55 protein-coding genes and 3 pseudogenes (2 of these 58 cut by a window edge) are annotated in these 54636 nt (G+C 71.4%); 17 read left to right on the top strand and 41 right to left on the bottom strand.

Annotated elements, in window-relative coordinates; all coding sequences use genetic code 11:
- Positions 1-655 carry the 3' portion of a MerR family transcriptional regulator gene (locus ACFVWY_RS16285; RefSeq protein ID WP_389872214.1) on the top strand. 77 nt of this gene lie to the left of the window's left edge, so 655 of the gene's 732 nt are visible here — the last part of the coding sequence; the start codon falls outside the window, past its left edge; its stop codon occupies positions 653-655.
- A gap of 33 nt (positions 656-688) precedes the next feature.
- Here ACFVWY_RS16285 and ACFVWY_RS16280 read toward each other — a convergent pair whose 3' ends face one another.
- Genes ACFVWY_RS16280 through ACFVWY_RS16265 form a run of 4 tightly spaced genes read right to left on the bottom strand, consistent with a single transcriptional unit; the run spans position 689 to position 6463 of the window.
- Positions 689-2860 carry a 3-hydroxyacyl-CoA dehydrogenase NAD-binding domain-containing protein gene (locus ACFVWY_RS16280; RefSeq protein ID WP_389872211.1) on the bottom strand — a complete coding sequence of 724 codons (2172 nt, stop codon included), beginning with the start codon at positions 2858-2860 and terminating at the stop codon, positions 689-691.
- A gap of 30 nt (positions 2861-2890) precedes the next feature.
- Entirely contained in the window at positions 2891-4105 is a 1215-nt protein-coding gene (locus tag ACFVWY_RS16275) for an acetyl-CoA C-acetyltransferase (protein ID WP_389872209.1), read from the bottom strand.
- A 33-nt stretch (positions 4106-4138) separates the two neighbouring features.
- On the bottom strand, positions 4139-5281 hold the full coding sequence (locus ACFVWY_RS16270) for an acyl-CoA dehydrogenase family protein (RefSeq protein ID WP_389872206.1): 1143 nt from the start codon (positions 5279-5281) through the stop codon (positions 4139-4141).
- 51 nt (positions 5282-5332) lie between these two features.
- Positions 5333-6463, bottom strand: coding sequence for a CaiB/BaiF CoA transferase family protein (locus tag ACFVWY_RS16265; RefSeq protein ID WP_389872204.1), 1131 nt, complete (start codon positions 6461-6463; stop codon positions 5333-5335).
- 217 nt (positions 6464-6680) lie between these two features.
- Here ACFVWY_RS16265 and ACFVWY_RS16260 point away from each other — a divergent pair, with 217 nt between their 5' ends.
- Together ACFVWY_RS16260 and ACFVWY_RS16255 are read left to right on the top strand one after the other, a co-directional pair.
- Positions 6681-7871, top strand: coding sequence for a saccharopine dehydrogenase family protein (locus ACFVWY_RS16260; protein ID WP_389872201.1), 1191 nt, complete (start codon positions 6681-6683; stop codon positions 7869-7871).
- Between the two features lie 221 nt (positions 7872-8092).
- Positions 8093-8809 (top strand): annotated as a pseudogene (locus ACFVWY_RS16255) (peptidoglycan-binding protein); the annotation flags it as partial.
- A gap of 263 nt (positions 8810-9072) precedes the next feature.
- Here the strand turns inward: ACFVWY_RS16255 and mmpA are convergent.
- From mmpA to ACFVWY_RS16235, 4 genes are all read right to left on the bottom strand, one after another.
- Positions 9073-9216 (bottom strand): morphogenic membrane protein MmpA, encoded by a 144-nt coding sequence (mmpA, locus tag ACFVWY_RS16250; RefSeq protein ID WP_389872198.1) that lies wholly within the window; start codon positions 9214-9216, stop codon positions 9073-9075.
- Between the two features lie 55 nt (positions 9217-9271).
- Positions 9272-9682: a hypothetical protein gene (locus ACFVWY_RS16245; protein ID WP_389872195.1), complete on the bottom strand. Its 411-nt coding sequence runs from the start codon at positions 9680-9682 to the stop codon at positions 9272-9274.
- Between the two features lie 68 nt (positions 9683-9750).
- A complete protein-coding gene (locus ACFVWY_RS16240; protein ID WP_389872192.1) occupies positions 9751-11979 on the bottom strand; it encodes an MMPL family transporter in 2229 nt (742 codons plus the stop codon).
- Positions 11980-12193: 214 nt separating this feature from the next.
- The gene (locus tag ACFVWY_RS16235) at positions 12194-12802 is read right to left on the bottom strand and encodes a TetR/AcrR family transcriptional regulator (RefSeq protein ID WP_389872190.1); all 609 of its coding nucleotides are present in this window, start codon (positions 12800-12802) and stop codon (positions 12194-12196) included.
- Between the two features lie 269 nt (positions 12803-13071).
- On the opposite strand from ACFVWY_RS16235, the gene ACFVWY_RS16230 reads away from it, so the two are divergent.
- On the top strand, positions 13072-13260 hold the full coding sequence (locus ACFVWY_RS16230; RefSeq protein ID WP_389872189.1) for a hypothetical protein: 189 nt from the start codon (positions 13072-13074) through the stop codon (positions 13258-13260).
- A 142-nt stretch (positions 13261-13402) separates the two neighbouring features.
- Here ACFVWY_RS16230 and ACFVWY_RS16225 read toward each other — a convergent pair whose 3' ends face one another.
- Both ACFVWY_RS16225 and ACFVWY_RS16220 read right to left on the bottom strand, forming a co-directional pair.
- Positions 13403-13939 carry a hypothetical protein gene (locus tag ACFVWY_RS16225; protein ID WP_389872186.1) on the bottom strand — a complete coding sequence of 179 codons (537 nt, stop codon included), beginning with the start codon at positions 13937-13939 and terminating at the stop codon, positions 13403-13405.
- Between the two features lie 235 nt (positions 13940-14174).
- Positions 14175-14720, bottom strand: a complete 546-nt coding sequence (locus tag ACFVWY_RS16220; RefSeq protein WP_389872458.1) for an IS3 family transposase — start codon at positions 14718-14720, stop codon at positions 14175-14177.
- Here ACFVWY_RS16220 and ACFVWY_RS16215 point away from each other — a divergent pair.
- Complete coding sequence (locus tag ACFVWY_RS16215; RefSeq protein ID WP_389872487.1) at positions 14605-15150, top strand: hypothetical protein; 546 nt, start codon at positions 14605-14607, stop codon at positions 15148-15150. The genes ACFVWY_RS16220 and ACFVWY_RS16215 overlap by 116 nt on opposite strands.
- Positions 15151-15248: 98 nt before the next feature.
- On the opposite strand, the gene ACFVWY_RS16210 is transcribed toward ACFVWY_RS16215, so the two are convergent.
- Positions 15249-16043: a hypothetical protein gene (locus ACFVWY_RS16210; protein WP_389872184.1), complete on the bottom strand. Its 795-nt coding sequence runs from the start codon at positions 16041-16043 to the stop codon at positions 15249-15251.
- A 623-nt stretch (positions 16044-16666) separates the two neighbouring features.
- Between ACFVWY_RS16210 and ACFVWY_RS16205 the strand changes: the two genes are divergently transcribed.
- Positions 16667-17158 (top strand): hypothetical protein, encoded by a 492-nt coding sequence (locus ACFVWY_RS16205; RefSeq protein ID WP_389872182.1) that lies wholly within the window; start codon positions 16667-16669, stop codon positions 17156-17158.
- A 284-nt stretch (positions 17159-17442) separates the two neighbouring features.
- Here the strand turns inward: ACFVWY_RS16205 and ACFVWY_RS16200 are convergent, their stop codons facing one another.
- The 4 genes from ACFVWY_RS16200 to ACFVWY_RS16185 form a co-directional block, all read right to left on the bottom strand.
- Positions 17443-17811, bottom strand: coding sequence for a hypothetical protein (locus ACFVWY_RS16200; protein WP_389872456.1), 369 nt, complete (start codon positions 17809-17811; stop codon positions 17443-17445).
- Between the two features lie 8 nt (positions 17812-17819).
- Entirely contained in the window at positions 17820-18077 is a 258-nt protein-coding gene (locus ACFVWY_RS16195) for a hypothetical protein (RefSeq protein ID WP_383217902.1), read from the bottom strand.
- Positions 18078-18306: 229 nt separating this feature from the next.
- Entirely contained in the window at positions 18307-18495 is a 189-nt protein-coding gene (locus tag ACFVWY_RS16190) for a hypothetical protein (protein WP_389872179.1), read from the bottom strand.
- A 245-nt stretch (positions 18496-18740) separates the two neighbouring features.
- Positions 18741-19397, bottom strand: a complete 657-nt coding sequence (locus ACFVWY_RS16185; RefSeq protein WP_389872176.1) for a TetR/AcrR family transcriptional regulator — start codon at positions 19395-19397, stop codon at positions 18741-18743.
- 72 nt (positions 19398-19469) lie between these two features.
- On the opposite strand from ACFVWY_RS16185, the gene ACFVWY_RS16180 reads away from it, so the two are divergent.
- The 3 genes and pseudogenes from ACFVWY_RS16180 to ACFVWY_RS16170 form a co-directional block, all read left to right on the top strand.
- Positions 19470-20939, top strand: a complete 1470-nt coding sequence (locus ACFVWY_RS16180) for an MFS transporter (protein ID WP_389872173.1) — start codon at positions 19470-19472, stop codon at positions 20937-20939.
- Positions 20936-21256, top strand: coding sequence for a DUF6892 domain-containing protein (locus ACFVWY_RS16175; protein ID WP_389872454.1), 321 nt, complete (start codon positions 20936-20938; stop codon positions 21254-21256). The genes ACFVWY_RS16180 and ACFVWY_RS16175 overlap by 4 nt, the downstream gene beginning before the upstream one ends.
- A 43-nt stretch (positions 21257-21299) precedes the next feature.
- Positions 21300-21509, top strand: a pseudogene (locus ACFVWY_RS16170) (transposase); the annotation flags it as partial.
- 13 nt (positions 21510-21522) lie between these two features.
- Here the strand turns inward: ACFVWY_RS16170 and ACFVWY_RS16165 are convergent.
- Both ACFVWY_RS16165 and ACFVWY_RS16160 read right to left on the bottom strand, forming a co-directional pair.
- A pseudogene (locus ACFVWY_RS16165) lies at positions 21523-22887 on the bottom strand (NF041680 family putative transposase).
- A gap of 193 nt (positions 22888-23080) precedes the next feature.
- Complete coding sequence (locus tag ACFVWY_RS16160) at positions 23081-23743, bottom strand: endonuclease V (protein ID WP_389872451.1); 663 nt, start codon at positions 23741-23743, stop codon at positions 23081-23083.
- A 554-nt stretch (positions 23744-24297) separates the two neighbouring features.
- Here ACFVWY_RS16160 and ACFVWY_RS16155 point away from each other — a divergent pair.
- From ACFVWY_RS16155 to ACFVWY_RS16145, 3 genes are all read left to right on the top strand, one after another.
- Positions 24298-25212, top strand: coding sequence for a hypothetical protein (locus ACFVWY_RS16155; RefSeq protein WP_389872171.1), 915 nt, complete (start codon positions 24298-24300; stop codon positions 25210-25212).
- 287 nt (positions 25213-25499) lie between these two features.
- Positions 25500-26240, top strand: a complete 741-nt coding sequence (locus ACFVWY_RS16150) for a class I SAM-dependent methyltransferase (RefSeq protein ID WP_389872168.1) — start codon at positions 25500-25502, stop codon at positions 26238-26240.
- A gap of 399 nt (positions 26241-26639) precedes the next feature.
- Positions 26640-26939, top strand: coding sequence for a YciI family protein (locus ACFVWY_RS16145; protein WP_389872164.1), 300 nt, complete (start codon positions 26640-26642; stop codon positions 26937-26939).
- Positions 26940-26995: 56 nt separating this feature from the next.
- Here ACFVWY_RS16145 and ACFVWY_RS16140 read toward each other — a convergent pair whose 3' ends face one another.
- Entirely contained in the window at positions 26996-28096 is a 1101-nt protein-coding gene (locus ACFVWY_RS16140) for a WD40/YVTN/BNR-like repeat-containing protein (RefSeq protein WP_389872161.1), read from the bottom strand.
- A 186-nt stretch (positions 28097-28282) separates the two neighbouring features.
- Between ACFVWY_RS16140 and ACFVWY_RS16135 the strand changes: the two genes are divergently transcribed.
- Together ACFVWY_RS16135 and ACFVWY_RS16130 are read left to right on the top strand one after the other, a co-directional pair.
- Positions 28283-28699 carry an SsgA family sporulation/cell division regulator gene (locus tag ACFVWY_RS16135; protein ID WP_389872159.1) on the top strand — a complete coding sequence of 139 codons (417 nt, stop codon included), beginning with the start codon at positions 28283-28285 and terminating at the stop codon, positions 28697-28699.
- Positions 28700-28891: 192 nt separating this feature from the next.
- On the top strand, positions 28892-29866 hold the full coding sequence (locus tag ACFVWY_RS16130; protein ID WP_389872156.1) for an acyl-ACP desaturase: 975 nt from the start codon (positions 28892-28894) through the stop codon (positions 29864-29866).
- Between the two features lie 52 nt (positions 29867-29918).
- Here ACFVWY_RS16130 and ACFVWY_RS16125 read toward each other — a convergent pair whose 3' ends face one another.
- From ACFVWY_RS16125 to ACFVWY_RS16085, 9 genes are all read right to left on the bottom strand, one after another.
- Entirely contained in the window at positions 29919-30425 is a 507-nt protein-coding gene (locus ACFVWY_RS16125) for a tetratricopeptide repeat protein (RefSeq protein WP_389872154.1), read from the bottom strand.
- 64 nt (positions 30426-30489) lie between these two features.
- A complete protein-coding gene (locus ACFVWY_RS16120) occupies positions 30490-30738 on the bottom strand; it encodes a WhiB family transcriptional regulator (RefSeq protein WP_389872152.1) in 249 nt (82 codons plus the stop codon).
- A gap of 167 nt (positions 30739-30905) precedes the next feature.
- A complete protein-coding gene (locus ACFVWY_RS16115) occupies positions 30906-31979 on the bottom strand; it encodes an LLM class flavin-dependent oxidoreductase (RefSeq protein ID WP_389872149.1) in 1074 nt (357 codons plus the stop codon).
- Positions 31980-31983: 4 nt separating this feature from the next.
- Positions 31984-32871, bottom strand: coding sequence for an ABC transporter substrate-binding protein (locus tag ACFVWY_RS16110; protein ID WP_389872147.1), 888 nt, complete (start codon positions 32869-32871; stop codon positions 31984-31986).
- The gene (locus ACFVWY_RS16105) at positions 32872-33627 is read right to left on the bottom strand and encodes an ABC transporter ATP-binding protein (protein WP_389872144.1); all 756 of its coding nucleotides are present in this window, start codon (positions 33625-33627) and stop codon (positions 32872-32874) included.
- A complete protein-coding gene (locus tag ACFVWY_RS16100) occupies positions 33624-34454 on the bottom strand; it encodes an ABC transporter permease (protein WP_389872142.1) in 831 nt (276 codons plus the stop codon). The genes ACFVWY_RS16105 and ACFVWY_RS16100 overlap by 4 nt, the downstream gene beginning before the upstream one ends.
- The gene (locus tag ACFVWY_RS16095) at positions 34451-35470 is read right to left on the bottom strand and encodes an ABC transporter substrate-binding protein (RefSeq protein WP_389872139.1); all 1020 of its coding nucleotides are present in this window, start codon (positions 35468-35470) and stop codon (positions 34451-34453) included. The genes ACFVWY_RS16100 and ACFVWY_RS16095 overlap by 4 nt, the downstream gene beginning before the upstream one ends.
- Complete coding sequence (locus ACFVWY_RS16090) at positions 35467-36486, bottom strand: ABC transporter substrate-binding protein (protein ID WP_389872136.1); 1020 nt, start codon at positions 36484-36486, stop codon at positions 35467-35469. The genes ACFVWY_RS16095 and ACFVWY_RS16090 overlap by 4 nt, the downstream gene beginning before the upstream one ends.
- 172 nt (positions 36487-36658) lie before the next feature.
- Positions 36659-36769, bottom strand: a complete 111-nt coding sequence (locus tag ACFVWY_RS16085; RefSeq protein WP_389872133.1) for a putative leader peptide — start codon at positions 36767-36769, stop codon at positions 36659-36661.
- A 215-nt stretch (positions 36770-36984) separates the two neighbouring features.
- On the opposite strand from ACFVWY_RS16085, the gene ACFVWY_RS16080 reads away from it, so the two are divergent.
- A complete protein-coding gene (locus ACFVWY_RS16080) occupies positions 36985-37767 on the top strand; it encodes an IclR family transcriptional regulator (protein WP_389872131.1) in 783 nt (260 codons plus the stop codon).
- Between the two features lie 90 nt (positions 37768-37857).
- Positions 37858-40095, top strand: coding sequence for a DEAD/DEAH box helicase (locus ACFVWY_RS16075; RefSeq protein WP_389872128.1), 2238 nt, complete (start codon positions 37858-37860; stop codon positions 40093-40095).
- On the opposite strand, the gene ACFVWY_RS16070 is transcribed toward ACFVWY_RS16075, so the two are convergent.
- Together ACFVWY_RS16070 and ligD are read right to left on the bottom strand one after the other, a co-directional pair.
- The gene (locus ACFVWY_RS16070; protein ID WP_389872125.1) at positions 40096-41175 is read right to left on the bottom strand and encodes an ABC transporter permease; all 1080 of its coding nucleotides are present in this window, start codon (positions 41173-41175) and stop codon (positions 40096-40098) included.
- Positions 41172-42182 (bottom strand): non-homologous end-joining DNA ligase, encoded by a 1011-nt coding sequence (gene ligD, locus ACFVWY_RS16065; RefSeq protein WP_389872449.1) that lies wholly within the window; start codon positions 42180-42182, stop codon positions 41172-41174. Before ligD ends, ACFVWY_RS16070 begins: the two co-directional genes overlap by 4 nt.
- Positions 42183-42279: 97 nt before the next feature.
- On the opposite strand from ligD, the gene ACFVWY_RS16060 reads away from it, so the two are divergent.
- Positions 42280-43347, top strand: a complete 1068-nt coding sequence (locus ACFVWY_RS16060; protein WP_389872122.1) for an ATP-dependent DNA ligase — start codon at positions 42280-42282, stop codon at positions 43345-43347.
- Positions 43348-43526: 179 nt separating this feature from the next.
- On the opposite strand, the gene ACFVWY_RS16055 is transcribed toward ACFVWY_RS16060, so the two are convergent.
- The 12 genes from ACFVWY_RS16055 to ACFVWY_RS16000 form a co-directional block, all read right to left on the bottom strand.
- Positions 43527-44735, bottom strand: coding sequence for a lytic murein transglycosylase (locus ACFVWY_RS16055; protein ID WP_389872119.1), 1209 nt, complete (start codon positions 44733-44735; stop codon positions 43527-43529).
- Positions 44736-44757: 22 nt separating this feature from the next.
- The gene (locus ACFVWY_RS16050) at positions 44758-45534 is read right to left on the bottom strand and encodes a hypothetical protein (protein ID WP_389872117.1); all 777 of its coding nucleotides are present in this window, start codon (positions 45532-45534) and stop codon (positions 44758-44760) included.
- 42 nt (positions 45535-45576) lie between these two features.
- Positions 45577-46074 (bottom strand): hypothetical protein, encoded by a 498-nt coding sequence (locus ACFVWY_RS16045; RefSeq protein WP_389872446.1) that lies wholly within the window; start codon positions 46072-46074, stop codon positions 45577-45579.
- A 91-nt stretch (positions 46075-46165) separates the two neighbouring features.
- Complete coding sequence (locus tag ACFVWY_RS16040) at positions 46166-46834, bottom strand: hypothetical protein (protein ID WP_389872115.1); 669 nt, start codon at positions 46832-46834, stop codon at positions 46166-46168.
- Complete coding sequence (locus ACFVWY_RS16035; protein ID WP_389872112.1) at positions 46831-47352, bottom strand: hypothetical protein; 522 nt, start codon at positions 47350-47352, stop codon at positions 46831-46833. The genes ACFVWY_RS16040 and ACFVWY_RS16035 overlap by 4 nt, the downstream gene beginning before the upstream one ends.
- On the bottom strand, positions 47349-48611 hold the full coding sequence (locus tag ACFVWY_RS16030; protein ID WP_389872109.1) for an MCE family protein: 1263 nt from the start codon (positions 48609-48611) through the stop codon (positions 47349-47351). The genes ACFVWY_RS16035 and ACFVWY_RS16030 overlap by 4 nt, the downstream gene beginning before the upstream one ends.
- Positions 48608-49750, bottom strand: a complete 1143-nt coding sequence (locus ACFVWY_RS16025) for an MCE family protein (RefSeq protein WP_389872107.1) — start codon at positions 49748-49750, stop codon at positions 48608-48610. The genes ACFVWY_RS16030 and ACFVWY_RS16025 overlap by 4 nt, the downstream gene beginning before the upstream one ends.
- Positions 49747-50856: an MCE family protein gene (locus tag ACFVWY_RS16020; RefSeq protein WP_389872104.1), complete on the bottom strand. Its 1110-nt coding sequence runs from the start codon at positions 50854-50856 to the stop codon at positions 49747-49749. The genes ACFVWY_RS16025 and ACFVWY_RS16020 overlap by 4 nt, the downstream gene beginning before the upstream one ends.
- A gap of 1 nt (position 50857) precedes the next feature.
- The gene (locus ACFVWY_RS16015) at positions 50858-51877 is read right to left on the bottom strand and encodes an MCE family protein (protein ID WP_389872100.1); all 1020 of its coding nucleotides are present in this window, start codon (positions 51875-51877) and stop codon (positions 50858-50860) included.
- Complete coding sequence (locus ACFVWY_RS16010; protein ID WP_389872097.1) at positions 51874-52905, bottom strand: MCE family protein; 1032 nt, start codon at positions 52903-52905, stop codon at positions 51874-51876. The genes ACFVWY_RS16015 and ACFVWY_RS16010 overlap by 4 nt, the downstream gene beginning before the upstream one ends.
- The gene (locus ACFVWY_RS16005) at positions 52902-54215 is read right to left on the bottom strand and encodes an MCE family protein (RefSeq protein ID WP_389872094.1); all 1314 of its coding nucleotides are present in this window, start codon (positions 54213-54215) and stop codon (positions 52902-52904) included. The genes ACFVWY_RS16010 and ACFVWY_RS16005 overlap by 4 nt, the downstream gene beginning before the upstream one ends.
- Positions 54215-54636: the 3' portion of an MlaE family ABC transporter permease gene (locus ACFVWY_RS16000; RefSeq protein ID WP_389872092.1), read on the bottom strand. Its footprint extends 382 nt past the window's final position; only the last 422 of its 804 coding nucleotides appear in the window; its start codon lies beyond the right edge, outside the window; the stop codon is at positions 54215-54217. Before ACFVWY_RS16000 ends, ACFVWY_RS16005 begins: the two co-directional genes overlap by 1 nt.

Genomic DNA, 54636 nt, shown 5'->3' with positions numbered 1-54636 from the left:
GCGTTTCTACAGCACCCGCGGACTGCTGCCGCCCCCGGTCATCGGCCCGCGCCGGGTGGGTCGTTACGGCCCCGGCCACCTCTCCCGGCTGGCGCTCATCGAGGAGCTTCAGCACCAGGGCATGACGCTGGCCGCGATCGAGCGCTATCTGGAGCAGCTGCCGCCCGACCTCAGCGCCCACGACCTGGCGATCCACCGGGCCCTGGTGGCCTCCTGGGCGCCGGACTCCGCGGAGGACGCGACCAGGGAAGAGCTGGAGCGGCGGGCGGGCCGGTCGCTGTCCGGGCAGGACATCGCCCGGCTGGCGGCGATGGGGGTGCTGGAGCGCGCGGAGCCGGTCGACGGGAGCTACCGGGTGGATCCGGGGCTGCTGCGGCTCGGGGTCGAGCTGCTGGGCGTGCCGATCGCGCACGAGACGATCCTGGCCGCCCGCACGGTGCTGCTGGAGCACTCGCGGTCCGCGGCGCAGGAGCTGACCCGGCTGTTCCGGGACGAGGTGTGGGGCCCCTACCGGGAGCGGGAGTCGGACCCCGAGCACGTGGCGGCGATGAAGTCGCTCTCAGCCGATATGCAGCCGATGGTGCTCCAGGCGCTGGTGACCGCGTTCCAGCGGTCGTTGAAGCAGGAGCTGCGGGCCGCGTTCACGACGGAGTGAACGCGGCCCGCGGGCGGCCGGCGCCGGTCGGCGTCAGTCGTGGAAGGTCTCGCCCTTCCCGGCCTTCTCCACGAGCAGCGCGGGCGGCAGGAAGCGGTCGCCGTACCGCTCGGCGAGCTCCCGGGCGCGGGCCACGAAGCCGGGCAGGCCGCCCTCGTACCCGTTGATGTACTGGAGCACGCCACCGGTCCACGGCGGGAAGCCGATGCCCATGATGGAGCCGATGTTGGCGTCGGCGACGGTGATCAGCACGTTCTCCTCCAGGCAGCGGACGCTGTCCAGTGCCTCGGAGAAGAGCATCCGCTCCTTCATGTCGAGGAACGGGATGCCGGCGTCCGGCTGGGTGAAGTGCTCGCGCAGGCCGGGCCAGAGGCGGGTGCGGCTGCCGTTCTCGTCGTACTCGTAGAAGCCCGCGCCGCCGCTGCGCCCCGGGCGGCCGAACTCGTCGACCATCCGGTCGATGACCTCGTCGGCGGGGTGTCCGGGCCAGGTGCCTCCGGCTTCCTCGACCGCCCGCCTGGTCTCGTTGCGGATCTTGCGGGGCAGGGTGAGGGTCAGCTCGTCCATCAGGGAGAGCACCTTGGCCGGGTAGCCGCACTGGGCGGCGGCCTGTTCGACGGAGGCGGGCTCGACACCCTCGCCGACCATCGCGACACCCTCGTTGATGAACTGGCCGATCACCCGTGAGGTGAAGAAGCCGCGCGAGTCGTTGACGACGATCGGGGTCTTCCTGATCCGGCGGACCAGGTCGAAGGCGCGGGCCAGGGCCTCGTCACCGGTCCGCTCGCCCTTGATGATCTCGACCAGCGGCATCTTGTCCACGGGCGAGAAGAAGTGCAGCCCGATGAAGTCGGCCGGGCGCTCGACGCCCTCGGCGAGCACGGTGATGGGCAGCGTGGAGGTGTTGGAGCAGAGCAGCGCGTCCGGGGCGACGACGTGCTGGATCTCCTGGAACACCTTGTGCTTGAGCGCGGTGTCCTCGAAGACGGCCTCGATCACGGCGTCGCAGCCCGCCAGGTCGGCCGGGTCGGCGGTCGGGGTGATCCGGGCGAGCAGTTCCGCGCGCTTGGCCTCGGTGGTGCGGCCCCGGGAGAGCGCCTTGTCGAGCAGCTTCTCGCTGTACGCCTTGCCCTTGGCCGCGGCCTCGGCGGTGACGTCCTTGAGCACGACGTCGATCCCGGCGCGGGCGCAGGAGTAGGCGATGCCCGCGCCCATCATTCCGGCGCCGAGCACGGCGACCCTGGTGACCGGGCGCTCCTCGATGCCCTTGGGGCGGCTGGCGCCGGAGTTGACGGCCTGGAGGTCGAAGAAGAACGCCTGGATCATGTTCTTCGCGACCTGGCCGGTGACCAGGTCGGTGAAGTACCGGGCCTCGATGGTCTGCGCGGTCTCGAAGTCGACCTGGGAGCCCTCGACCGCGGCGGCCAGGATGTTGCGGGGCGCGGGCATGGGAGCGCCGCCGAGCTGCTTCTTCAGGTTCGACGGGAAGGCCGGGAGGTTGGCCGCGAACTTCGGGCTGGACGGGGTGCCGCCGGGGATCCGGTAGCCCTTGACGTCCCAGGGCTGCTGGGACTCGGGGTGGGCGTCGATGAAGGCACGGGCCTTGTCGAGCATCTCCTCGCGGGTGGAGGCGATCTCGTGGACCAGGCCGTTGTCCAGGGCCCGGCGCGGGGTGTACTGGGTTCCCTGGAGGAGAACCTTCAGCAGGGCGTCGGTGATGCCCATGAGGCGTACGGTGCGGGTCACGCCGCCACCGGCGGGCAGCAGGCCGAGGGTGACCTCGGGCAGGCCGATCCGGGAACCGGGGGCGTCGAGGGCGACACGGTGGTGCGCGGCGAGGGCGATCTCGTAACCGCCTCCGAGCGCCGCGCCGTTGATGGCCGCGACGACGGGCTTGCCGAGGGTCTCGATGCGGCGCAGCGCGTTCTTGATGGCGAGACCGGTGTCGAAGACCTGCTGGGCGTTGCCGGGACCGACCTTGATCATGTCCTTGAGGTCGCCGCCCGCGAAGAAGGTCTTCTTGGCGGAGGTGTAGATGATGCCCCGGATGGAGTCCTTCTCGGCCTCGGCGCGGTCGGCGACGGCGGCGATGGACTCCCTGAACGCCTGGTTCATCGTGTTGGCGGACTGGCCCGGGTCGTCGAGTACGAGGGTGACGACGCCTGTCTCGTCCTGTTCCCAGCGGATGGTCGTGCTCTCGGTCATGGTTCTTCTTCTCCGTAGGCGGGGGGACGGTCAGACGCGCTCGATGACGGTGGCGATGCCCATGCCTCCGCCGACGCAGAGGGTGGCGAGGCCGTACCGCTGGTCGCGGCGCTCCAGTTCGTCGATGAGGGTGCCGAGGATCATGGCGCCGGTGGCGCCGAGCGGGTGGCCCAGCGCGATGGCGCCGCCATTGACGTTGATCTTGTCGAGGGAGAGCCCCATGTCCCGGGCGAAGCGGAGCACGACACCGGCGAAGGCCTCGTTGATCTCGACGAGGTCGATGTCGTCGATGGTCAGGCCGGCCTTGGCGAGGGCCTTGCGCGTGGCGGGGGCGGGGCCGGTCAGCATGATGGTCGGCTCGGAGCCGGAGACGGCGGCGGAGACGATCCGGGCGCGCGGGGTGAGTCCGTAGCGCTCGCCGGTCTCCTTGTTGCCGATCGCGACGAGTGCGGCGCCGTCGACGATGCCGGAGGAGTTGCCCGCGTGGTGGACGTGGTCGATCTTCTCGACCCAGTGGTACTTCTGCAGCGCCACCGCGTCGAAGCCGCCCATCTCGCCGACCGTGGCGAAGGAGGGCTTGAGCCGGGCGAGCGAGTCGGCGGTGGTGCCGGGGCGCATGTGCTCGTCGTGGTCGAGGACGACGAGCCCGTTGCGGTCCTTGACGGGGACGACGGAGCGGGCGAAGCGGCCCTCCTTCCACGCCTCGGCGGCACGTTCCTGGGAGAGCGCCGCGAATTCGTCGACATCACGGCGGGAGAAGCCCTCGATGGTGGCGATGAGGTCGGCGCCGACGCCCTGCGGGGCGAAGCCGACCTCGAAGCTGGTCATCGGGTCCATCGCCCAGGCTCCGCCGTCGGAGCCCATGGGCACCCGGGACATCGACTCGACGCCACCCGCGAGGACCAGGTCCTCCCAGCCGGAGCGGACCTTGGCCGCGGCCAGGTTGACGGCCTCCAGCCCAGAGGCGCAGAAGCGGTTCTCCTGAACGCCTGCCACGCTGTCGGGGAGCCCGGCGGCGACGGCCGCGATCCTGGCGATGTCGGAGCCCTGGTCGCCGAGCGGGCTGACCACACCGAGGACGATGTCGTCGATGGCCGCCGGGTCGAGGCCGGGGAAGCGGTCACGGATCTCGTGGATGAGGCCGACGACGAGGTCGATCGGCTTGGTGCCGTGCAGGGCCCCATTGGCCTTGCCACGGCCGCGCGGGGTGCGGATCGCGTCGTAGACGAACGCTTCGGTACTCAAGACAGCAGCCTTTCGGGGTGGTTGTGCGAGGGTTCAGGCGAGCAGGGAACGGCCGATGATCTCCTTCATGATCTCGGTCGTCCCGCCGTAGATGGTCTGGATACGGCCGTCGGTGAACGCCTTGGCGACCGGGAACTCCGCCATGTAGCCGTACCCCCCGTGCAGTTGGAGGCAGCGGTCGGCGACGCGCTTTTGCAGTTCGGTGGCCCACCACTTGGCCATCGAGGCGTGCACGGCGTCGAGGGTTCCCTCGGAGTGGTCGACGATGCAGCGGTCGAGGAACGTACGGGTGACGGCGCATTCGGTGGCCATCTCGGCGATCTCGAAGCGGATGTGCTGGAGCCTGGAGAGCGGACGGCCGAAGGCCTCGCGCTCCTTGACGTACTTCGTGGTGATCTCCAGCAGGTGTTCGGCGGCGGCGATCCCGGCCACCGCGATACCCATCCGCTCCTGGGCGAGGTTGGTCATCAGATGGATGAAGGCGCCGTCGCGCTCACCGAGCAGGTTCTCCTTGGGGACGCGTACGTCGTGGAAGAACAGTTCGGCGGTGTCCTGGGACTTCTGGCCGATCTTGTCGAGGTTGCGGCCCCGCTCGAAGCCCTCCGCGCCGCGCTCGACGACGATCAGCGAGAGACCCTTCGCCCCGCCCTCGGGAGTGGTCTTCGCCACGACGACGACCAGGTCGGCGAGGATGCCGTTGGAGATGAAGGTCTTGGAGCCGTTGAGCAGCCAGTGGTCGCCCTTGTCCTCCGCGGTGGTGCGGATGCCCTGGAGGTCGGAGCCCGCGCCGGGTTCGGTCATCGCGATCGCGGTGATCGTCTCGCCGCTGCAGAAGCCGGGGAGCCAGCGCCGCTTCTGCTCCTCGGTGGCCAGACCGGTGAGGTAGGGGCCGATGATGTCGTTGTGCAGCCCGAGCGCGAGGCCGGGCGCACCGGCCCGGGTGAATTCCTCGGCGAGGACGGCGCTGTAGCGGAAGTCGGTGTTCCCGCCGCCGCCGTACTCCTCGGGTACGGCGAAGCCCAGCAGTCCCTGCCGGCCAGCCGCGAGCCACGCCTCGCGCGAGACGATGCCGTCCTTCTCCCACTGCTCGTAGTGCGGGAGCACTTCCTTGGTGAGGAAGGTGCGCACGGTCTCGCGGAACGCGTCGTGCTCCTCGGTGAAGATCTGCCGCTGCACAGCGGTCCTCCTGGGGTCGTGTCTCGGTGGTGGGCGGGGTCGGCGGCGCGGTCAGCGGGCGAGGCCGGGTACGTCCCAGTCGGCGGCGACGGCCTCGGTGTCCGCGCCGGGCCGCGCGGGCCCGCGGTGTACGGAGACGGGGGTGGCGGAAAAACGTGGCGCGGGGGCGGGCTGGGTCAGTCCGTCGTGCTCGACGAAGGTGGAGCGGGCGGCGAGGTGCGGGTGGCCGGGCGCCTCACGGAGCGAGAGGACGGGGGCGACACAGGCGTCCGAGCCCTCGAACACCTCGGTCCACTCGGCGCGCGTGCGGGTGGAGAACCGCTCGGCGACCACCGTGCGCAGCTCCTCCCACCGGGCGGTGTCGCCCCGGTCGGGCGCGTCGTCGCCGAGTCCGAGAAGCCTGCTGAACTCGTCGTAGAACCGCTGCTCCAGCGGCCCGACCGCCATGTACTGCCCGTCGGCGGTCTCGTACGTGCCGTAGAACGGGCAGCCGCCGTCCAGGAGGTTGGAGCCGCGCCGGTCCTGCCAGCCGCCCGCCGCCAGCATGCCGTGGATCATCATGGCGAGGTGGGCGGAACCGTCGACGATCGCCGCGTCCACCACCTGGCCCCGGCCGCCGGGGGTGCGGGCGTGCTGGAGGGCGGCGAGGACGCCGACGACGAGGTAGAGCGAGCCGCCCGCGTAGTCGCCGACGAGGTTGGCCGGGACGGTGGGCGGCTCGCCGGACCTGCCGATCATGGAGAGGGTGCCGGTGAGCGCGATGTACGCGATGTCGTGCCCGGCTCGCCCGGCGAGCGGTCCGTCCTGGCCCCAGCCGGTCATCCGGCCGTAGACCAGCCGCGGATTACGGGCCAGGGCGGCGTCGGGGCCGACTCCGAGGCGCTCGGCGACGCCCGGCCGGTAGCCCTCGATCAGGATGTCGGCGCGCCCGGCCAGATCGAGCACCGTGGCGGCCCCGCCCTCGGACTTGAGGTCGACGACCACGGAGCGCTTGTTGCGGTTGGTGAGATCGTACGTGGGGTCGATGCCCAGCCCCGGGCCGCCGGGACGGTCGACCCGGACGACATCGGCGCCGAGGTCGGCCAGGAGCATCGCGGCGAACGGGCCGGGTCCGATGCCCGCCAGCTCGACCACCCGCACCCCGGCGAGCGGGCCCCGCGGCTCGTGTCCTGTCGTCGTCATCAAGCCCCCAGCGGTATGACACAACTGATGTAACATCGATGATGCTAAGAATGCGCCGCGCTCCGCACAACCCCTGGGGCCGAGCAAGCGCTTAGGGCGTCGCGAGGGGCGCGTTCCGGATCCTTCCGCACCCCGGCCGCCCTGCCGCACACCGCCACGACCCGCTCCGCTAGCCTCTGCCTGCCACATCGGCACCCGGCCCCCCGCGGAGGCAGTCATGAACGGACGGAACGGGGCACAACGCCCCTACGACGTGGTCCTTTTCGGTGCCACCGGCTTCGTGGGCGCCCTCACCGCCGAGTATCTGGCCACCCACGCGCCCGCCGGTCTGCGCTGGGCCGTGGCCGGGCGCGACCGGGCCAGGCTGGAGCGCCTGCGCGACCGGCTCACCGCGTTCGCCCCGCGCTGCGCCGGCCTCCCGCTGCTGCACGCCGACGCCGACGACGGGCGCTCGCTGCGCGCGCTCGCCGAGTCCGCCCGGGTGGTGGCCACCACGGTGGGCCCCTACGTCTGGTACGGGGAGAAGCTGGTCGCGGCGTGCGCCGAGGCGGGAACGGACTACGCGGACCTCACCGGCGAGGCGGAGTTCGTGGACCGGACGTATCTGGAGCACGACGCGCGGGCCCGCGAGACCGGGGCCAGAATCGTGCACGCCTGCGGCTTCGACTCCGTACCGCACGACCTCGGGGTGTACTTCACCGTCCGGCAGCTGCCGCCGGACGTGCCGCTGACCGTGGACGGCTTCGTGAGCAGCAACGCCGTCTTCTCCGGCGGCACGTTCGCCTCGGCGCTCGCCGCGATGGGCCGGGGCACCCGGATGCTGCGCGCGGCCCGCGAACGCCGACTGCACGAGCCGCGCCTGGTCGCCCGCCGGGCTCGGGCCCTGGCCGGTGCCCCGCACTTCAGCGCGGAGACCGGTGCCTGGGCGCTGCCGCTGCCGACCCTGGACCCCCGGGTCGTCGAACGCTCGGCACGGGCCCTGGCCCGGTACGGTCCCGACTTCCGCTACCGCCACTTCGCCTCGGTGCGGCATCTGCCGGTGGCGCTCGGGGGCGCGGCGGCGGCCGGGGCTCTGCTGGGCACCGCGCAGATCCCGGCGGCCCGGTCCTGGCTGATGGACCGGTACGAGCCGGGCCGGGGCCCGGACGCGGAGCGCCGCGGCCGTAGCTGGTTCCGGGTGCGGTTCGTCGGCGAGGGCGGCGGACGGCGGGTCTTCACCGAGGTCTCGGGCGGTGATCCGGGCTACGGCGAGACGGCGAAGATGCTCGCCGAGTCGGCGCTCTGCCTCGCCCTGGACGAGCTCCCGCCGCTGTCGGGGCAGCTGACCACGGCCACCGCGATGGGGGACGCGCTGCTGGAGCGGCTGCGCGCGGCCGGTCTGCGCTTCCGGCTCGCGTCCGCACGCTGAACCGACGGGCGCCGAACCGGCACCCCGCGGGCCGCACACACTCGTTCGGGTGATGTCTGGCGCCCGCTCCGCTCTCCCGGTTTCCCGGGTGGGCGGGGCCGTGGCGCCGTTTCGGGGGTTCCACGGCCGCGCGGGACGGTCCCGGGCTTTCACTACGCTCTGCGTCCCGCAGGTCGCCGTACCGGGGCCATGTTCCCCCTGCACAGCTTTGACCTGCGGCTATGCACGCTGAGAGTCAGGAAAGAACGATGACGGACAGCACGGTGGCAGGTCGCGGGGAGCAGCCGGGACGGGCACTCGCCGGATTACTGCGGGGCTGGTGGGAGTCGTCGGCGCGCGACGGCCGGGAGAAGGCGACGCAGCAGTCCCTCGCCAAGCGCCTGGGGGTGGACCAGACCACCCTGTCGCGCTATCTGAATCCCGCTCACCCCTCCAACGCCCCGCGCAGGATCGTCGAGCGGCTGCACATAGAGCTGAGGGCCCCGGCCGGGGAGCTGGACCGGGCCCTGGGCCTGGCGGACGCCGCGGCCGCGGCCTCCCCGGCCCGCAGGCGCCGCTCCGCCGGGACGGACCCGGCGGACGAGCCGGACGGGGGGGCCCGGTGCCTCACGGTGGTGGGACCGCTCCCCCATCGTGTTCCCGGCGCTGGCCGTCGCGTCGTCCCTGGTGCTCGTGGCCGGCGGGCTCATGTAGGGGATGGCGCCGCGCGCGGACCGGACGGACGCCAAGGTCACGGCGAGCACCCCGGACCAGCCGTCCCGGGCATGGACGGGCCGCTGGTCCGGGAGGGCAACGTGCTCTGGAGGGCGCGTACGGTGCGACTGCTGCCGCGTGCCAACGGGTACGACGTGACGGTCGGCGCCGATGGCGGCCCTGCCACGGCGGCGGCGGTCGAGCGGTTCCAGACCGCACATGCCCTGACACCGGACGGCAAGGTCGGCAAGGACAGCTGGCCGCTGCTGATCGTCACGGTCGACTCGCGCACCACGAAGCCGGACGCCATCGCGGCGATGCGGTACCTGCCGCACCCGGGGTGCCGGCCGACAGCACCGGGGCGTACGCCCCCTCGACGATGCGTTCGCTCAGGGAGTTCCGGGAATCCCGGAGTCTGGCCGCGACAGGCGCCAGGGGCGAGGACACCTGGCGTGCACTGCTCAACGCCCAGGGGCCCGGCCCGCACGGGCAGTCGCGCCGCACGGCGTCAGAGCGCCCAGGACACCAGGGTGCAGATGATCGAGACCGCCCAGACCGCGCCCGCCACCATGCCGAGGGTCATTCCCACCGCGAGTCGCCGCTGAGCGAGGTAGACGGTGCCGGGCCGCGTGGATGTTCGATGTTCGTTCATGGGTACAAGCTTGCCGTTCATGATCGACAATCGGAATCCGTACGCGCACTCAGCTTCAGGACCTGGCGCTCTCGGCTGGAGAGCGATGCGAGTGCCGGAGGACTGAGGGTGCCGAAGTCGCGTGGGTGGGGGCGGGTGAGATGACCATTCCGCCGCGGCTGACGAGGTCGAGGGCGGTGAAGAAGTGGTCGAGTTCGAGGTGCAGGCCGAGGACGCCCGTCACTCCTGCGCCGACAAGGAGGGCGAGGTCCGTCGGGGGGTTTCCGAGGAGGACGACTCGGGTCCGGGCGGCAGCCTGCCGCAGTGACTGCTGGGTCGCGACCGGTGGGACACCGGCGAGCTCGTGGGCTTCGATCAGGAGGAGGTCGCTCGGTGTGGTGGCGAGGAAGGTGGGGGATCCGTCGATGATGTGCGCGTAGCCGTCGCGTACGAGAGTGGCGCCGCCCGCGACGATTACCCGGTGCATCGCCGTCCTTCGGGCAGTTGACAGGCCCGCGGCGCCGTGGCGGCCGCGGGCCTGAGAGGCGGGGGGTGTCAGCGGTGCTCGTCCGAAGAGCCGGCGAAACTGGGCTCGCGTTCCGCGAGGGCGGGGGGCGGTGTGTGCCGGGTGAGCTTCTCGCCTTCGATGTCAATGCTGGGCAGGATGCGGTCGATCCAACCGGGCAGTGACCATGCTCGCTTGCCGAGGAGGGCGAGAACGGCGGGCACGATCGTCATGCGGACAATGAAGGCGTCGAAGGCGACGGCGACCGCGAGCCCGAAGCCCAGTGCCTTGATCATGCTGTCCTGGGAGCCGACGAAGCCGGCGAACACGGAGATCATGATGAGGGCTGCGGCGGTGACGACGGTGGCGCTGTGCTTGAACCCCGACTCGATCGCCGAGCGGGCATCAGCGCCGTGGATGTGGGCCTCGCGCATACGGGTCACCAAGAACACCTGGTAGTCCATGGCCAGGCCGAAGACGATTCCGACCATGAGGATGGGCATCAGACTCATGATGGGGCCGGTCTGTTCCAAGCCGACCAGATCCTTGAGCCATCCCCACTGGAAGACCGCGACGAGCGCGCCGAGGGAGGCCAGCACCGACAGCAGGAAGCCGAGGGCGGCCTTGACAGGGACGAGAATCGAGCGGAAGACCAGAATCAGCACGAGGACCGCCAGACCGACGACGAGGGCCAGGTAGGGCGCGATCGCCGCGCTGAACTTGTCGGAGATGTCGATGTTGAGCGCCGTCGTACCGGTCACCAGGGAGCGGGCTCCGGTGTCCGACTCGATGCCACTGGCCAGGGAACGGATGTCGTCGACAAGGTCCTTGGTCGCGTCGCTGCCCGGTGCGCTCTTGGGGATGACCGTGATGATGGCAGTATCGGCGGCCGGGTTGAACGCGGCCGGTGTCACCGCGGCCACGGCCGGCAGGTCTGCCAGGGACTTGCCCATGTCCGCGGCGCCGCTGCGGGCGACGGCGGGGTCCTGGTCGTCGACGGTCACGGTGAGGGGGCCGTTGAAGCCGGGCCCGAACGACTGCGACAGCATGTCGTAGGCCTTGCGCTGAGTGGACGAGGTGGCCTTGGAGCCGTCGTCCGGCAGTCCGAGTTCGAGTTGTGCAGCGGGCAGGGCGATCACACCCAGGGCCACCACCGCCAGGAGCAGGACCTTCGCCGGCTTGCGCAGGACGTACGAGATCCACCGCTGCCCCAGTCCCGTCCTGTCCGGCTTGGCCGCATCAGCCTCGGGGGCGGTCTGATTGCGTGCCTTGCCGCGGACGCGTTCGCCGGCGAATCCCAGGAGCGCGGGAACCAGGGTGGTGGCGACGAGGACCGCGACGACGACGGCACCGGCGGCGGCCAGGCCCATCGCGGTGAGGATGGGCAGCTTCACCACAGCCAAACCGGCAAGCGCGATTACCACGGTCAGCCCGGCGAAGACGACGGCGGATCCGGCCGTGCCGTTCGCGCGGGCAGCGGCCTCCCTCGCGTCGTACCCCTCGGCGCGCTCCGAACGGTAGCGGGAGACGATGAACAGGGCATAGTCGATCCCGACGGCGATACCCAGCATCGTGGCGAGGGCTGAGGTGTTGCTGTTGAGGTCGAGCGGGCCGCTGAGCACGGTGATGGCAGCCATGCTCACGCCGACTCCGACCAGAGCGGTGAGCAGGGGAAGGCCGGCGGCGATCAGGGAGCCGAAGGTGATGACCAGAATGACGGCGGCCAGGGCGAAGCCGATGACCTCGGCCGCGTGGCTCTCCGCAGGGGGCGCCAGCGCGTTGCCGGAGGCCTCCACCGTCAGCCCCTGGTCACGGCCCGCCTCCAGGGCCCTCTCAAGACCGGTGTGATCTCTGTCGGTCAGGTCCGTGTCCTTGGCGGTGTAAGTGACCTGCGCGTAGGCGGTGGTGCCGTCGGTGCTGACCGCCTGCGTTGCGAAGGGATCAGTGACCTGGCCGGCGCGTGAGGAGGACTCCTTGACCTCGGTCAAGGTCGCTTCGAGCGCGGCCTTGTGCTCTGCGTTGCTGATCTTCTCTCCGTCGGGGGCCCGCATGACGACGCGGGCGGTGGCACCGTCGGCGTTGGCGGACGGGAACTTCTCCCCCAGCAGGTCGAAGGCTCGCTGGGCCTCTGTGCCGGGCAGCGTGATGCCTGAGCTGGCAGGCCCTGAACTGTTGGCCGCGCCGGCGCCCACAGCGCCTAGAACGAGGGCCCACAGAAGGACGACCAGCCAGCGCCGCCGGAAGGCGAACCGGCCGATCCTGTGCAGGAAGGTAGCCATGAGGGTGCAGAACTCCGAGTCGAAGGGGGGATTTTGGGCGTGCGAAGCCCTGAGCCCGGCAAAAACGCGCTTGCGGGGCCGTGAGGGCATGCAGAAGTAGAAACATGGCCGTCGCACTTCCGCGCGAAGTCGTCAGCAGAAGCGGACAGCACAGAGCCGGGGCGGTACCTCGGCCGGGACCGTGGTCCGGTGTACCGGGATTCAGGTCACGAGGTCATACGGTGGCGGGTTGTGCTGTGAGGGCGGGCAGGAGAACGGTGTCGACGATGGACTCCATCAGCTCCTGGGTGGCCGAAGTGCCGTAAAGGATGCCGTGGGCAACCCACGGGCCGAGCAGAATCCGGTCCGCCAGACCGATCACCGGGTTGCCCGCAGCGATCTCCCCTCTGTCCACCGCACGCTCGAGCAGCCGGGCCAGGTCGCGCACGGCCGGATGGACGAAGATCTCGCGGACCACCTCCATGAGGCCCTCGTCCTGCACGATGGCGGGAGGGATCGACGCAAACGTGTCCTTGTCCGGGTCCTCGGCCACCAACTGCCGCACGACACCCATCAGGTCACCGCGCAGACTGCCCGTATCGATCTGCGACAGGCCGCGCTCGTGCACACTCCAAGCCTTCCACGCCGAGATCACGAGCCGGGGCTTGCTCTCCCACCGCCGGTAGAGCGTGGCCGTGCTGCACTTGGCCCGCTGCGCGACCGCCGCCATGGTCACCTGGTCGTATCCGACCTCACCGACCAACTCCGCCGTCACCCGCAGCAGCTCCCGCTCCCGCTCAGGGGTGAGTTTGCGACGGCGCGATGCCACCGGTGCCTCGGCCATGACTGCTCCTGATCCGGCGTCCGTTGCTGACACCACAACCCTAGTCACCCCACCTATCGAAAATCAAGTTTTCGAAAACAGCATTTTCGATAAATGGTGCGGCCACCCCTCGCTTCCAGGACCGAGCCCACCGGCGGCCCTCAGTTCGACACGCTGAACCTGACAGAGAAGTCGTCGCTGACGACCTCGCGCAGCGCGTCCAGGGACAGGACCTGCGAGGTGGGCCAGAGGTGCGCGCGATCGTGGATTCTCCGGCGCCGGACGGGCCGATGAGGACCACGAGACTGTGCTCGGGCAGCGGCTTCGTGGAGCGGGCGGGAGGCGTCACCGACCCGGTGGGGCTCGATCTGCTCAGCCCGGCGGGCGGCGGTGGAAACCAGCTGCGCGAGCGCGGGGAAGAGACCGCCGGGAACGTTGATGTCCTCCTGGAGCTCGCGCAGGATCGCAGCGAGCTGTAGGGTCTCGCGGCTCGTGTCATAGAGCACAGCTTTGACCAGCGGGTTTCTGGGCTGTCCCAGCCCATGTCCGGGTGCTTGTGTCTCAGTTCCGTGGCATTTCCTTCTGGGCGCCTTCTGCAACTATCCACTCCGCTGTCGACGGTCACGGTTCAAACGACGCCGCCAGTCGCGACCTGCTGCGAAGCCGCATGGCTAGGAATGTGATTGCCCCTTCGCGGCCTGAACCGCACGCGCGCAGGCCGGCAAGCCTCCGCAACTCGGAGAACGGCAGCACGTCGCAGACCATGCGGTCAAACTGCTCGCCCTGGCCCTCGCCTTCGCCGACCCCGCCCGGGCCGGCGACGAGCTCGCCCTCGCCCACCAGCTCCTGACCGGCCTCGACCAGCGCTCCAACACCCTCCTCGCCCAGGTCGTCGCCCTGATCAAGGACGCCGGAACCGGCAGCGTCCCCGCCCGCGCCCAGGACCTTCACTGCGACATCGAGACCGCCGGACTCCCCTTCCTCCACCGCTTCGTGGAGCTCGCCCTTGCCTTCCACCACACCGTCCGCAACGAAGACCAGGACCTGACTGCCACCATCCGCCGCCTGCGCGCGCTCACCGCCGCCGGCGACTTCGCCTACATCACCGACATCGCCCACTTCATGGCCGACCTGCCCCCTGCCCGAGCCCTCGACCACCCGCTGGACCAAGAGCGAGGACGACGTCCGCTCCGCCTGGCACACCCTGGTCCAGGCCTGCCAGGAACACCTGCACACCGGAAACTGACCCAAATATGCACGACGGCCCCGGCCAGATGCGCCTGGTCGGGGCCGTACATGGATCACCGGGCACCAGGCCCGCAAAAGTCAGCCACGCCTCGACCCGCATGTACACCTCCCCGTCAACCCGGCGTTCCCCGTCCGTCTCCACCTCTCACAGTTCCGGCAGGTCGGGCTGGCGGTGCCCGCCGGGCTCCGCGAGGAGAAGTACGGGCGGCGGCGCCACAAGCGGCACACCGTGGTGCTGGTGGTGCCCAGGCACACGGTCGAGTACGCCGATCCCGGCCAGACCGGCCTGGCGCATGAGCCGTTCGACGCGCTTGCGGCCGACGTGAACGCCCTCGCGCTTGAGAACGGCGTGCACGCGCGGTGAGCCGTAGATCCCGCCGGACTCGTCGTAGACCTGCCGGATCCTGTTGGTCAGCGCGGCATCCTGGCGGTGGCGTTCACACGGCTCGGTCTCGGCCTGGCGCCAGCGGTAGTAGGAGGGGGAAGGGATATGCAGTTCCCGGAGAGTGGGCTCGACCTCCAGGTGAGGGTGCTCGTCGAAGAGCGCCGTCGCCTGGACCGGGTCGGGTCGAGCTGTGCCGCGAAAAAGCCGGTGCCGTCCGCAGGATCTCGTTCGACCGCTTGAGCTGGGTGTTCTCCTTGCGCAGCGCGGCCAGCTCGGCGCGTTCGCCGCTGGTGAGCAGGTCGTCACGTTCGCCGGCACCGGCCTCGGCCTGACGGATCCAACCGCGCAGGGGACACCGATCTCCTCGGCCATACGGCGGATCACGGGCTTCGGCTCCGCGGCGCGGTACATCCGCACCGCACGCTCACGCAACTCCAGCGGGTACTTCCTCGGGGCAGGCATCAACAGGGCTCCTCCCTGTGAATCCCATCTGACCTACTGTCACCACTTCCCGCATCTCGGGGGAACCTCACACAGCAGCTACGTCTCCGGGAAGCCAGACAGCCCCGGCTACACCGACGGCCAGAAGGCCGAGGTCGCCCGGTACGGGGAGGAGCTGCTCAGGCTGAGTATCGAGGTCTCCGCCCACCCTTTCTGGGACACCATCGACTCCGGTGAGCGTGCCGGTGCCCGCATGGCGCTGAAGCGCGCCCCCGAGTCTGGTGGCGAGGTGTAGCCGTGGCTGGCCCGGACGGCATATCCGACCTGGACAAGAATCGGTCGCTTGAGCAGTGGCTGGAGCGTGCGTCACCTGTCAGGCAGTCCCGAGACGGCCTACCTGTCCTCGACGATGTCAAACCGCAGCTGGAAGTTTTTGTCGACCCGCCTGAGGCCGCCGCCCTTGATCCGGTACTGCGGGCTTCCCGAGTCCTTCTTGATCTCGTTGAACGTACGCACGATGTTGCGGGTGGATTTGCCGTTCACCGTACTCATCACCTTGTCGAACGCCGCGTCGCCTTCCTCGAAGGTCAACGTGTCCTCGCCCTCAGGCAGCAGCACCCCCAGCACTTCCTTGGCCGCTGTCCCTGAGATGTTCTGCCGGTAGATGGAGTCCGGGAGGCTGCCCGGCACGTCTGTGACCTCTGTGCGTTTTTCGAGCGCGGCCACCGCCTGCTTTTCCAGCTTGCTGCCCGAGACATTGTCCTGGTTCAAGAGTCCTTGCACCTGGGACCACTGGTGGATGAACGCCTCACTGGCCGTGTACTTCTCATCCGTGGCCCGGTAGTTCTCCATCATCACGGCGACAGCGCGGGCCCTTTCCTTGTCCTTGCCGAAGACGTTCTTGAAGTGCCCACCGGACTTCGGGGGCTTGGCTTCCGGCTCCGTGGGGTCCTGCTCGTAGTTCGACGTCGTCTCGTCCAGCTCGATGAACTTTGGAGGCAGCTCCTCACCGAACGCGGTGAGCGCCGGTGATCTCCTGGCCACCATGCCTTCACGCACGCTCCCTTCACCGAAGGCATCCCCGTAGTGCTCCAGCCGCTTCGCGGCGGGTTCCAGTACACGCTGCACAGGCACCCCACCGGCCGGTGCGGGTGTCGGTCCCTCGTGCCCGCCCATCATCCGGGACACCACTAAGTTCCCGTGCGTGCCCTGCAGGGCACGGAGCAGTTCAGCCGAAAGGCGGTTCCGGCCGGGCTGGTACGCACTCTCCGGGGCGCTGTCTCTCCCGGGCGGCACCATCGCTGCTCTGCGGCCCTCCGGGCGCTCGGAATCGGGACGCTTTCCACTCGCACGCACACAGACTCCTCAGGTCCTGAGGAACTCGATACCAGCGCACGGGCGTAATCAGCGTCCAGGTCCACGGGGACAGGGGACGGGACGAGGGCCTGGCCCTGAAGGGCAATCGGCGCGGTCATCCGCCCGCTTCGCCCCCGCCCACGCCTGGACGTCCTCATCGACCGGCAGATCAGGCGGCTCCACCCCGTCAGCCACACCACCCTGAGGTCCCATCCCAGCAGCCGCGGCGCCGCCTGTGCTGGCCGGGCGGGCGAACGCCCCGCCCGCTTCCCTGCCGACCTGGCCGTCGGCTGGGCTGGGCCCCTTCCGCCGGATTCCTGGTCGCGCGAGCCCAACGGCTCCTGAAGGGCGACCGCGCGACTGCGGCCGCCGCCGACGCGGTACGCCAGGCCCTGCCGTCCGAGGAGTGAGGGCTGGAGCGCAGTCGGCCGGGCGCGCGACACCGGTGGATGGACATGGCCGAGCTCGCGGTGACGCGTCAGCGGTGGGCCGCCGAGCAGCAGCCCAATCCCGTCGCCCAGGCGTTCAGCGCCCGGGACCGTGCGGGCACCTACCTGAACTTCGGGGATGTCGAGCGCGGCCTGGTCGTCGTCGACCGGGCGATCGTCGCTGTGCGGTCGGCCCCGCTGAGCACGGCTGAGCGCGACCTTGCGGTCGGCACCCTGAACCTGCGCGGCATGACGCTCGCCGGACGGCTCCGGGACAAAGCCGAGGGCAGGCGCGAGGCGCAGCGGCATATCGAGTCTGCTTGGCGGTCGGCTGGTTCGTTCCCTTGCGGTGGCATCGATGCTCACGGTCTGACGTTCGGGCCGCAGAACACGTTAACGCACGTCCTGGCGACGCAGGTCGACCTCGGACGGCCACGGGCGCGGCTCTCCGGCGGTGTCCGGCGCTCCGTCGTCACGCCGGACACGGTTGGTTGCGGGCGCCCCTCCTGCACCCCGTAAGTGGCCGTGACGAGCAACTCCGGTGCGACCAAAGCAGCTTCATCGTGCGAAGGGAGCGCCCGCGGCCTGCCCTCAGCAGTCTCCGGACGGGCTGAGACCCCGCACGCCGAGCCGCAACGCCGCAGTCGGCCGAATCCGCGCGGCGCACGTACGGCGTCGCACCGTGACGTGAACCCCGTCGGTGCCGGGTGCCCGGCACTCTCACTGGCTCACCGCATACGAGTAACGGTGAGGGTGCCGTGCCGTTCTGCCCCGGCCAGCACGCGGCGTCCGGACCGCTCTGTTCAGGTGCTGAGGTCCAGGACGCGCACGGGCTCGCCCTCCCACCGTTTCGGGGCCGTGGTGGCGATGATCGCCCCGTCCGGGCGGTCGGGGGTGGGCTGCGCGGCGAACTGGCTGTGGGCCGCCGCCCACGTCTCCTGCCGGGCGAGAGCCAGCGCAGCGGACAGGTCCAGGTCCAGGACCGTGATGCCCGGCAGCGCGGCCAGGTGCCCGGCCGTGCCGGGCCGCGTCCGATCGGCCTCGACGAGTGCGCATGCCGGGGCGTACAGGAACCAGCCCGCCTCGGCGTGCGCCCGGTGGATCAGGCGGGAGGCGAGGATGTTGCCCTGGCCGGCCGCGGTCATGGCGGTGTCGTCCAGGACGATGTGCATGGCGTTGCTCACCGGGCCGTCACCCGGGCCAGGCGCCGGTCCAGCTCACTGTCCAGGTCGTCCTCCTCGGAAGCGGTGGGGGCGTAGCCGTTCCACTTCTTCAGTGCGGCCCTGGCCTGCTCGGCGCGCTCGGCGCGCTCGGCCGGGGTGAGCATGGTCTCGGCCAGGCGTGCCAGGTACGCGCGCAGCGACAGGCCTTCGGCGGCCGCGATCGCGGCCAGCCGGTCTTTGGCTTCCTCGGGGATACGGATATTGGCATCGGACATCATCGTGCTCCTTCCCGTCCCTTAAGGATACGGGTACGTACCCGTATCCTCGCGTGGCATTGCGGCTGCTGGAGGCTCCCTCGGCCGACAGCGAAGCAGGTCTGCGCAGGATGTGACGGCTTTGCCGAAGAGGCCCGGCGGCCTCGGTACTGGTGTGCTCTCGTATTCAAGTTCCCCGAGGAATCCGACCCGCTGGTGACCGTGTGTGGTCGCTGGCGGCGTATCGGCTTCATGCTTCGCCGGTCTTGTTGCGGGGGCGTGTGGTGGTCTTGTCGTGGTAGCCGAGAGCCTTTGCGACGACAGGGGCGGGCATCTCCAGGAGTTGCTGCCGGATGGCGGCGTCGCGGGTGGCTGCGGCCCGGACACCGGCGTTGTTGAGGAGCGCGGACAGGTGGTCGGGGCGAAACGGCTGGCCCAAGGGTGATGTTCAGGGCCACGGCGAGGGCGCCGGCCGAGAGGGCGCGGGCGTATCTCAGACGTGCGGTTCGCGTTGTCCTTGGGCTCACCGGGCATCGGGTCCACCCCGTTCGGGCGCCCGGACGGCGGGGTCGAGTTCCCGCAGACCGTCCGCGGTCTCTCACGCGCGGGTGACGGGCCAGTACCGGCCCGAGACCTCGACGGTTTCATGGCCGACATCGCAGCCTGGCCCTCGACACCCCTGCGTCACCCCGGCACGCCGCGTGAGGGACCGTGCTCGTCACGCCACCGCTTGGTGGCGCTGCCCGCCATGACCACCGATACGACGTCTTCGGCAAGTTCTGGCGTGATGGGCAGGTGCCCGAAGAGCACGCGGTAGTACGTGGTCGACGCCAGCATGTCCAGCAGCAGATCGATGTCCGCATCGGACCGGATGTCACCCCGATCGATGCCGCGACGCAGCGCTTCGGCAGTGGTGGCGCGGCGCGGATGGAAGAAGGTGTCCTTGAACTCCTTTTCCAGTCGGGGGTCGTCGGCGAGGTCTGCAACGAGCCCCGGCAGTACTCTTCGGCCCACGGTGCTGGTGAACGCCTCGCTGAGGGTGCCGATACCGGCAATGAGGTCGCAGTGCGTGCAGCCGGTGTCGGGGGTCGGCGTAGTGCCGATGGTCCGGGCCAGAGCCGACACGACCAGGTGCTGGCGCGAGGGCCAGCGGCGACGCAGCGCAGGTTTGCTCGTACCGGCGCGGGCGGCCACCGCCTCCAGCGTGAGGCCGCTGTAACCGACCTCGTTGAGGATCTCCATCACCGCTTCGGGTACGGCCTCGTCGATCCGGGTATCCCGCGGCCGGCCGGAGGCTCTGCGGGCTCCGGCTCTTCCTCCGTCGCTCTTGGTGTTGACCATGCGGCAAGTATAGGTAGCATTCAATTACGTTCCGATACGGAACGGAATTAAATCTTTCGAGGAGTCCACCCCATGTCCCACACTCCCGCCGACGCGAAGGACAGCGACCCCGTGCACGCCCCTGAAGAAGCCCCGCCCTCTCCCCCCGCAGAGAACGGAGCCGGAAAGGAGAGCATCTTCTCGGGCACGTACAGCGCGCTCACCCTCGGCGTTCTGCTGTCGGTCGGCATGGTCGCGTTCGAGTCCCTCGGGGTGGCCACCGTGCTGCCCGGCATCGCGGAGGACCTCGACGGCCTGGGCGCATATGGGTGGGGCCTGTCGGCACTGATGCTCGCCAACATCATCGGCACCGTCCTCGCCGGGCGCGCCGCCGACCGCCAGGGCCCCCGGCGCCCGATGGCCCTGGGCATGCTCGCTTTCGCGGCGGGCTGCGCGGTGGCCGGGGCCGCACCCTCCTGGCCACTGTTCCTGGTCGGCCGCTTCGGACAGGGCCTGGGCGTAGGTGCCGTCATGTCCATGGCCTACACCATGATCGGACTCGCCTACCCCGAGCGCCTGCGGGCCCGGATGTACGCCCTGGTGTCCTCGGCCTGGACGCTGCCTTCCCTCGTCGGCCCCGCTGTCACAGGCATCCTCGCCGACCTCATCACGTGGCGCTCGGTCTTCCTGCTCATGCTGCCGATCACCGCGGTGGCCGCGCTGCTCACCCTGCCCGGCCTGCACCGCGCAGAAACAGCCGCCACCGCCCCGGTCCCGGCCGCTCCGTGGTGGAAGCGTCCGCTGCCCAGCGCGATCCTGCTCACCGTGGGCACCGGCGTACTGCTCCAGGCGCTGCTCCTGAAGAACATCGTCCTGCTGATCGTGCTGGCCGTGGCCGGTGTCGCCATCGCTGTGCCCGCGCTGCGGTGGGTGACCCCGGAAGGCACCCTCAGCGCCCGGGCCGGCCTCGGCGCGGGTGTCGTCGTCCGTGGCCTGCTGTGCGGTGTCTATTTCGGCAGCGAAGCCTTCCTGCCCCTCGGGCTGCAGCAGCTGCGGGGCATGGGCACCACACTGGCCGGTCTGGGCCTGTCCGCCGGAGCCCTCACCTGGGTGGTCGGCTCAGGCCTGCAGGCCAAGCGGGACAACGGGAATCACGGCACGCGCACGGCTTCCACCGTGCTGGGCTTCGCCATCCTGCTGGCGGGCGTCGCGCTGATCGCGCTGACGATCCTGACCAACGCAATCCCCTCCTGGACCGCCCTGGCCGGATGGGCCATCGGAGGCCTCGGCATGGGTATCGGCTTCAACGCTTCCACCACCGCCACCCTGGAGCAGGCCCCGCCGGAGCAGCAGGGTCAAGCCAGCGGCGCGCTGCAGCTTGCCCAGACCCTGGCGACCGGCGTGATCGCCGGGCTCGGCGGCGCGGCCATCGCATTCGCCCAGAACCACGGCGGCTCCACCCGCACCGCACTGCTGGGCGTCTTCGTCCTCACCGGCCTGCTCTCCATCGCGGGCATGCTGATCGCCCGCCGGCTGCGCCCCAAGACAGCACGGCAGGGCTGACCCCGCAGCGCCGCGTCGGACCGCGTCACCGCGCGCCTGACGGGGCTCTGCCGTACTGGGACAACGGCCGGGACTACGAGTACCGCGAGGAGGCGGCCGAGGACCTGCTCGCCCGCCCGGTCACGGCTGCGCAGCTCGCCGGGGTGCGATCCCTCTCCTGGCACACTTCGTCCGCCGCGACACCCCTGATCTGGCGTTACTGGGACGGCGAGAGCGCCGATTTCGACGTGATGAGCTTGGAGGGCATCGCTGGCGCACTGCCGAACCTGACGGTGCTCCGACTCGAGCTGTCCAGGTCTCGGACTTCTCCCCGCTGACCCAGCCGGCTGCTGATGGTTATGGGGCAAGCACATCGGTGTCCGCATCGCCCGCAAAGGAATCGACTCCAGCGAACGGCTCGGCCGTCGCCGGTGGGTCATCGAACGCACCATGTCCTGGCTGACCGGCTACCGCAGGCTCAACCACCGATACGAACGAAAACCAGGCAACTACCTGGCCTTTCTCGGACTGGCAGCTGCTCTCTGCTGCTACAAACGGCTCCTCAAACTGACCATGCAGGACACGGTCTAAGCTTGTTCTTTATCTACCAAGATCTTCCCGGCTTGCCGTTGGCTTTGAGGGTCTCGGGGCATTTGACGGTCTTGCCGACGTCGTAGCGGGGTGCCCGGTGCTTGTTCTTGGTGCCGGGTGGTCGTCCGGGGCCGGTGCCGCGGGGTGTGGGAACGCGGGCCGGGCAGGCGAGGTGGGCGCGGATGTTCCTGAACCCCCGGCGGACCCGGGCTGGGGTGAGCCGGGCGGGGGTGGTGGGTTTCTCCCAGGGGCGTCGGAGGTCCGTGACGAGCGGCCGGGCGAGCCGGAGCTGGGTGTGAGCGACGATCAGGATCCAGGTCCAGCGGTCCGCGGCCTGGGGTGTGCGGAGTTTCGGGGTGGTCCAGCCGAGGGTCTGCTTCGCGAAGCGGAAGGTGTGCTCCAGATCGAAGCGGCGGAGAAACGCCTGCCAGAAGCGGTCCACGTCGGCCGGGGTCGCGCCGGTCCTGGAGGACCACAGCCACACCGGTGGAGCGTCCCGCTCCTTCGGCAGGTGCTCGGCCTTCAGGCGGATCAACGTGCCCTCCACCAAAGGAAGTTCGTCATCATGATCGTGCCATGAGGAGCGGTGGGTGAGCCGGGGGTGGACCCGGTTTCATGCCTGGGTTTCGGCCTTGCCGTAGTTGGTGGTGTCGGTGACCGTGGTGATCGCGGGCTCGGGCCAGGTCTCCGGCCTGGTGAAGCGGAACTCCGGTCCGTGCTTGGGCGGCCGGCCGTTCGTCCCTGGCCGGCGGGGCGGCTTCGGCAGCCGCATGACGCGGTCGGAACGGACCCGGCCGGCCAGCTCGACGGGCAGGTCGCGCAGGACCCACGCCAGGCGGGTGACGTCGTAGCCCGCGTCCATGACGATCACGGTACGGGGATCCCCGTTCTGCCACTGACCTGCGGCGATGAGCCGTTCGGTGACCCCTCTCAGCTGTGCGGCGGTGACCGCGGTCGCGTCGTCCGAAGGGCCGAGCCGGACCGCGTCCAGGATCGCGGTCCAGGACGTGGCCCCCGGCTCCAGCACGGCGACAAAGGAATAGGGCCAGCCCGGGATGAGCTGCGAGGCTGTCTTCGCCCGGCCGTGGACGTGGCGGAACAGCCGATCGGCCGAGCACAGCGCGTCCGAACGGAGCCGCGGCGACACATCGACCGCCAGCACCAGACGCCCACCGTTGAAACGTGGCAGCGACAGCCCGGCCAGCACGGTCCGCAGCCGGCCGGCATCGATCCGGCCGTGGTTCAGACCGCCGTACATCGCTCCGTGCCCACGACGATGCTCCAGCAGCAGCGTCAGATCCACCGGAGACCTCACCGCACCATCCGCACACAGCACCGCGTCCGCAAGCTCGAACAACTCATCCCGCCGGGCGGTCAGACACTCGTAGAACTCGCCCCGGAAGCGTGACGCTTCCCTCCGGGCAGCAGACTCACCCTCACGGCCTTCGTTTTGGTCAGTGCACCTTGGTCGGAGCACATGATCAGGCGAAGGCCGCCCCCACGTCCGGCGAACCCCCAGGTGAGCGACTCAGTACGAGACACCGTTCGAGGCTGGAAGAAAAAGAACAAGTTCAGGCGGTCGCTTCCTTCAGAGCCCTGCGGCAGAGCGCGTCGGCCCTGCGGGTGGTCTCCGGCTGACGGAAGCCGCGGGCCAGCCGCAGGGTGTGGGCGCAGGCGTTGTTCAGGCCGGTGCGGTGGCCCACGGACACGAAGACGGGTTTGACGCCGTCCTGGGTGCGCAGCGCCCGGCCCACCTCCTCCTCGCCGTCGAGCAACGGCGCCCAGTCGCCCCGGCGGGGGCCCGGCTGCTCGTACGTGAAGGTGAACGGGTTCTTGGCGACGCCGATCACCGGGAGGCCGGTGAGTACCCCGAGGTGGCTGGCGAGCCCGAAGCGGCGGGGGTGCGCCCGGCCGTATCCGTCGCAGATCACGAGTCCGGGGTCGACCGGCAGCGCTTCCAGCGCGGCCAGCACGGCCGGGATCTCCCGGAAGGCCAGCAGGCCGGGGACGTACGGGAAGGTGATCCGGCCACGGGCGGTGGCCTCGGCGACCACCTCGGACGTCTCCGCGTCGAGGACGACCGCCGCCGCGACGACGACATCGCGCTCGTCGTCGTAGGCGACGTCGACGCCGGTGACCCGTCCGGTGCCGGGCGGCGGGCCCGGCTCGTCGAGCACCACCCGGGTCCGCAGGGCGTCCTGGACGGCGCGGGCCTCGGTCTCGTCGGCGGGCATCGCGAACTTTGTCATGGTGCCGTCGAGTCTAGTGCTGCGGCGTGCTGACTCGTGGAGGGCCATAGCGGCCTGGGGCGGTGCGCCCTCGCAGGTCCGGCGGCAGGGCTTGGCGGTCGTGCCGGATCGTGAACGTGCCGGTCCTGCCGATGAGGTCGTCGCGGCGGGGGGAGCCGCCGTGCCGCGAGACGGGGCGCGTGAGGGCGCGGAGGTACGGCTCTGCCTGGCTGAGCCACGGGGCGGGGGGCGGGACGGCGTCCTGCCCAGCGGCTCCCCCTCCGGATCATCCGAAGAAGCCCTCGACCGCACGTGCGGCCTCTGTCCCAACGGCCCGGCGTCAGGGACAAGCACACGCGCTCGGCGATCCGAAAGGGTGCGGCACTAGGGTCTTTCGTTTGGATCAGGCTGGATCAGGGAGCGGGGGCTGGTGCGTGCAGCTGCAAGGCGGAGGAAGGAGCCGACGCGGAGCGTCGGTGACTGACGACAACGCGGCAGATGTGCGTGCCAGCCCCCGCGAGCCCGGCATGATCCAAACGAGAGGCCCTAGGATTCGTCCGGTGCACCGGACGAATCTGACAGCGGCGAACGACAGCGCATCCTGGGTCGGCCTCAGCCTGGAGCTTCAGCGTGCGACCGAGCCGGGGCTGCGGCCGGAGGCGGCCAACGGGAATCAGATCGTCCTGTCGCAGGGGCCGCACGTGGTGCTCTCCGCCAGGATCGACGACGACCGGGGCGGAGTCGCGTACTCCCGCACGGACCACTACCGATCGCCCATCGCCCCGTTGCGGGCCACCGAGGTGCGCGCCGTCTCCGAACGAGGGCAGCCGTCCTGGTACACCCGCTGGGCGCATCGCTTTGCCGACGCCCTGGAAGCCTCCCCCATCGGTCCGCTCCACGAGGGACGGTGGGTGCTGTCCCGGCGACTTGCCCGGGAAGGGATGGCCCGGACCGGAGACGGCCCGGCCCGCCCGTGGCGTTCGCTGTTGCTCGACGAGCATCCGGACGGCTCCATCGACTGGTTCACCGGCTCGTGGCGGGTCGTGCCCCTGCGGCGGATGCCGACGCCCGGCGAGGGCAGGGTGAAGGCCTACCGCAAGCAAGCCCGGGAAGGCATCCTGCCGCCCGCACTGCTCTGGTGGTTCAGCGGGCTCAACTGCTACGTGGTCCTGGACGGCCACGCCCGCCTCGTCGCCGCCCTCGCCGAGAACCGGGAGCCGGCGGTCCTGGTCCTCTCCCGCGCGCCGTCCGGGGAACAGACCAGGACCGGGACGGACCGGGCCCTGTCGGCCTATCACCTCACCATGTCCGTCCTGGACGGCCCCCATCCAGTGACGGACCGCCAGGGCGCGGCCCGGGACGCGAGCCGCCTGCTCGCCACTCAGCTGCACCATCTCGCGGTCGACTACGCGCCCACCCGCGCATGGCCGATGCCGGCAGCCCACCGGCCCGGCCTCGGTACGCCCCGGGTCTGAACTCCGGCGCCTTGGGAGGTCCGCCCCACTGACCGCGGAGTCAGGCTCTCGCGTCCGTGACCAGGCACCGGGTGACTCCGGCCGGGACGACAGTGCGCCTACGGGAAAGCGGCCTGCCCACCGGTCCTCGACGGCACGCCACTTCGGCCCCTGTCGCATCAACGCGGCGCGGCACTGAGCCGTGTCCGGCGGATCACGGGGCCGGGCCACGGCCGGACTGAGGCGAGGGCCGCGCCAGTGCCCTCATCGTGTTGACCGCCCCCGGCATGCGGTGCTGGAGTCGGCACATGGACAGCATCCCCGCCAACCGGCGGCTCTGGAACCAGATCAGCAGCGCCTACCAGCACGAGCACGACCCGCAGATCGGCGCCGCACCCCGGCTGTGGGGCATGTACTCCATCCCCGACGCGCACCTGCACGCCCTGGGCGACGTCACCGGCAAGCGCGTCCTCGAACTCGGCTGCGGCGCCGGCCAGTGGTCCAGGGCGCTCGCCGCCGAGGGTGCCAGCGTGGTCGGGCTCGACGTGTCCGAAGCCCAGCTCGCCGCGGCGGACCGCGCGAGGGGAGCGGCCCGCTACCCGCTCGTGCAAGGCGCCGCCGAGCGACTCCCCTTCGCCGCCGAAAGCTTCGACCTGGTGTTCTGCGATTTCGGTGGGCTCAGCTGGGCACCCCCGGACCTGGCCGTCCCGCAGGCAGCACGCGTCCTGGGCCGAGGCGGGCGCCTGGTGTTCAACGTCGCCAGCCCCTGGTTCGAAGCGTGCTACGACGAAGCCGCCAGCCGCGTGACCACGACGTTGCAGCAGGACTACTTCGGGCTGGACACCATCGCCGAAGGCGACGGCGCGACCAGCTATCAGCTCACCTACGGCGACTGGGTCAGGGTCCTGCGCGGCGCGGGTCTCGTCATCGACGACCTCATCGAGCCGCGGCCCGGACCCGGAACACCCAACGGCTACAACGAGACCGACCCACCGGACTGGGCACACCGCTGGCCAGCGGAACTGCTCTGGGTCACCCACAAACCGTAGGTTCCGCCGCGCCGAGACGTGGAGGCGTCCCCTCGCCGGGCAGGCGCGGGCGCTGTCCGGCGGATCGTGCGACGTCCCGATCGGCCGCTCGCCGGTCCGGTCATGGGGCGGGGAGATCCGACGGGTCGCGCAGGGTGAGAACGACGACGCCCCGGCGAGGGGACCGGACGGTCCCGGAGCGGGCTGACCCGCACGATCCGTCCCGCCGGGGGAGGCGGATGCCGCCCGGTGGCTCGCCCGGCCGTTCCGGGCCAGTGGGGCGACGTCCCGGGAAGAGTGCCCACCGCGACCCGGACCAGCAGGGAACGGACACCCCGGGATCCTCGGAGTCACCTGATCCGCCGGACAGTGCCCAGGGCGTGTCCGGCGGGCCTTCGGCGGGCCCGTAGCCTGGCGGTCATGTTCGTACTGGAATTGACCTACACCGCCCCCGTCGAACGGGTCGACGCACTGCTCGCGGACCATGTCGCCTGGCTGGACGGGCAGTACGCGGCCGGGGTGTTCATCGCCTCGGGCCGCAAGAACCCGCGTGACGGCGGGATCATCCTGGCCGTCGGGGACGACCGGGCGGAGATCGAGAAGATCGTCGCGGCAGACCCGTTCACGGTGCACGGGGTGTGCGCGTACACGGTCACGGAGTTCATCGCGACGAAGACGGTGGCCGGACTGGCCCCGTACCGCCAGCAGTTGCCCGGATAGCGGGGTGCCTCCCGGGGCGGGCCCGAGCCCGTCCCGGGAGGCGTGCGGCGCGGCTGTCAGCGTCCGGCGCGTGCCACGCGCCCCTGTTCACCGGCCGCCCAGCAGCCGCCGTCCACCGTGCAGTCGACGGTGTCGTACGAGCCGGTGTCGACGGTGCGCCAGGTGCGGCCGCCGTCCGTCGTGAGGTCGGTGCCGGTGGGGCCGACCGCCAGCGCACCGGACCCGCTGCGGGGCAGGTAGGCGACGCCGGAGCGGTAGGCGGCTGGCGGAGCGGCGGACTGCCGCCAGGTGCGGCCCCCGTCGCCGGTGACCGCCGCGGCCCGCGGCGAGGGTTCGCCGGGGCGGTAGTCGCCGCCGACCGCGATGCCGTGGCGGCGGTCGCGGAAGGCCAGCCCGAAGACACCGCGGGCCGGGTCTCCGGCCGGGACCGTCGACTCGGTCGCGGTCCAGGTCAGGCCCCGGTCCGCGGAGTGCAGCACCCGCGCGGTGGCGGCACCGCCGGTCGCCAGCCAGACGTCCCGGGGGCCCGAGGTGACCAGGCACTGGCCGCTGGCGGCGAACGCGGCCTCCCCGGGCTGCGCGTCCGGCATGCCCGTGGCGGGCAGCACCCGCCAGCTGCGGCCGCCGTCCGCGGTCGACAGGATGCGGTACCTGCCGTCCACCGGATCGCTCATCGCCAGTCCGTGGCGGCTGTCGAAGAAGGCGAGGCAGTCGTAGAAGGCGCGGGCGTCGGTGTTGCGGAACGACTCCGTCCAGGTCACGCCGCCGTCCTCGGTGCGCAGCACCCGGGAGGCCTCGCCCTCCCCGATGGCCAGGGCCACCGCGCGCCGGGCGTCGAACGCCTCGATGTCACGGAACTCCAGCCCTTCCCGGGCCGCCCCGGCCGGTGACACATCGCGCCAGTGCCGGCCGCCGTCGACGGTGCGCAGCACCGTGCCCTCGGACCCCGCCACCCAGGCGGTGCGGCGGTCCACGGCGGCGAGGCCGCGGAACCGTGCGTCGGTCCCGGTGTCGGTGAGCGTCCACACCGGCCGCTGGCCGGGCCGGTCCCCGTCGTGCGGCACCGCCGCTCCCACCGGTGTGGCCGAGGCCGCGACCAGCGCCGCCGCACTCAGCCCCCAGGACATCAGCCGTCTCGTCTTCCCCTTGACCCTCATGGCGCTGGAAGCTAGCCCACCCGTTCGCGCGCCGTCCAGGGTCCGCCGCCGGGAAACGCCCGTGGAGGGCGGCGGCGCGACGCACGGTGACACAGCTCACCCTGTCACGCGGTGCACGGATCCGGGCGTTCCGTCGTCTGTCCCGGTACCGGGAAGCGTTCGCCTGGCAGAGAAGGGGAGCAGGTCGTGTCCACCGTCATCCAGCAGTCCGTGCAGGCTCGCATGGTCGCGTCCGCGCCGCGGATGGAGACCCTTCCCGCCACGCTCCAGTACGACCCGAACGATCCGTTCACCGTACGGATGGCGTTCCCCGCCCCGGCGACCCTGGAAGGCACCGAGGTGGCCTGGGAGTTCTCCCGTGAGCTGCTGGCCGCGGGGATGGACACGGAGGCCGGTCTCGGGGACGTGCGCATCCGGCCGTTCGGGTACGACCGTACGGTCCTGGAGTTCCACGCCGTCGAAGGGGTCGCGATGGTGCACGTCCACACGGCCGAGCTGCGGCGCTTCCTGGAGCGCTCGCAGGAGCGGGTGCCGACCGGTGACGAGCACCTCTTCCTCGGCCTCGACCAGAAACTGGCCACGCTGCTCGGCGACGCCCGCTGACCCGCGTCCCGGTCGCCTCCGCCGCCCCGTGTCCGGCATGGGTCCGGCGCATCCGCAGCAGAGAATCGCGACATAACGTCAGATAACCGGTCACTGAACGAGCCGGATTGGCGGTGACCTTACCCCCGCCTTAACCTACGGTCTCGTAACCTACGTATCCGTAGGTACTTCTCCCGTCCCCAGGAGTCCCCCGTGACGATCACCGCTCCCCACCTCGGCAGCCCGAAGGCGTGGACCGACGCCCAGCTGCTGTACGCCCTGGAAGAGGTGGTGGAGAAGGAGCTCAACCGCCATCTGAAGGCCGCCAAGGACTGGATGCCCCACGAGTACGTGCCGTTCTCCGACGGGCGGAACTTCCCCGGCGTCTTCGAGGACGGCGAGGCCTGGCAGGCCGACCAGTCCAAGGTCACCGACATCGGCAAGATCGCGCTGGTGGTGAACCTGCTGACCGAGGACAACCTCCCCAGCTACCACCACGAGATCGCCTCGCTCTTCGGCCGCGACGGCGCCTGGGGCACCTGGGTGCACCGGTGGACGGCGGAGGAGGGCCGCCACGGCATCGTGATGCGCGACTACCTGCTCACCTCGCGGGCGGTGGACCCGGACAAGCTGGAGCAGTTCCGGATGGCGCACATGGCGGAGGGCTTCGAGTCGGACAACCGGCACTCGATGCTGCACTCGGTGGCGTACGTGGCCTTCCAGGAGCTGGCCACCCGGGTCTCGCACCGCAACACCGGTCATCAGTCGGGCGACCCGGTCTGCGACCGCATGCTGGCGCGGATCGCGACCGACGAGAACCTGCACATGGTCTTCTACCGCAATCTCCTCGGCGCGGCCTTCGAGCTGGCGCCGGACCTGACGATGCAGGCCGTGCGCGATGTCGTCGTCAACTTCCGGATGCCCGGTCACGGCATGCCCGGCTTCGAGCGGGCCGCCGCGCAGATGGCGATCGGCGAGATCTACAACATGCGCATCCACCACGACGACGTGATCCAGCCGGTGCTGCGCTACCTCAGGATCCTGTCCATCGACGGCCTGGGCCCCGAGGGCCTGAAGGCGCAGGAGGAGCTGGGGCTGTTCATGGGCGGCCTGGACCACGAGGCGTCGAAGTTCGACGAGAAGCTGGCGGCGCGCAAGGCCCGGATGGCAGCGCGCGGGCGCGCCTGACGGCTGCGGGGTCCGCGGGTGGCGGAGCGGGAACCGTACCGCCACCCGGCGCTCACACCGTCGCGCGCAGATCCTGGGCGTAGTACGCGATCGCCTCGTGGTATTCGCGCACCGAGGGGTCCGTGCTGCCGGACGCGAGCAGTTCCAGCAGCAGGCGCATCGCCTCGTGGTGGGCGCCGGTGTTGAAGAGGGCCATGGCCAGGAAGGTGCGCAGCGCCCCGTCCTCGGGGAACCGCCTGACGCCGTCGCGCAGGGTCTCGGCCGCCTTCTCGTACTGGCCGAGCACCCGGTAGGTACTGCCGAGTCCGAGCAGCGCGCCCCGGCGGTCCTCCTCGGACAGCCCGGCCCCGGTCAGGGCGCGTTCGTAGAAGGGCACGGCCTCGGCCTCCAGGCCGAGTACGTCGTGGGCCCAGGCGGTCTGGTAGGCGACTGCCGCATCGTCGGGGAAGTCGGCACCAAGGGCGAGCAGCCGCTGCCGGGCCTCTTCGCGGTGCCCCCCGGTGCGCAGGGCCACGGCCGCTGCGAGCAGGCTGTCCCGGTCGTTGTCGTTGTCGTTCATCCCGGCATTTTGCCAGGTCCCGTATGTCCGGCCTGATCCGGGCGGGGGACCTCCGGGAGGAGGTTCAGGCGCGGCGGGTTCTGCGCAGGCGCTCGCGCTCCTTCTCGGAAAGGCCGCCCCACACGCCGAAGCGCTCGTCGTTGGCGAGGGCGTATTCCAGACAGGCCAGGCGCCCCTCGCAGGCGTTGCAGAGCTGCTTGGCCTCGCGGGTGGAGCTGCCGGGGGCCGGGAAGAAGAACTCGGGGCCGGCCTGGGCGCACAGCGCTGTTTCCTGCCAGGCGAGTGCGGGGTCGGTCGCGGTGTTGATCAGCATGGGACCACCATGCCCGGTCGCGATAAACGACTGATCAACGCGCCATCAATACGGCGCGCCGACGACTTCCGGCCAGGTCTCTGCATACCCGGGCGGCGGGACCGGGAAACCCCGCGCGGAGGGCCGGGCGCGGTCCGCCGACGCGCGCCCGGCCCTCCCCCGTGCGGTCAGCGGCTGACGCCGAGTGCCGGCAGCACCGTCTCGGCCACCCGGTACGCCTCCTCCAGCAGCGGGTTTCCCGAGAGGATGAAGGTGTCGACGCCCAGGTCCTGGAACTCCTGGAGACGTTCGACGACCTGGGCCGTGGAGCCGACGACGGCGGTACCGGGGCCCGGCCGGAACAGGCTCATTCCCGGCCATAGGTTGGGGTGCGTCTCCAGCTCCCGGGCGTGGCGGGGGACCTTGCCGCCGTGCTGGCGGAACTGCCGCTGCCAGCCCACCCCGTCCTCCCCCGCCCTGGCCCCGAGCTGCCGGGTGTAGGTCGCCTCGCTCGTCACGTCGAGGAGCCGGTCGGCCGCCGCCCACGCCTCGGCCTCCGTGTCGCGGACGATGAGGTGGAGGCGCAGGCCGGTCCTGAGCGTGCGGCCGTGCGCGGCGGCCCGCGCCCTGACCCGGTCCAGTTTCTCCCGGAGCAGGTGCGGGGGCTCGCCCCAGGTCAGGAAGACGTCGACGTGCTGGGCGGCCATCTCGATGCCGGGCCCGGAGGAGCCGCCGAACCAGAGCGGTACGTGTGAATCCTGGACCGGCTTCAGGTCTCCGAAGGAGGCTCCGGCGTTCTTCAGGTCGTAGAAGCGGCCCTTGTGGTCGAAGACCTCGCCCGCGGTGAGCCGCTTGACGATCGACCAGTACTCGGCGCTCAGCTCGTACCGTTCGTCGTGCTCGACGTGGAGCCCGTACTCCTGGAGGGACGCTGTCGAGCCGTTGACGACGTTGAAGCGGAGCCGGCCGCCGAAGAGGTGGTCGAAACTGAGGGCCATCTTGGCGAGCAGGGTGGGTGAGATCAGGCCGGGGTGGACGGCCAGCAGCGGCTTGAACCGGGTGCTGGTGGAGGCGGCCAGCGCGCTGCCCAGGGGCCAGACGTCGTAGAGGTCGGTGGCGAGGAGTGCCCCGCTGTAGCCGAGGCGTTCGACCGTACCGGCGAGCTGGGCGAGGTAGCCGTGGTCGACCGGCCGCCTTCCTTCGGGCTCCCAGGGGTAGGCGCCTTCGCGCGGGATGATGTACCAGAGGACTTCGGTCGCCATGTCGTCACGCCGCCCGGTGGGCGCGGGCCCCGGTCCGGGCGTGTGCGACGGTGACCGCGCGGTCGATGACGCCGGTGCGGTGGAAGATGTCGGCAGCCTCCTGCTGTTCGGCGAGGAAGGACTCGGTGACCGGTTCGATCCGCCACGGCAGGGCGGACAGCGCGCTCTCCCAGTCGTCGGCCGATCCGCCGAGGTCGGCGGCGGCGATCCAGGCCGCCTCCCGGGGGTGCGCGGCCGCCCAGTCGTCGGCCTTCCCGAGGGCCCGGGTGAGGGCCTCGATCACTTCGGGGCGGCTCTCGGCGAGGTCCCGGCGGGCGAAGAAGACGGAGCGGTCGGTGATGACGTCGCCGGTGGGGATCAGGGTGCGCAGGCCGCCGACGCGGCGGGCGGCGGCCAGGTGGGCGCCCTGGGCGACCCAGGCGGCGATGGCGCCGGTGCGCAGGAGTTCCTCGCTGTTCGCGCCGCTGTGGACCGGGGTGATGTCGGTGGCGTAGGAGAGTCCGGCGTCGTCGAGTGCCTTGGCGATGAGGTGGGTCTGCCAGGAGCCGGTGGCGAGGTGGACGGTGGCGCCCCTGAGGTCGGCGACGGTGCGGACCGGGGAGTCCTCGGGGACCAGGACCGCTCCGTGCCCGGGGCGGGGTGCGGAGACGGCGGTGTAGACGATGTCGTGACCGGCGGCCTGGGCGGTGATGGGCGGGGTGGAGCCGGTGCCGCCGAAGTCGATGACGCCGCGGGCGAGGAGTTCACCGGTGCGGACGCCGTTGGTGTACGGGTGGAAGACGACGCGCTCGCCGAGCGGCGCCAGTTCTTCCTGGGCGAGGCCGAGCCGGGTGAGGTGGTGGAGGTGGTAGAGCGACGGGTTGCTGCTGTGCACTCCGATGGTGATGGTCATTCAGATCACTCCGGCTTCGGTTCGGTCGGGGGTGTTCGGGAGGGCGCGGGCCGTCGGGACGCCCAGATCGTCGAGGAGGCGTCGGCGCAGCGCGCCGAAGGCGGGGTCGCCCGGGTCGCGCGGGCGGTCGACGGTGACGGGTTCGTCGGTGACCAGGCGGCCCTCGCGCAGTACGGCGACCCGGTCGGCGAGGCGGACCGCCTCGTCCACGTCGTGGGTGACGAGCAGGACGGCGGGGCGGTGCTGACGGCACAGCTCCCCCACCAGGTCCTGCATCCGGAGCCGGGTGAGGGCGTCGAGAGCGGCGAACGGTTCGTCGAGCAGGAGCAGTTCGGGTTCGCGCACCAGGGCGCGGGCGAGGGCCACGCGCTGGGCCTCGCCACCGGACAGGGTGGCGGGCCAGGCGTCCGCGTGCCGTTCGAGGCCGACCTCGGCCAGGGCCCGTCGCCCGTCCGCGGCGCGCCCGCGCGGCAGGGCGACGGTCACATTGGCCAGGACCTTCTTCGAGGGGATGAGCCGGGGTTCCTGGAAGACGACGGTGCGGGCCTCGGGAACCAGCACCTCTCCGTCGTCGGCGGCTTCGAGGGCGCCGAGGATGCGCAGCAGGGTGGTCTTTCCGCTGCCGCTGGCGCCGAGCAGGGCGACGAACTCGCCGCGTGCGATGTCGAGCCGGAGCCCGTCGAGCACGGCGCGGCCACCGAAGGCGCGGCGCAGGGCGCGTACCCGTACGGCGGTCCGTGGGGCCGGTCCGGTCATCGGGGGGCTCCTTGCGGGGTGTGCCAGGGCATCAGGACGCGTTCCAGGAGCCGCACGACGATGTCGGCGCAGAGCCCGAGCAGTCCGTAGACGAGGATGCAGACGGCGAGGACGTCGGTGCGGGCATAGCTCTGTGCCTGGGACATCAGGTAGCCGATGCCGGCCGTGGCGTTGATCTCCTCGGCGGCGATCAGGGCGATCACGCTGAGCGTCATGGAGAGCCGCAGCCCGGCCAGGAGCGAGGGCAGCGCCCCGGGCAGGACGACTTCGCGCACCAGGGCGAGCCGTCCCATGCCGAAACTGCGCATGGCCTCGACGAGTCCGGGATCGGTGTCGCGCACCCCGCTGGATGTCGAGACGTACATGGGGAAGGTGGTGGCGACGGCGATGAGGAGGATCTTGGCGGCCTCGTTGATCCCGAACCAGACCATGAACAGCGGCACCAGGGAGAGGAAGGGGATGGTGCGCAGGGTCTGGAGGGAGGAGTCGAGGAGTTCGTCGCCGAGGCGGGTGAATCCGGTGGTGATGCCGAGGACCAGTCCGGCGGTGAGGCCGATGAGAAGGCCGAGGCCGGAGCGGGTCAGGGAGGTGGCGAGGGCGTCGGGCAGCTGGCCGTTGCCCCACAGCTCCCCCACGGCGCGCAGGACGTCGGCGGGTGGGGCGAGGACGTCGGGGGTGAGTACGCCGGTGGCGGACGCCGCCCACCACAGGGCGAGGAGGACGACCGGGCCGAGCGCCCGGACGGTCGCGGCGTATCCGCGGCCGCGGGCCCGGCGACGGGGAGGGCGGGGCCGGACGAGCCCCGGGGGCGGGGCGGTGGCGCTCATGTCAGCTTCTCGATGTCGAGGAGGTGGGGGGTGACGTCGATGCGGTCCCTGGTGACCTTCTGTTCGGCGTAGAAGGCGGCGACGTCCTGGAAGCGCTCGATGTCCTCGGGGCCGATGGGGTCGACCGTCCCGCCCGCGCGGGTGAACCGGGTCTGGACCTCCTTGGCCTTCCCGGTGACGGCGGTCGGCCCGGCGTCGGTGAAGACGTTGAGGTACGCGGCCGGGTCGCTCTTCTCCTCGGCGCTGGCGTCGTGGAGGTACCGGTAGAGCGCCCTGACGATCTCGGGGTGCCGCTCGGCGAATCCGGTGCGTACGGCGTTGAGGCTGTAGTTGTCGGAGCCGATCGCGGCGCCGTCGGCGACGAAGCGGGCCGTGCCGCCGCCGATCTCGGCGACGGCGTACGTCGCCCAGACCGCCCAGGCGTCGACCTGTCCGGCGTTGAAGACGGCGGCTGTCCGGTCGGGGCGCAGGTAGACCCGCTCGACCCGGTCGGCGGGGATCTTCGCTCGGGCGAGGGCCTTCAGCAGCAGGTACTCGCCGGTGCCGCCCTGGTTGACGGCGACGCGCCTGCCCACCAGGTCCTTGACGGAGGTGATGCCGGAGTCCTTCTTGACGAGGATGCCCTCACCGGCGGCGTCCGGATCGACGGCGGTGAAGAACTTGAAGCCGGGGCGCTGGGCGAGCGAGGTGATCCCGGAGGTGATGGAGCCGGTGGCGATGTCCAGCTGGCCGGCGTTCATCGCCTGGGCGGCGGGGGCGAAGGGGCCCGCGCTGCCGGTCCAGCGCACTCTGGCGCCGACCTTGGCGAGCGCCGTGTCCAGGCTGCCGTCCTTCTTCCCGAGGGCGAGGACGCCGGAGTTGCCGGGGTCGGGGATGCGGACCTCGACCGTGCCCCGGGCTCCGGGGCCGCCGCCGGTCCCGGAGCCGCCGCAGGCGGCGAGGACGAGCAGCGCGGTGGCCGTCAGGAGGGCGGTGGCGGCGGCCTTGGCCTCGCGGGGTGTTCGGGGGATGTTCACGGGGCGGGGGTCCTCACGGGGTCGGGGGCGGCGGCCAGTGCGGTGGCGCGGCGCAGTGGTCCGGGGTCGGCCCAGGCGGTGATGTCGACGGGTTCGGACAGGAAGCCGTGGCCGCGCAGGGCGGCCTCCTGTTCGGCGAGCAGGGCCAGCCGGTCCGCGGCGAGGCCGGGGCGCAGGGCGAGGTGGGTGCCCGGCCGGTAGGCCCCGGCGACTCCCTCGGCGCCCGCGCCGGTCTCGGCGCCGAGGATGCGGGCCACCTCGGCGGGCTGCCCGGCGGCCCAGTCGGCGGCCCTGAGCAGGACGGCCAGGAAACGGTCTACGAGCCCGGGGTGCTCGTCGAGGAGTTGCTGGTGGACGGTGATGGGGCGCGGGGTGCCGTTGTTGGTCCGGAAGCGGTGGTCGGCCAGTTCGTCGAGCTCGACGGCGATCTCCGCGCCCTCGCGCCGGGCGGCCTCGACGGCGCGGGCGCCCTTCACGTAGACGGCGTCGACCTCGCCGCGGCCCAGCGCCGCCAGTTCGGCGGCCCACTGGCCCCGGTGTCCGGCGGCGGGGACGTCGACGAACGTGGCGTCGTCCGGGGTGAGCCCGGCGGCGGCGAGGGCTCCGTCGAAGCCGCGCAGGGCCATCGCCCGCCAGAAGTCGATGGCGACGGTGTGGACGGGGACGGCCAGCCGCAGCCCGCGCAGGGCCCCGGGGCCGCGGATGCCGGAGCCGGGGCGGACGAGGACGGTCTGCCGTTCCTCGATCCAGGTGAGGCCGATCAGCCGGGTCCGTTCGCCGCGTGAACGGGCCCACAGGGCGGGTACGTTGCCGCCCTCGCGGAACAGGCCGGGCAGGGCGTGGGTGAAGTGGGCGGCCGGGTCGACGCCGGGGGCGGCGTCCTGGAGGGACCGCACCGTGATGCCGTCGGCGGCGAATTCCTCGGTGAGCCAGCCGCGGTCGGCGGCGATACCGGTCGCGGTGGGGACGGGACAGCGGGTGAACCAGAGCGTCGGAGGCAGGGCGGCAGGCGTCATGGAGGTCTCCCCGGGGGATCGGCGAAGCGGAGGGGGTGGCGGGCGCGCACCGGGTCAACTCCGGGGCCCGGTCAGCGGGTACGGCCGGGCACCCCGTCGCACCGGAGCACGGCAGGGGGCAGCACGGAGCGACGAGGGCGCGACGGCGCGCGGAAAGGAGAAGGGGGTGACGTCAGCGACAGGCGGCGCTGGTGACCCGTGCGAGGTCGATGTGACGGCGCAGGGTCAGGGCGAGCGGGACCGGAGCGGCGTGGGCGCGGTCCGCGGTGCGGCGGGCGGCCATGGCACTGCTCCCTTCTGCTCGTCGGTGCCGACGTGCCGAGACTGCCACGGTCGGGGTTCCCCCACAACTCGCTTCCCATGATGTGGGATTCGGTGTGAACACGGTGTTTCGGCACCCTTTTCCACACGCCTCCGGACTCCCGTAATGTGGCACCTCGGCCCGGTCATGGCCTCAGGAGTCCGGGGGGTGGCCCGATGAGCGGAGAGTGAGCCGGTATGACCGAGGACGCGACGGCGCGTGCCCCCGGTGGAGCGCAGGCCGTCCGGCGCGCCCTGGACGTCCTGCACTGCTTCCATGACAACGGCCCCGATCTCAGCGCCTCCGACCTCGCCCGCCGCCTCGGGCTCTCCGGTTCCACGGCGCACCGGCTGGCCCGTACGCTGCTGGGCGCGGGCTTCCTGGAGCAGGACGCCCACACGTCCCGCTACCGGCTGGGGCCCGCGGTGACCGAGCTGGGCAGGCTCTCGTACCACCAGCGCGGTCTGCACCTGGCCGCTCCCGAGCTCACCGATCTCGCCGCGCGCACCGGCGCCACCGCCGATCTGGCCCTGCGCAGCGGCCCGCACGCGGTGATCGTCGCGGGCGGTTCGGTCACTCCGCGGACGGGGCTGCGCAGGCCGCTGCACTCCACCGCGCTCGGCAAGGTCCTGCTGGCCTGGGCCCGGCCGGGTGAGGGCGGGCCCGCCTCGCTGCCTCCGCTGCCCGCCTTCACCGACCGCACGATCGTCGAACCGGCTGCCCTGGAGGCCGAGTTGGCCCGGGTGCGGTCCGAGGGGTACGCGGTCAACGACGGCGAATCGGCCCAGGGGGTGCGGACGCTGGCGGTCCCGGTGCTGGACGCCGCCGGTCACGCCCGCTTCGCGCTGGCGCTCCGGGCCACCCCGAGGGTGATCACCCATGAGCGCGCCGACTGGTTCCTGGACCGGGCCCGGTCCTGCGCTCGGGCCCTGGAGGTGCTGCTGCTCCCTCCGGCCGAGCGCCGCCCGCCCGCGCCCTGAGCAGCCGGACTGTCAGTGCCGCGTGGCACGATAGGGACCGTCCGGGCAGGGGCCGGACGGCAGCCGGGGTGCGCGGACAGAGGGACGTAGATGACACGGGCCGGAGCCTCGGAGGAAGGGGCGCTCACCGGGCGGGCCGCCCGGGAGCTGCTGGAGCGGGCGGACGGGCTGCTGGCGTCCGCGCGCGTCGTGCTGGCCGACCACACCGCCGCCGTCGCAGCCGTGCGCCACGCGCTGGATCCGATGCTGGACGCCCTGGTCGGCCGGGAGCTGGCCGTGATCCCGGTGTCCCGGCTCAAGGACGTCACCGAGGGCAGGCTGCGGCTCGGCGCGATCGAGCAGGCCGGTTTCACGACCGTGGGCCAGGTCCACGCGGCCGGCCGCTACGAGCTGCGGCAGATTCCCGGGGTCGGCGCGCAGACCGCCGATCAGGCGCTGGCCGCCGCCGGGCAGATCGCCCACGCGGTGCGGGAGACGGTCGCGGTCCGGATAGCCGTGGACGACCCGGACGAGGCGACGACCACCCTGGTCATGGCGTTGTACCGACTGGTCGAGGCCGGGCCGGACGTCCGCCGGGCGGTGGACGCGGCGGGTCGGCTGACGGGGCGGCTCGACCCGTTGCTGGCCTCGGCGGGTCCGGCCCGGCGCCGGATGCGGATGCTGTTCACGGGGCGGCAGACCCGTTCCCTCGCGCTGGAGGCCGTCGCCGGGGTACGCGGCGTCGTCGCCGACGCGGTGCGGCGCGAGCTGCCGCTGCTGTTCGGGCAGGTCTCGGCCGACCTGCTGCGGTCCGGGGAGTCCGAGGTCGCGGCGTGGGTCGATTTCGAGCTGCGGTCCGCCGAGTACTACAGCCTGCTCGCCGAGTTGTCCGGCAGCGGCCCCGACCGGGACGCCGCCGAGGGCTTCCTGCCGTCCGGGATGGCGGACCGGGTGCGGGAACTGCGGCTGGACGATGCCCAGTTGCGTGTCTCGCTGCGCGGCTACCAGTCGTTCGGGGCCCGCTTCGCGCTCGCGCAGAAGCGGGTGATCCTCGGGGATGAGATGGGGCTCGGCAAGACCGTCCAGGCCATCGCCGCGCTCGCGCATCTCTCGGCGCGCGGCGAGACGCATTTCCTGGTGGTCTGCCCGGCGAGTGTGCTGATCAACTGGGCGCGGGAGATCCGTGCCCGCTCCACCCTGCGGACCCTGCCGGTGCACGGGCCGGAGCGACGGTCCGCGTTCGACGCGTGGCGTGACGGCGGCGGTGTCGCCCTCACCACGTTCGACGCCCTGCACACCCTGCCCGACGCTGCGGAGTGCGGGCTGCGGCCCGGCATGCTGGTGGTCGACGAGGCCCATTACGTCAAGAACCCCGCCACTCGTCGCTCCCGGGCGGTCTCCGGCTGGACGCAGCACACCGAGCGGGTGCTGTTCCTGACCGGCACCCCCATGGAGAACCGGGTCGAGGAGTTCCGCAGCCTGGTCCGGCACCTCCAGCCGGAGCTGGCCCCCTCGATACACACCACGCACGGCGCCGCCGGTTCGCTCGCCTTCCGCCGGGCGGTGGCACCGGCCTATCTGCGGCGCAATCAGGTGGACGTGCTGACCGAGCTGCCCGCGCTGGTGCAGGTCGACGAGTGGGAGGAGTTCAGCCCGGAGGACCTGGACGCCTACCGCGAGGCGGTGCGGGCCGGGCACTTCATGCGGATGCGCCGGGCCGCGTACGCCCGTCCGGCCGCCTCGGCGAAGCTGCACCGGTTGCGGGAACTGGTGGCCGAGGCCGCGGGCAACGGGGCGAAGGTCGTGGTGTTCTCGTACTTCCGCGAGGTGCTCGACACGGTCGGGCAGGCGCTGGACTCGCCGGTGTTCGGCCCGCTCTCGGGGCGGCTCGCGGCCGCCGGGCGGCAGCGGCTGATCGACGGCTTCGCCGCGGCGGACGGCCATGCCGTACTGCTCAGCCAGATCCAGGCGGGCGGGGTGGGGCTGAACATGCAGGCGGCCTCGGTCGTCATCCTGTGCGAGCCGCAGATCAAGCCGACCATGGAGCACCAGGCGGTGGCCCGCGCCCATCGGATGGGGCAGATACGGACGGTCCAGGTGCACCGGCTCCTCGCCGCGGACAGCGTCGACCAGCGGATGCTCGACATCCTGGCCCGCAAGGAGCGGCTGTTCGACCTCTACGCGCGGCGCAGCGACGTCGCCGAGACGACCCCGGACGCGGTGGACGTGTCGGACGGGGCGCTCGCCCGGCGCATCGTGGAGGAGGAACAGCTGCGGCTGGTGACCGGCGCGGCCCCTCAGTCGCCCGGGGCGTCCCCGAGCGGGGCGTCCGCAGTGGACGACGGCTGATCAGGCGGCTGTGGCCGCGTGCTGGGGCATGCGGTCGCGGCCTCCGGGGTGCCGGTGGCGCCACACCCAGAACACCGTGCAGGAGACCAGCGCCCAGGCCCCGAGCACCAGGAACGGGAAGAGCCGCTGATGCCCCTGGTAGTAGACGGCGCTGTGCTGGGCGTTGACGGACGCGCCGGGCGGCAGCCAGCGCCCGATGTGGCCGAGCAGGGAGGGCAGCAGCGGCCAGGAGACCGCCCCGCCGGACGACGGATTGCCCAGCAGCACCATGACGCCCCAGGTCGGGATCATCGCCCAGCGCCCCATCAGGGTGTTGAACATGGTGAAGACCATGCCGGAGGTGAACATCGTGAACACCAGGATCAGCCAGGACTCGACGAACGGCAGGTCCACCGCGCCCAGCAGCCAGTCCACCACCGCCGCGATCACGAAACCGCCGAGCAGCGCGTAGGCGAGGGTGAAGGCGATGCGTTCCAGCGGGATCAGGGCGCGGGCGTGCACGCTCAGCTGGATCGCGCCGACGAAGCCGACGATGACGGCGGCCAGCGAGATGTAGAAGAGGGCGAGGCCGCGCGGGTCGCCGCGCTGGAGCGGTTTGATGTCCCGTACCGCGACCGGCTCCCCGATCTGTCCGGCCACCTTCACCGCGGACTCCGCGAGCAACTGGGCGACGGCGGCTCCGGAGGCGCTCGCGACGTCCAGCGACACACCGCGGCCGGTGGCCTGCATGATCGCGAAGATCTCCTGTTCCTCCAGGGCGTTGCGGGCCTCGCTCCGGGTGGCGAAGACATGGACGTCGAGCGAGGCGTCGAGGGCCTTGTCCATTCCTGCGACGAACTCCTTCCCGCTGTCCGGCGTGGGGCCGCTGATGACCGCGACCGGAATCTGGTGCGGGGTCGGATTGGCCATGGCGTACGTGTAGGAGCCCGCGAAGAGACCGGCCGCCGCGGCAAGGATGAACACCAGGACGGTGGCGGGGAAGTACGGCGACTTCTTGTACGCGGCCCACTTCTCGGCCCGGCTGAGCGGTCTTCCGTGCGCCCCGTGCGGGGCGGCGGCCTCCCGGGCGGGCACGCTCATCCGGTGGCGTCCTCGTCGTGCCGGGCCCGGCTCGGCTGGACCCGTTTCGGCTCGCCCGGCATCTTCGGGTACTCCGGCGGATAGGGCAGGTCGCCCAGCCCGCGCTCGCGTGCGTCGCGGTCCGCCAGCTCCAGCAGGGCGTCCAGCCGGAAGGCGTGGTCGTCCATGTCCGCGTGCACGTCGCCCACGTCGGCGAAGCGTTTGGGCATGGTCTGGATGTCGAAGTCGTGCGGTTCGGCGTCGTCGATCTCCTCCCAGCGCAGTGGGGCGGAGACCGGGGCGTGGGGGCGGGGGCGTACCGAGTAGGCGGAGGCGATGGTGCGGTCGCGGGCGGTCTGGTTGAAGTCGACGAAGATCCGCTCGCCGCGCTCCTCCTTCCACCAGGCCGTGGTCACCCGGTCCGGCATCCGGCGTTCCAGTTCCCGTCCGGCGGCGATGGCGGCCCTTCTGACCTCGGTGAACGTCCACTGTGGTGCGATCGGCACGAAAACGTGCAAGCCCCGGCCGCCGGAGGTCTTGGGCCAGCCGCGCAGCCCGTGGGCATCGAGCACGGACCGCAGTTCGTGGGCGGCGCGCACCGCGTCGGCGTAGTCCGTTCCGGGCTGCGGGTCGAGGTCGATGCGGAGTTCGTCGGGGTGGTCGGTGTCGGCGCCGCGGACCGGCCAGGGGTGGAAGGTGAGGGTGCCGAGGTTGGCCGCCCAGAGGACGGCGCCGAGGCTGGCGGGGCAGATCTCGTCGGCGGTACGGCCGCTGGGGAAGGCGATGCGTGCGGTGGGAATCCAGTCGGGCAGGTTCTTCGGGGCCCGCTTCTGGTAGAAGAACTCCCCCTCCACCCCGTCCACGAAGCGCTGGAGAGTGGTGGGGCGGTCGCGCAGGGCACGGGTGATACCGGGGCCCACGGCCAGGAAGTACTCGGCCACGTCCCTCTTCGTGTAGCCCCTCTCCGGGAAGTAGACCTTGTCCGGACTGGAGAGCCGTACGGTCCGCCCGTCGGCGTCGAGTTCCACTGCCTTCACCGCTGCGCCCATGACGGTCACGGTAGGCCGGGCCCACCTATGCCGCATATCGGGAGACATGGGGTGGGGCGTACATGAGAATCGGGCCATGGACCTGCCGGTGATGCCGCCTGTGAAGCCGATGCTCGCCAAGTCCGTGGCCACGATCCCGCCCGGGATGCAGTACGAGGCGAAATGGGACGGCTTCCGGGCGATCGTGCACCGGGACGGCGAGGAGGTGGTGATCGGCAGCCGCACCGGCAAGCCGCTGACCCGCTACTTCCCCGAGCTGGTCACCGCCGTACGGGACAGTCTGCCGCCGCGCTGCGTGATCGACGGCGAAATCGTGGTCGCGCGCGACGGGCGGCTGGACTTCGACCGGCTCAGCGAGCGGATCCACCCGGCGGCGTCCCGGGTGCGGCTGCTCGCGGAACGCGCCCCGGCCAGTCTGATCGCCTTCGATGTGCTGGCGGTGGGGGACGATTCCCTGCTCTCCCTCTCGCAGGCCGACCGGCGCGCCGTGCTGGAGGCGGCGCTGTCCGGGGCAGCTCCCCCGGTCCATCTGGCCCCGGCGACCAGGGACCGGGAGCTCGCCCGGGAGTGGTTCGAGCGGTACGAGGGCGCGGGGCTCGACGGGGTGGTGGCCAAGCCGCTCGACCTGCCGTACCGCCCGGACAGCCGGGTGATGTACAAGATCAAGCACGAGCGGACCGCCGACTGCGTGGTGGCCGGTTACCGCCTCCACAAGAGCGGACCGGTCGTCGGTTCGCTGCTGCTCGGGCTGTACGACTCCGAGGGGGTCCTCCAGCACGTGGGGGTCTGCTCCGCGTTCCCCATGAAACGGCGCGCGGAACTGGTCGCTGAGCTGGAGCCGCTGCGCGTCGGCTTCGGCGGTCACCCGTGGGCGGCCTGGGACGACGCCGAGGCGCACGAGCGGGCCCGGCTGCCCGGGACGCCGAGCCGCTGGTCGGGGAAGAAGGACCAGTCGTGGGTGCCCCTGCGCCCGGAGCGGGTCTGCGAGGTGGCCTACGAGCACATGGAGGGCGACCGGTTCCGGCACACCGCCCGGTTTCGCCGGTGGCGGCCGGACCGCACCCCCGCCGGCTGCACCTACGCGCAGTTGGAGGAGGTGGTGCGGTACGACCTGGCCGAGGTGCTGTCATCCGGTGGAGGCTGAGGGCCTTTCGGGTGGTCTTCGGCCGGAGAGCGGACGCGCTCCGGGGCACGCGGCTCCGGGGTGCCGGGAGGTGCCGGCGAGGAGCCGCGCGGGCGTTCCGGCGACGTGGGCAGGAGGTCCCGCCTGCCCACGAGGCCCTGGAGGGAACGCCTTCCGGGGCGTGGCCGCCCGGTCGGAGGTCACCCGTCAGACTCCGGACCGGTCGGCGTGGCACACGGGTCCTCGCTCTCCGTCGGGTCGGGGTCGGGTGTGGTCGTGGTCGTGTCGGTGGGCTCGGGCGTCGCCGGGTCCGTCGGGCAGGTCGGGGTGGGCTCCGGGGTGCCGGGATCGGGGGTTTCGCCCGGGTCCGGGCTCGCCGGGCCGCTGCCGGTGGGGTCGGGCGATCCGCTGCCCGGGTCGGTGGGGTCCGGGGAGCCGGGGGTGGGCGAGGTGGTCGGTGAGCCGGAGGGCTGCGGGGTGGGCGAGCCGGAGGGGCGGGGCGAGCCGGAGGGCTGCGGGCCGACGATGATGCCGCCGCCGTCCGGGGCGCCGGGGCCGCCGACCGGGCGCTCCGGCTTGTTCGGGCCGCCCGCGCCGGGGCTCTTGGGGACGGTGCCCCTGCCGTCGGCCACCGGGTGGATGCCCTTGCGGTAGAACTCCAGCCAGGACAGCACGGTGCGCAGATAGGTGTCCGAGTGGTTGTAGCTGAGGATCGCCCGGTCCAGGTCGGCCTTGACCGAGAGGTCACGCGGTCCGGCGCAGAGGTAGTACCCGGCGGCGAGCGCGGCGTCGAAGACGTTGTTCGGATCGCGGCGGCCGTCGCCGTTCCCGTCCTTGCCCCAGTGCGCCCAGGTGGAGGGGATGAACTGCATCGGGCCGACCGCCCGGTCATGGGTGCGGTCGCCGTCGTACACGCCGTTGTCGGTGTCCGGGATGTTGGCGAAGCCCGCGCCGTTGAGGACCGGCCCGAGGATCGGGGTGAGGGTGGTGCCCCGCGCGTCCACCCGTCCCCCGCCCGCCTGGCCGGACTCCACCTTGCCGATCGCCGCGAGCAGCTGCCACGGCAGGCCGCAGCCGGGGTCGGTCCGCGCGAGGGCGCTCTGCGCCTTGCGGTAGGCGGCGAGCACGGTGGCGGGGATGCCCGCCTCGGCCCACGAGCGGGCGGCGACCGGGCTCTGCTTCGCCCCGGGTTCCGGCGGCTTCGGTGAGGTGAGCGGCGGGATCTCGGTGTGGTACGAGTCGTCGTTGGGTACCTGTGTCCACTTGACCTCGTCGGCCTCCCGGCTCTTGTCCGGCTTCACCTCGTGGCTCACGAGTCCTGGTGCCTGGGACGCGGTGAGCGCGGCCATCGCGGCGACCGCGACGGCCGTGCCGCCGAGTCCGCGGCGCATCGTGCCGTTGAACCTCATGCGTGCTCCCCTTCTCCCCGGGTCAGCGGGTGAACGTGTCGATGGAGGAGATCCGCCAGGTGCCACCGCGGCGGACCGCGTCCACGGCGAACATGGCCGCGGCGTAGGTCGTCTCGTCCGAAGCGCCGGTACGGGTGTTGCTCTGGTCGGCGTAGATCAGCAGCCGGGCCCTGTCACCGTCGAGCAGCTCCACCCCGCTGTCGGTGACGGTCGTGGTCAGCACCAGTTTCTGCTTCTGCCCCTGGGCCCGGACCTGGGCCAGCATGTCCTTGTGCTGCTGCACCGCCTTGCCTACCAGGTGGTCCGCTGCCGCCTCCTCGGACCGGGCGGGCGCGGCGTAGTTGTACGAGAAGACCGCGCCGACGGCGTCGGCGACCTGGCCCTTCACCTCGCTGGTACGGGCGATGTCGGTGAGGGCGGTGTTCTGCCGGGACGGGTCGTCGCGCAGGTCGGCGGCCGAGGCGAACGCCCAGGCGGCGAAGGCTCCGAGCAGCACGGTGAGGGCACAGAGCGCGGCGGGCAGCCGGTCACGGAGGGCGGTGGCCCGTGGCGCCTTCTTCTGCCGGGCGCTGGCGGGCGCGGCGGCGGTTTCGGCGTCTTCGGCATCTTCGGCCGGTTCGGCGTCCGGGGCCTCGTCGGCGGTGGCTTCGGCGTCCTCACTGGTGGGGGCGCCCTCCGCGGCGGGGGCGGCGTCCGGGTCGCCGGGGGCGGCGGGCCCGCGCTCCGGGGCGGCGGCGCGTTCCGCCGCGACGGTCGCCAGGCGGCGCTGGCGGTTGACGAGGTGACGGGTCGTCGACATGTCCGGGGTCCTCTCGGTGGCGGGGTGGGGGCGGCGGTGGCGTCAGCCGGCGGTGTTGCCGACGGGCGCCTGGCCGAGGGCGCTGAGCTTCCACCCCTCGGAGGTCCGGGTGAGCTTGCCGAGCATCCGGCTCTCCTTCACCGCGGGCTTGCCCTTCGGCGCGGTCACGGTGACCCGCAGGGCCACCATGACCCCGGCCTTTCCGGCCCGGTCGTCGAGTTCGGTCACCGCCCCGGAGAGGACCTGGGCGGTGCTGACCGTCTTCGCCTCCTGGATCTGCTTGACGAACGCGGACCGCCCGTCGACGAGTTGCTGGTGCAGATCACCCGTGGTGGAGTCCTCCCAGCTGTCGAGGCCCTTCTCCAGCTTCTGGTGGTCGAGGGTGTTCATGTTCTGCACGGCCTGCTCCCCCGCCGCCAGCGCCTCGTCGCGGGCCTGCGCGTAGGCCGCCGCGTCGTCGTGCGCCGCGCCGTACCAGGACACCCCGCCCCAGGCCGCCGCGCCCGTCGCCGCGACCGTCAGTACGACCGCCGCCACCATCAGCGGGTTCCTCGTCTTGCGTACCCGTGCCATGTGCTGTCTCTCTCTTCTGCCGGCCTTCGCGTACCGAGTCGCGCGGATGCGGACGCTGCTATCTGGCGGTGATCTCGACCACGGTCCAGCGCCCGTCGCGCAGTTGCGCGGTGACGGAGAGCTGGGCGGCCGCCGTGGTGGCGGGTTTTCCCGCGCGTTCGTAGACCTGGTCGAGGAAGACCAGCAGGTGGGCGCTGTCGTCCGTCAGCCGGGTGACCCCGGCGCGTACGACATGGGTGGTGAGCGTCAGCTTCTGGTCGGCGGCCTGCTTCTCGACCTGGCCGAACAGGGCCGCGTACTGCTGGAGCGCCTTGCCGGCGAGCAGTTGCTTCGCCGACTCCTTGGTGACGCCGGTGGCCTGCGGGCTGTACGAGAAGACCTTGCCGAGCGCGTTGCTGACATCGCCCGCGACCCGGGTGGTCGCCTCGCTGTCGGTCAGCGCGTGGTTCGCGGTGGCGGGGGTGTCGCGCAGGGCCCGGCCCTGCGCGAAGAGCACCCCGCCAGCCACGAGCAGCACGACCGACAGGGCCGCCGTCACGATGCGCGGCCACCGCCGGGCGGAGGTCTCAGCGGGGGTCTCGGCGGGGGCCTCTGCGTCAGCCGCCCCGGTGCTCCCGCTCGCGTCGTCGGCGCCGGTCCCCTCGTCGGCCCGGGTCTCCTCGTCGGCCCCGGTGTCCCGGGTGCCGGTGTCCGTGCTCACGACCGCTGTCCCTCCCCGCTCGTTCATGCGCCGCTCCCGACCGGAATCGCCGTGAGTGACTTGACCTTCCAGCCGTCCGGGGTACGGGCCAGCGTGGCCTCGAAGCGCTTGCGCTCGGTGCCGCCCTGCCCGGTGCGCGGGGTGACCTCGACATCGACGGTCGCGATCATCTCGGCGGTCCCGGTCCGCTCGTCCAGCGCGGTGAGCGCGGCGTCGGTGACCTTTCCGCGTGCGGTGGCACCGGCCTTGGTCAGCTCCGCGGCGTCCTTGGTCCGGGTCCGCCCCAGCTGGTCGCGGAACGGTCCGGTCGCGGAGTCGAGCCAGGTGCCGAGACCGGCGTCCACGCTCCGGGCGTCCTTGGCGTCGAGGCTGTTGAGCAGGGCGAGGCGGTGTGTGCCGTCGGCCAGGGCGGCGTCGCGGCTCTTCGCGTACGCCAGGCTGTCGTCACCGCGCGCCCCGAGGTACGACCAGCCGCCCAGCGCACAGGCCGCCACGGCGACGAGCGGCACCACCCAGCCGGTCAGGCTCCTCGTCCGGGATGTCATCGGCCGCCCTCCCGCCCGAGGCCCAGGAGCCCGGCCATGGCATCGCCGCCACGGGGGGCCTGGCCGGTGACACCGAGCGTGCCGGGGAGCCGGTCCGCCGTGCCGTCGCCCAGCAGCATCGAGCCGGGCTTGGCGGGCTTGGGGACGGCGCCGCCCTTCGGCGCGTTGGCGCTGCCGCGCACATTGATGCCGGTGCCGGGCGAGGAGGTGCAGCGGGCCTTGGTGTTGACGGGCGGTCCGGCGGTGGTGTCCAGACCGGGGCGGTAGGCCGTTGCGCCGTACCCGGCGGTGCACGGCAGGGGCTCGAAGAAGGTGACGGACATCCCGAACCGGGCGCCGTTCTCGTCGATCGCGCTGGACCCCGCGGCGGCGACCGCGGGCAGCTTCACCAGAAGTTCCTGCAGGCCCCGCTGGCGGGTGACGGCCACCTCGGAGGTGGTGAGGAGGTTGGCGACGACGACCCCGAAGGCCGGGTCGACGTCCCGCAGCAGTCCGCTGATCTGCCCGGTGGCGTCGGGGGCGACCGTGATCAGCTTGCGCAGGTCGGTGTCGGAGCTCTTGAGCTGTGCGGCCAGCTCCTCGGCGCCCGAGGCGAAGCCCTTGAGCGCCTCGCCCTGTTCGGCCTGGGTGCGCAGTACGGTCCGGCCGTCGGCCATCAGCCTGGTGGTCGTGGGCAGTGCGTCGTCCGCCGCCTGGACGAAGTCGCTGCTGGTGTCCAGCAGCACCTGGAGGTCGTCGCCACGTCCCTCGAACGCGGTTCCGAACTCGTCGACGACGGTGCGCAGGGATTCCAGATCGACCGAGCTCGCCAGGTCGTTGACGCTGGTGAGGACGTTGGTGACGGGCGCGGGCACGGTGGTGTCGGCCTGGTCGATGACGGAGCCGTTCGCCAGGTACGGACCGCCGGTGCGGGTGGGCCGCAGGTCGACGTACTGCTCGCCGACGGCGGAAAGGCTGGCGACCACGGCCTCCAGCCCGTCCGGGATCTTCGGTGCGTCCTTCTCGATGCGCAGTTCGGCCTCGACCCCGTCGTCGGTCAGCTCGATGGGGCCGACCCGGCCCACCGAGACGCCCCGGTAGGTGACGTTGGAGTGGGTGTACAGCCCTCCGGTGCGCGGCAGCTGGACCTTGACGGTGTAGTAGCTGCGCAGGCCGACGTAGTGGCCGAGGTCGGCGTACCGCACCCCGAGGAAGCCGAGCACGAGCACGGCGATGATCAGGAACGAGATGTTCTTGAGCCGGATGGAGAGGGTGATCACTGGCTGCTCCCGTCGGTGCCCGCCGCCGGGATCGCGGGGAGCGGCAGCGGCAGGGAGCGCGCGGCCGGGGCGGCCCCGCTCTGCGGCTTCGCCGCCGGGATCAGCGGCGGGATGATCTGCGTGCCGGGCATGGCCGTCACATCCAGGTAGACGTTGAGGTAGTCGCCCTTCACCCCGCGCAGCACCTCGTCCGTGAAGGGGTAGGTGAGCAGCACCTGGAGGGAGTCGGGCAGGTCGCGGCCGGAGTCGGCGAGCGCCTTGAGGCTGGGGGCGAGGGCCTTGAGGTCGGCGATCATGTCGGCCTTGCTCCTGTTGACCGTGTCGACGGCGACGGTGGAGAGGGTGTCGAGCGAGCGGAGCATGGTGAGGAGTGAACCGCGCTGCTTCTCCAGCACCTTGAGGCCGGGGCTGAGCCCGGTGAGGACCGTGCCGACGTCCTGCTTGCGGGTGGCGAGGGTGGCGGAGAGCCGGTTCACCCCGTCGAGGGCGTCGGTGATGTCCTTCTTGTGGCCGTCCAGGTTGGTGACCAGGGTGTCGACCCGGCGGAGCATGGAACGGACCTGGGGTTCGCGGCCCGAGAGCGCCTTGTTGAGTTCGGTGGTGATGGTCTTGAGCTGGTTGACGCCACCGCCGTTGAGGAGCATCGACAGGGCGCCGAAGACCTCTTCGACCTCGGGGTTGCGGTTGGTGCGGGCCAGCGGGATCCGGTCCCCGTCGGCGAGCCGTCCCTGTGCGGTGCCGCTGCTGGGCGTGGCGAGCTGGATGTACTTCTCGCCGAGGAGGCTGGACTGCTCCAGGTGGGCGTAGGCGTTCGCGGGCAGTTCGACCTTGCCGTTGACCCGCATGGTGACCTTGGCGTTCCAGCTGTCCGAGCCCAGCGCGATCTTGGTGACCCGGCCGACGGCGACGTCGTTGACCTTCACCGAGGCCTGCGGGGCAAGGCTGAGCACGTCCGCGAACTCGGCGGTGATCTCGTACGGGTGGTCTCCGAGGTCGGCGCCGCCGGGCAGCGGCACCTGGTCGATGCCGGTGAACGTGGGCAGGCCGGAGGTGGCGACGAGGGCCAGGCCGACGCCCACCGCCACCAGGGCGACGACCCCCGTGGTGCGGGCTCCGGGTCTGCGCAGCGCTGGGCTCATCGGTTCGCCCCCTTCTTCTGCGTGGCGGTCTTCGCCGGGGTGCCGTAGACGGTGCCGACGGCGGGAAGCGGCAGGCTGGGCAGCGCCTTGCGGCGTGCGGTGTCCACCGGGGTGAGACCGGCGAGCCCGGGAGACTCGGTGAGCGGTCCGCCCATGGACAGCTCGTTGAGGTTGGTGCGGCCGTTGAGCGTGCGGTTGGCCGGGTCGTAGGCGTTGAGGACGTTGCCCGCGGCGAGCGGCAGGGTGTCCATCGCCTCGGCGAGCGAGGCCCGCTGGTCGACCAGGCTCTGGGTGATCGGCACCAGGGCCTCGACGTTCTTCTTCAGCGCGCCGCGGTTCTTCTGGATGAAGCCCTTGACCTGGGCGAGCGCGGTGCCCAGTTCCTTCAGGGCCGCGCCGAGGTTCTCCTTGTCGTCGGCGAGGAAGCCGGTGACGGAGTTGAGCTGCTGCTCGGCGGCGCGGACGTTGCCGTCGTTCTCCTTCAGCATGGTGGTGAAGGTCTGCAGGTAGGACAGGGTGTCGAAGAGGTTGCCGCTGCTCTTGTCGAGGGTCTTGGTGGCCTTGCCGAACTGCTCGATGGAGTCGCCGATGGCCGCGCCGTTGCCGTCGAGGTTCCTGGCCCCGGTGTCGAGCAGGCCGGACAGTGCCCCGTCGGCGTTGGCGCCCTCGGGGCCGAGGGCCTTGGAGAGCTGGGTGATGGAGTCGTACAGCTGGTCCACCTCGACGGGGGTGGCGTTGTTCGCGGCGGGCAGTACGGCGTTGTCCTCGATCTCCGGTCCGCCGTCGTAGGCGGGGGCGAGCTGGACGTAGCGGTCGGCGACCAGGCTGGGCGCGACGACCACGGCGTGCGCCCCCTTGGGGACCTGGACGCCCTTGTCGAGCCGCAGGGTGACCTTGACCTCCTTGCCGCGGGGCGTGACCGACTCGACCGTGCCGACCCGTACGCCAAGGACGCGCAGGTCGGACCCGGCGTACACGCCGGTGGCCTGGTCGAAGTAGGCGGTGATGGTCGATCCCTCGTCGTCCGCGGCCAGCACGCCGGTGGTGGCGGCCACGGCCACCACGGCGAGTCCGGCGCCGATGCCGACGATGCGCTTCATTCTCATGTCAGCGGCCGCCTTGCTGCTTGGGTGGCTTGCACTCGGCCCCGGCGGGCGTGCCCGCGGGCACGTACGCCTTCGGGACGACTCCGCAGACGTAGTTGTCGAACCAGCGGCCACTGCCGAGGGTGTTGCCGACGAGCCTGCTGTACGAGCCGGCCATCGAGAGCACCTTGTCGAGACTCTTGCGGTTCTTGACCAGTACGGCGGTGACCCGGCCGAGCGAGTCGAGGGTGGGCTTCAGCTGCTTGTCGTTGTCCCGTACCAGGCCGCTGAGCTGGGTACCGAGGCTGCGGGTGCCGGTGAGCAGCTGGTGGATGGCGTCGCGGCGGGCCTGGATCTCGCCGAGGAGCAGATTGCCGTCCTCCAGCAGGGTCTCGAAGCTGCTCTTCTTGTCGGCGAGCGTCCTGGTGAGCTGTTTGCTGCCCTTGAGGAGCGTGGCGAGCTGGGCGTCGCGTTCGGAGACCGTCTTCGAGAGGGCGGAGAGCCCTTCTGCCGCGCTCTTCACGTTCGGCGGGGAGTCCTTGAAGGTGGCGGAGATCGTCTCGAAGCTCTTGGCGAGCTGCTCGGTGTCGATCTCGCCGATGGTCTCGCCGAGCCCGTTGAACGCCTGGGTGACGTCGTACGGGGAGGTGGTGCGGCTCGTCCGGATGCGGGTCCGCGGGTCCTGCGCGGCGTCACCCAGCGGGTCGACGGCGAGGTACTTCTCGCCGAGCAGGGTCTTGATGGCGATGCCGATGGTGGAGGAATTGCCGATCCAGACGTCCTTGACCCTGAAGCTGACCTTCACCTTGGGCCCGTCCAGCGTGACGCCGGTGACCTCGCCGACCTTCACTCCGGCGACCCGCACCTCGTCGCCCTCGGCCAGTCCGGCCGATTCGGTGAAGTCGGCGCTGTAGGTGGTGCCGCCGCCGATGAAGGGCAGCGAGTCGACGCGGTAGGCGCCCAGGCCGATGAGGGCGAGGACGAGCAGTCCCACGACGGCCACGGCCACGGGGTTGCGTTCCCGTACGGGTGTGATCCTCATCCCTGGCACCTCGGCTTCCTGACCTCGATGCCGGTGGGCGGGGCGCTGCCGTCCTCGGTGGTCACTCCGCTGACCTTGGCCTCGCAGAGGTAGAGGTTGAGCCAGGAGCCGTAGGAGACCAGCCGGGTGATCGCGGACATCTTCGCCGGGGTCTTCTCCAGGAAGTTCTCGATCTGCGGTGTCCCCTTCTCCAGCTGGCCGGAGAGCCTTCCGAGCTGCTTGATGTCCTGCTTGAGGGGTTCGCGCCCGTCGTCGAGCAGATCCGCGGTGACGGTGGTGAGCGCGCCCATCGCGGTGACGGCCCGGCCGAGCGGTTTACGGTCTCCGGCGAAGCCGGTGACCAGCTGCTGGAGGGTGTCGACGAGGTCGTCGAAGCCCGCCTCGCGGTCGTTGACGGTCTTCAGGACCGTGTTGAGGTTCTTGATCACCTCGCCGATCACCTTGTCCTTCGCGGCGACCGTTCCGGTCAGCGAACCGACGTGCTGGAGGATGCTGTCGACGGTGCCGCCCTCGCCCTGGAGCACCTGGACGATGGAACCGGCCAGCTGGTTGACGTCGGGCGGGGAGAGACCTTCGAACAGGGGCTGGAAGCCGTTGAAGAGCTGGGTCAGGTCGAGGGCGGGGGTGGTGCGGGAGAGCGGGATCGTCGCCCCGGCGGCGAAGCTCCGGCCGACCGGCCCGGCTCCCTGGTCGAGGTCGATGTACCGCTGGCCGACCATGTTGAGGTACTTGATCGAGGCGTTCACCGAGGCGGGGAGCTTGCGTCCCTTGCGTACGGCGAAGGCGACCTCGGCCAGCCGCTTGTCGGCGACCTCGATGGACTCGACCTGCCCGACCTTGACCCCCGCGATCCGGACGCTGTCGCCGACGACCAGTCCGGTGACGTCGGTGAACCTGGCCCGGTAGGTGGTGGAGTCGCCGACGCTCGTGTTGGCGATGGACAGGGCCAGCACGCTGGTGGCCAGCACGGTCACCAGGACGAAGACGATCGATTTCGTGAGCGGACCGGCGAGAGAGCGGCGCTTCACTTGAGCTTCACCTCCGCACCGCGGAAGGCCGGACCGATGAGCACGCTGCTCCAGTCGGGCAGGGTCTGCGGCTGGACTTTCAGTGAGGGAGCGACCAGTTCGTTGACGAGCTGGCTCTCCTGCGGGGAGTTGGGCATGCCGAGACCGGACCGCGGGCCCGGGGGCGTGGCGTCGGCCGTCCGGCCGGCGGTGCCGGTGGCGGGCGCGGTGACCGGGGCCGCCGTGCGGGCGTCGGCGGTCGGTGCGGCCTTGCCCATGTACGGCACGGAATAGCAGTGCGGCCCGCCGGACGCGCGGTAGACCGGGGTGTCCCGGCCGGGCACGTATTTGCCCTTCGACTTCACCGGCTTGACGGTGACGTGGAGTCCTGGCCGGTCGGTGCCCTTGCCGAGCGCCTTGTCCATGGCAGGGACGAATCCGGCCAGGGTCCGCAGGGTGCAGGGGAACGAGGACGAGTACCGGGCGAGCGTCTCCAGCGTCGGCCTGCTGGCCGCGGAGAGCCGGATGAGGTTGTCCTTGTTCTCCTGGAGGAAGGAGGTCAGGTCGCGGGCGGAGGCGGTGGTGGAGCCGTAGAGCCCGGCGAGCTGTGCTTCCTGCTCGGCGAGGGTGCCGCTGGTGGTGGTGAAGTCGGTGAGCGCGTCGAGGATGTCGGGGGCGGCGTCCCCGTACACCTTGGACACCTTGACGAGTTCCTTGATGTCCTCGTTGAGCGTGGGCAGCTGGGGGTTGAACTTCGCCAGGTGGGCGTCGAGCGTGGCGAGGGTGTCGCCGAGCTTCTCGCCGCGCCCCTGGAGTGCCTGGGAGACGGCGCCGAGGGTGGCGGCGAGCTTCTCCGGTTTGACGGCCGTCAGCAGCGGAAGCACGTTGTCGAGCACCTGCTCCAGCTCGATCGCGTTGCTGGAACGGTCCTGCGGGATGACCGCTCCGGCCCGCAGCGGCCTGCTGGACGGCAGCGACGGGGGGACGAGGGCGACGAACCGTTCCCCGAAGAGGGTGGTGGGCAGCATCTGGGCGGTCACGTCGGACGGGATCCGGTCGAGCTTGCCGGGGTCGATGGCGAGGGTGAGCCGGGCCCCGTCCCCGTCGGCCGCGATGTGGCGGACCTGCCCGACGACGACACCGCGCAGCTTCACATCGGCGTTGTCGTGCATCTCGTTGCCGACGCTGGAGGTGCGTACGGTCACCGTCGCGTCGTCGGTGAAGTCCTTGCGGTAGACCGAGACGGACACCCAGACGAGTACGGCGGGTACGAGGAGGAAGGCGACTCCGGCAAGTCTGCGGCGCACGGTCTGCGTGCTGTGGGAGATCATCAGCCGGCCACCTTCACCGTCGTGGTCGCGCCCCAGATCGCGAGCGAGAGGAAGAAGTCGGTGACGCTGATGAGCACGATGGCGTTACGGACCGACCGCCCGACCGCGACGCCCACCCCGGCGGGTCCGCCGGTGGCGTGGAAGCCGTAGTAGCAGTGGGCGAGGATCACCATCACGCTGAAGATCAGCACCTTGAGCACCGACAGCAGCACGTCGTCCGGGGAGAGGAAGAGATTGAAGTAGTGGTCGTAGGTGCCCGCCGACTGCCCGTTGAACAGGACGGTGACCAGGCGGGAGGCGAGGTACGAGGAGAGCAGCCCGACCGCGTACAGCGGGATGATCGCGACGACCCCGGCGATGATCCGGGTGGAGACGAGGTACGGCATGGACCGCACGCCCATCGCCTCCAGGGCGTCGACCT

This window comes from Streptomyces sp. NPDC058195, assembly GCF_042883525.1.
Lineage (GTDB): Bacteria > Actinomycetota > Actinomycetes > Streptomycetales > Streptomycetaceae > Streptomyces.
Note: the sequence above shows the minus strand (reverse complement) of the source record. Positions and strands in the feature narration are given on the sequence as shown.

Excerpts from the sequence above, each read along its gene's own strand:
- ACFVWY_RS16180 (WP_389872173.1), top strand. The coding sequence starts at position 19,470 with ATGTCCCACACTCCCGCCGACGCGAAGGACAGCGACCCCGTGCACGCC.
- ACFVWY_RS16145 (WP_389872164.1), top strand. The coding sequence starts at position 26,640 with ATGTTCGTACTGGAATTGACCTACACCGCCCCCGTCGAACGGGTCGAC.
- ACFVWY_RS16020 (WP_389872104.1), bottom strand. The coding sequence starts at position 50,856 with ATGAGAATGAAGCGCATCGTCGGCATCGGCGCCGGACTCGCCGTGGTG.
- ACFVWY_RS16240 (WP_389872192.1), bottom strand. The coding sequence starts at position 11,979 with ATGGCTACCTTCCTGCACAGGATCGGCCGGTTCGCCTTCCGGCGGCGC.
- ACFVWY_RS16110 (WP_389872147.1), bottom strand. The coding sequence starts at position 32,871 with ATGACCATCACCATCGGAGTGCACAGCAGCAACCCGTCGCTCTACCAC.
- ACFVWY_RS16150 (WP_389872168.1), top strand. The coding sequence starts at position 25,500 with ATGGACAGCATCCCCGCCAACCGGCGGCTCTGGAACCAGATCAGCAGC.
- ACFVWY_RS16070 (WP_389872125.1), bottom strand. The coding sequence starts at position 41,175 with ATGAGCGTGCCCGCCCGGGAGGCCGCCGCCCCGCACGGGGCGCACGGA.
- ACFVWY_RS16060 (WP_389872122.1), top strand. The coding sequence starts at position 42,280 with ATGGACCTGCCGGTGATGCCGCCTGTGAAGCCGATGCTCGCCAAGTCC.
- ACFVWY_RS16040 (WP_389872115.1), bottom strand. The coding sequence starts at position 46,834 with ATGAACGAGCGGGGAGGGACAGCGGTCGTGAGCACGGACACCGGCACC.
- ACFVWY_RS16050 (WP_389872117.1), bottom strand. The coding sequence starts at position 45,534 with ATGTCGACGACCCGTCACCTCGTCAACCGCCAGCGCCGCCTGGCGACC.
- ACFVWY_RS16090 (WP_389872136.1), bottom strand. The coding sequence starts at position 36,486 with ATGACGCCTGCCGCCCTGCCTCCGACGCTCTGGTTCACCCGCTGTCCC.
- ACFVWY_RS16280 (WP_389872211.1), bottom strand. The coding sequence starts at position 2,860 with ATGACCGAGAGCACGACCATCCGCTGGGAACAGGACGAGACAGGCGTC.
- ACFVWY_RS16035 (WP_389872112.1), bottom strand. The coding sequence starts at position 47,352 with ATGACATCCCGGACGAGGAGCCTGACCGGCTGGGTGGTGCCGCTCGTC.
- ACFVWY_RS16100 (WP_389872142.1), bottom strand. The coding sequence starts at position 34,454 with ATGAGCGCCACCGCCCCGCCCCCGGGGCTCGTCCGGCCCCGCCCTCCC.
- ACFVWY_RS16160 (WP_389872451.1), bottom strand. The coding sequence starts at position 23,743 with ATGCCCGCCGACGAGACCGAGGCCCGCGCCGTCCAGGACGCCCTGCGG.
- ACFVWY_RS16195 (WP_383217902.1), bottom strand. The coding sequence starts at position 18,077 with ATGTCCGATGCCAATATCCGTATCCCCGAGGAAGCCAAAGACCGGCTG.
- ACFVWY_RS16105 (WP_389872144.1), bottom strand. The coding sequence starts at position 33,627 with ATGACCGGACCGGCCCCACGGACCGCCGTACGGGTACGCGCCCTGCGC.
- mmpA (WP_389872198.1), bottom strand. The coding sequence starts at position 9,216 with ATGAACGAACATCGAACATCCACGCGGCCCGGCACCGTCTACCTCGCT.
- ACFVWY_RS16075 (WP_389872128.1), top strand. The coding sequence starts at position 37,858 with ATGACACGGGCCGGAGCCTCGGAGGAAGGGGCGCTCACCGGGCGGGCC.
- ACFVWY_RS16055 (WP_389872119.1), bottom strand. The coding sequence starts at position 44,735 with ATGAGGTTCAACGGCACGATGCGCCGCGGACTCGGCGGCACGGCCGTC.
- ACFVWY_RS16230 (WP_389872189.1), top strand. The coding sequence starts at position 13,072 with ATGAGGACCACGAGACTGTGCTCGGGCAGCGGCTTCGTGGAGCGGGCG.
- ACFVWY_RS16015 (WP_389872100.1), bottom strand. The coding sequence starts at position 51,877 with ATGAGGATCACACCCGTACGGGAACGCAACCCCGTGGCCGTGGCCGTC.
- ACFVWY_RS16115 (WP_389872149.1), bottom strand. The coding sequence starts at position 31,979 with ATGGCGACCGAAGTCCTCTGGTACATCATCCCGCGCGAAGGCGCCTAC.
- ACFVWY_RS16245 (WP_389872195.1), bottom strand. The coding sequence starts at position 9,682 with ATGCACCGGGTAATCGTCGCGGGCGGCGCCACTCTCGTACGCGACGGC.
- ACFVWY_RS16140 (WP_389872161.1), bottom strand. The coding sequence starts at position 28,096 with ATGAGGGTCAAGGGGAAGACGAGACGGCTGATGTCCTGGGGGCTGAGT.
- ACFVWY_RS16120 (WP_389872152.1), bottom strand. The coding sequence starts at position 30,738 with ATGCTGATCAACACCGCGACCGACCCCGCACTCGCCTGGCAGGAAACA.
- ACFVWY_RS16185 (WP_389872176.1), bottom strand. The coding sequence starts at position 19,397 with ATGGTCAACACCAAGAGCGACGGAGGAAGAGCCGGAGCCCGCAGAGCC.
- ACFVWY_RS16205 (WP_389872182.1), top strand. The coding sequence starts at position 16,667 with ATGGCCGAGCTCGCGGTGACGCGTCAGCGGTGGGCCGCCGAGCAGCAG.
- ACFVWY_RS16260 (WP_389872201.1), top strand. The coding sequence starts at position 6,681 with ATGAACGGACGGAACGGGGCACAACGCCCCTACGACGTGGTCCTTTTC.
- ACFVWY_RS16235 (WP_389872190.1), bottom strand. The coding sequence starts at position 12,802 with ATGGCCGAGGCACCGGTGGCATCGCGCCGTCGCAAACTCACCCCTGAG.
- ACFVWY_RS16005 (WP_389872094.1), bottom strand. The coding sequence starts at position 54,215 with ATGATCTCCCACAGCACGCAGACCGTGCGCCGCAGACTTGCCGGAGTC.
- ACFVWY_RS16045 (WP_389872446.1), bottom strand. The coding sequence starts at position 46,074 with ATGGTGGCGGCGGTCGTACTGACGGTCGCGGCGACGGGCGCGGCGGCC.
- ACFVWY_RS16200 (WP_389872456.1), bottom strand. The coding sequence starts at position 17,811 with ATGCACATCGTCCTGGACGACACCGCCATGACCGCGGCCGGCCAGGGC.
- ACFVWY_RS16085 (WP_389872133.1), bottom strand. The coding sequence starts at position 36,769 with ATGGCCGCCCGCCGCACCGCGGACCGCGCCCACGCCGCTCCGGTCCCG.
- ACFVWY_RS16265 (WP_389872204.1), bottom strand. The coding sequence starts at position 6,463 with ATGACGACGACAGGACACGAGCCGCGGGGCCCGCTCGCCGGGGTGCGG.
- ACFVWY_RS16125 (WP_389872154.1), bottom strand. The coding sequence starts at position 30,425 with ATGAACGACAACGACAACGACCGGGACAGCCTGCTCGCAGCGGCCGTG.
- ACFVWY_RS16025 (WP_389872107.1), bottom strand. The coding sequence starts at position 49,750 with ATGAGCCCAGCGCTGCGCAGACCCGGAGCCCGCACCACGGGGGTCGTC.
- ACFVWY_RS16080 (WP_389872131.1), top strand. The coding sequence starts at position 36,985 with ATGACCGAGGACGCGACGGCGCGTGCCCCCGGTGGAGCGCAGGCCGTC.